Source organism: Sphingorhabdus sp. EL138 (assembly GCF_945882965.1).
Classification (GTDB): Bacteria; Pseudomonadota; Alphaproteobacteria; order Sphingomonadales; family Sphingomonadaceae; genus Sphingorhabdus_B.
The window spans coordinates 1-57,469 of sequence record NZ_CAMCWY010000019.1; the positions used below are offsets into that span (position 1 = coordinate 1).

Genomic DNA, 57,469 nt, shown 5'->3' on the forward strand with positions numbered 1-57,469 from the left:
GGACGGATAGTCCGCCAACAGATTTTCAGCCTGCTGAACCAGTTCATCGAAGAACCCCTCATCGTAGGCCGTGACCAAAAGGTCGAGCTTATCTTTAGGTGGCACTTTAAGCGCCTCTCTGACGGAAGTTTGTGAAGCGATTTTGGCCAGGCCCTGCCTCGCACGGGGATTATTTGGAAATCTGGACAGCACCAACTCATAAAGTGGGCGCGCACTGGTGAACTCCCCCTTGCGCACGAGCGCATCTGCTCGGAATAAAGCCTGTTCAATGGATAGTTTGACCACTGGGGTGTCTCCAAGATGTCATCATACACGTAAGGTTTGACCGGCCCCTACTGAGTGGTTTGCTTTGAATGTTAGCGTAAAATTGTCTAGAGTGGCCATGGCTGGCCGTAGGTAGAGCGAAGCGGAACCGGAGGGCACTCGTCACGTCCGTATATTACTTCGGCGAACGGATCATCGCGATACTGAACACGGTTGCCAGTCCCAGCGCCTGGCGCAGGCCAACTAATATGCTGCCAAACAGGAACTCGATATGATCGCGTGACACAAACCACACAGCCTCCGAAAACCCCGAGACGCGTCAAGTCGAAAATTTGTCCAATTTCACGTATCATCTACCGACCTGACGATAGACAATCCATGTTCAACATTGACATCCAGAACCTGGTACCGACCGGACGCCTTGAGCTCATCAACATACTCAAACACGGAAAAATTATACTGTTTATCTTCGCCATAGAGTGTTGAAAGATTGTTACTCAGGCTGTCATGGAAAAAAACAAGATGCCTAGGCGATAACTTTGGAATAAATGCCTCATGGTCAAATCGCACCTGCTCTGCACTGTGAAAACCATCGATGAATAAAAAATCAATAGATCCAAGGTTTGCAAAGTGCTGAGAGGCAACAAATTTTTGAGTTGTCAGGCAATGATGTTCAATTTCCCCGGCATCGAATTTGTCAAAATGCGACCAAACTTCCGCCTGATCCTTCCAGAAATCATCAACAAAGGACGGATCAATAAACAAAACATGTCCATCATCCGAGTTGTCCTTGAGCGCACGAGCAAACAGGATTGGCACGAACCCCCTATATGATCCAATACAAACAATTCGTTGTGGTCGCAGAGCTCGGCAGAGCCCGTAGTAGACCCATCCCAGACCAAGGTTCAGATCTGAAAGAGACTGTCCATGCCCCATGCCTTGAAAGTCTGGACAACCAAGAAAAGATTCCAGCCAACCCCTATCCATCGATCACGCGTCCAAGTACTTTATTTCGGCCGCATAGGGGCGCGCAAGCGCTTCCAATTGGTTGATGAACGCCTCAGCATAATCAGGTTTAAGGGCGATTGCCTTGTCATAGCTCGCCAGCGCATCGTCGAGACGCTTGAGATCCTGCAGCGCATTGCCACGGTTGTAGAACGCATCGGCATAATCAGGTTTAAGGACGATTGCCTTGTCGTAGCTCGCCAGCGCATCGTCGAGACGCTTGAGTGTTGATTGTCGTTGAGAAGTGACCCGTTATTTTCACTGAGAAGTGACCCGGGTGGTTGGTATATCCCGCGTTGCGGGTTTTGGGTCAAGAGGTTGGTTTTTCCTTTCTGTTTTTGGGCGCTGCGGCACTGGCGCGGAAGCGGAAGCTGTCATTCCCGGTCTCAAGGATGTGGCAGTGGTGCGTAAGTCGATCGAGCAAAGCGGTCGTCATCTTGGCATCACCGAACACACCGCCCCATTCGCTGAACGATAGATTGGTGGTGATGATGACGCTGGTCTGCTCATAAAGCTTGGAGAGCAGATGGAACAGCAGCGCGCCGCCTGATGGACTGAACGGCAGATAGCCTAACTCGTCGAGAATGACGAGATCAAGGCGCAGCAGGCGCTCGGCAACCTGGCCAGCTTTATTCATAGCCTTTTCCTGTTCCAGCGCATTGACCAGATCAACCGTGGAGAAGAAGCGGACCTTTTTGCGGTGATGCTCAACAGCCTGCACGCCAAGCGCTGTAGCCATGTGGCTTTTACCTGTCCCGGGACCGCCGATCAGTACGATATTGTCGGCACCGTCTATAAAATCTCCACGATGGAGTTGACGGATGAGGGCTTCATTCACCTCGCTGGCTGCAAAGTCGAACCCGGCCAGATCCTTGTAGGCCGGGAACCGGGCTGCCTTAATGTGGTAAGCGATGGATCTGACCTCACGTTCGGTCATCTCCGCCTTGAGCAGCTGCGAGAGGATCGGCACAGCCGCTTCGAACGCAGGGGCACCCTGTTCGATCAGGTCGCTGACGGCGCCAGCCATGCCGTACATCTTGAGGCCGCGTAGCATGACCACGATCGCGGCGCTGGCGGGATCATGACGCATGACGCGCCTCCTTGTTCCGGAGGGCATCGTAGCGCCCGACATTGGCTAGAGGCTCGCGCGCAAGGCGCAAAGCCTGTGGTGCATCTATAGGGGTTGGCGGGATAGCTTTGCCATCGGTCAAACGATGCAGGATATTGAGAACATGGGTCTTGGTCGCCACCCCAGCATCAAGGGCAAGCTCGACCGCGCATAGCACTGCCTGCTCATCATGATGCAGCACAAGCGCCAGTATCTCGGCCATCTCCCTGTCGCCGCCAGGCCGCTTGAGGATCAGCCCTTGCAACTGCCGGAACGCTTGCGGCAGTTCGGTGAAGGGTGCCCCGTTACGCAAGGCACCGGGCTTGCGTTGGATTACTGCCAGATAGTGGCGCCAGTCATACACCGTTTGGCCGGGCATATGGTGCGAGCGCTCAATAATCCGAACATGCTCGCACACGATCTGCCCTTCGGCAACAACAACGACCCGGTTCGGGTATATCCGCAGGCTCACCCGCTGGTTCGCAAACGATGCCGGCACGCTATAACGGTTACGGTCAAAGTTCACGAGGCAGGTCGGGGATACCCGCTTGCTGTGTTCGACAAAGCCGTCGAAGATACGGCCCTGCGGCATCAAGCTGGCGACTTCCTCGGCATGCACATCAGCCACGGTACCAGGCAGGCTACCGTGCTTGATATGCCCCCATTGCGCAATGCAATGTTCCTCCAGCCAAGCGTTCAGGGCATCGATATCGGGGAAGCTGGGCCCAGAGGCACTAAGGGGCTGCCACAGCCGCCGCCGCGCATCCTGCACGTTCTTCTCGACCTGTCCTTTCTCCCACCCCGAGGCCGGGTTACAGAAGTCTGCTTCGAACAGGTAATGGCTCGCCATAGCGGCAAAGCGCGCATTGACCTGTCTGACTTTGCCCCGGCCAATGCGATCGACCGCCGTCCTCATATTATCAAAAATACCCCGCTGGGGAACACCGCCCAGCACCCTGAACGCCTCAGCAAGCGCGTCGAACAGCATCTCGTGGGTCTGAAGTGGATATGCCCGAACAATGAACGCTCGGCTGTATGATAGCTTGGTATGCGCTACCTGCAACTTGGTCTGCCTGCCACCTATAATGGCCCAGTCTTCGCTCCAGTCGAACTGGAAGGCTTCACCCGCCGCAAACACCAAGGGCACAAAAGTGCCGCGTCCGCTGGTCTGCTGCTCGCGTTGGCGTTCAGCCTTCCAAGCGCGCACAAAGGCTGCAACCCGCTCGTAGGAACCGTCATAGCCCAATACCACAAGATCAGCGTGCATCTGCTTGGCTGTGCGCTTCTGCTTTCGCGACTTGCCAACCTCAATCCGCAGCCACCCCGACAGCTTCTCTGCAAACGGATCAAGCTTGCTCGGCCGAACAGAGGCCCTGAATACCGGTTCTAACGTGTCTGCACGTAAATACTTGCGGATCGTGTTCCGCGACAATCCTGTCCGCCGTACAATCTCACGGATCGGCATCCCTTGCCGAAAACGCCAGCGACGTATCACACTCAATAAATCCATGTTGATCACTCCTCATCCCCCCAACCGGTCGGTCAGGGTGTGGTTCAAACATGGGTCAAATCTCAGTGAAAACTTATGCCCCTAACGGGTCACTTCTCAACGACAATCAACAGTTGTAGGCATCCGCTCCATTGGCTCACCGAGATTAATTCTGGTCCACTCACCGTTAGCCGAAACATAATCACCGGCATCATATATGGAGACGGTACCACTGGTATTCGGAGTTGGCGTCGAACCGGCTTCAATAACTAGAATTTCTCGGGTGAATTCAAAGGCGATTGCCATAATAAAAAAGGCAATCATCCACTTATTTAAGCCTTTAGCGTAGTCCCACAACCTAGCCATAACTGTCTGCCCTTATTCTAGCCCGCTTATGCTCTAAGCGTTCCCCATAGATCCGCACTCAGCACCCTCACCGCCCCAAAATCAAGCTGGTAGTTCCAAATGTTCTGTCTGCGAGATTAATCTAGAAAGATCTCACGACCCTATCTTCTCACTGCGTGGCTCTAACCACAACTAGACTATAGCTGAGGTTTTCTCTCGCATCATATGGCATTGTAGCATTTATCGATCACTACCGAGCCTACCTTTTCACCATTTTTATCAACATACAAATATGAATAGCTAGCGCCTGATTTCACCATCAGGTGGGTCACAGCATTGCGACATATCGCTGCATTGGCATCATATTTCGCCATCACGACCATACCATCCCAATCAACTTCGTCAGCTCGAGCGGCAATGACGTATGTGTATGTAAGAGCGGTATTGTCGATCTTTGCGCTAATGACCTTTGTCCGATCGTCTATTTTCAAAGGACCCTCAGTCCGAAAATATTCCACTTGCTGCTCGTGTTCATATTTAATGCGAGCTTGCGTGAATAAATGTACGGCTCCTTGCCTGATCAGGATATCATCGCTGGGATACCACATTGAGGCGGAGGGAGTTGCCAACGCCTGACTGATGAAAGCATCTGATAATCCAGCAGCCTCATACGCCTCTGTCACTTCAGGAGATTCGGACTGCGACTCAAGGTCACTAAGCCCTAGAATCTTTGGGCTGTGAAAACCCAATGCCGCATTGATATCAAACATCCTAATTTTGCCCGAGAGGAAGATAAACGTACACGCTGAGGAACATTCTCCGGCAGCCACAGTGTTAAGTTTTCGTTTGGAAATAATTGAAGCTATCGCAACCCCAGCGTTAGTTCGACCACCAAACGATGATATCGATACTTGATCAATATCAGGATGTTGATCAATCAGGGCTTGAAACCGTTCGGTGACCTTATGCGTTATAGTCCCGTCGATATGTAATGTACGACCAGTGACCTTTAGCGTAGCTGGCGGCCCAAGAGTTTCAATTCCTGCTCGTACTATCAAGGTTTGAAAGACGGGAAGTGTTGCTCGGCTAACTTCGGAAGCAAAGCCCAATGCACTAAGCAGCACCAAGAGTCTTGCCGTAAGCGACCACTTCAACGCACCACCTTTCTTCTGGTAGCTTGTTGCAGACCGCCAGATGCCTAAGATGCTCCAAACGAAGATGATTATCGACACACAGTATAGTGTCAGTGTGGCAAACATCCACGAATTCTCAGACAGGTCGCTGTAATCAAGCTCGTCCGTTACATAGACGGTCATTACGGCAACGACGAGCGCAGTTAGCAAGCCGTTTACCCAGAATGATATGGGAAGTGACAGGCTTCCTCGCCAGTGTCCTCGGACATATCCGGCGATGCACATTGGCGCTTGGCGGTAACTGTTGATCATCGACAAGCTTATTTCAGTCACCCTTGTAATTTAACTGTTCCCAATCACGAGCCAGCTCTTGTGCTTTAAAAATCTCTGCTGTTGTCATTTTTCTAGCAGCAATGTCTAGGATCTTCACTGCATCATCCTTCTCACTACAAATTCAAGACTTTGCACGTCACTACTGCAATCGAAAATAGCGTTTGCTAGGTCGCTGACTTCAACAGATGAAATGGCTCGTTCTCCGGTTTTCTTACTGTTGAGGATAGCAACATCGGCGGCTCCTCCGTAAATGGCTGAGTGAATTATCTCGTTTCGATCTTTTGCCAAATCTTGACAGCGGAGAAGAAGTTTACGGACACGGTGCTTCTCATAAGTCGAGGGGCAATCGGGGGTAAATGCCTGTACAAGCTGCTTCCTAAGGTGCTTTGCTTTGTCAGAAAAGCGAAGGTGTTTCTTGTCGTTGAGCTCCGGGTGATGCTCCGCCACGATTTCAAAAAGGTTATCCAGACTTTCCTCCAGATACCCATAGTAGATAGTCATAAATCCGATAGCTTTGACGATATCACCTTTGTCGTGCAGCGGCATAAATGACTCCCGGTTCACGCCGAAATTCAGGCGAATAACGCACTTGTATCCGCTTTAACATCGTTAACGCTAAAAAGCAGAAGAGACAGTCGGCGCAACCAATGATCACCTTGATGGATGTCGGTCATCGTGTATCATTCTTTTTTTCGCCAGAGAAGGGTAAGACAAGGCGGAAAATGCAGGACAGCGAAGACGCTTGCTGTGGAATGGCGGAATGATTTGCTGAAAAAAATTGCCTGCCTGTTTTATAATTGAAAACGAGTTGAGTAACGCATTTAATGGTATTTCTGCCCAATAGGTGAAAAATGACCGAATTTCCTAAATCTAAGCAATACGAGCGGACCAGTCCTTGGTCGATTAATGCAAACGGACGTGCCTACTCGATTGATCCGTGGTCTTTTCAATCTACGAACATCACGATCCTAGACCTACGTTTAAATACTAAGGGTCCAAATAAGTGGGGCTGGGATAATGATCAAGTTTCGCAAATTGTTGGAATGGCGAAGTTTCCCGACTTCGGATTTATTGGCGGAGAGGACTATCCGAATAGATTGCTAGAAATGGGCGAATACGTCATTTTTCCTATTGATGACGAGGCAATAGAAACTGAGTTTCAGAAAGGATTACAACACTTTAAGTCTGCCCTTGGTGATTATAGAGATGAATTTGACCAATTGAGTCCGATTGAAATCAGTGAAAAATTTGGAGATCCGCATAAATGTGGCGTTTGTAGAATAACGGGAGGTCTATGGAGCGATGGTTTTTTTAGAATATATGTCGGAAGAGATATCTTTGATCAAATATCATCAGAAATATTAAGGACTGGTGTTTCAGAAATAAGCATAAGATTTAGATTATGGAACGCTTATGTTGATGGAGAATTTTACCCGCATTATGCATATGGAAATAAGGCGCACTTATATACGAGATTATTTCTGCAGAAAGAACAAAAAATTGGACTATCTGATTATGTAAGCCACGGAATTATTGATGAGATAAACATAAATTACTCGTATGATAAAATTTTAACTAATTCTGGATTAAATTATGAGAAAGATAAAATTATAGAGTTAAGCAAAAATATTATAAAATTAAAACAAAACTTAGATTCATTAAATGAATCTATTTCTAAGATTTATTTAGTATTAAAATCTATCTTCATATTTGCATTAATTATTTCAGTTATATTTGCAATCTGGCGCTGAGAAAGACCCAGTGGTTGTGATTGACATTTTCTGCTGCTCGTAGACACTGAGGACCACTCAGGGGAGTAAGTTATGAAGAAGATTGGCTACCTGAATTTTATTCTGATCGCCTCATTGGCATTGTCCGGATGTCAAAGTCCCGAAGACGTAGCCGTAGAAGCTTGTTCAAATAGCATAAAAAGGGATCTCAAAGCTCCGTCAACGTTTAGCATAGCTGACCAAAGCGTTTACTATTCCCCCGCTGCTCCGCTTGGAGGTGATGCCAAAACGTCAAAGTATCAATATTTGCACCTCACAATATCGTATGATGCAGAAAATTCGTATGGGGCACCGCTGCGTTCGGAACAGAAGTGTGACTTCTTGGTAAAGGACGGGGAGATACCAGACGTTTCGAAGCTGAATTTTCAGAGGGCTCTCAACAGCGGCGTAAACGCTTTGACTTGTTCAGAAAAAACTAAGGCATCGCAATCGTCTGACCAACCAGTGGTTTGCATTGCTCCACCAGAATTGAAAAAAGAATGCTGCCTACCTTCGGAGCATTACAAAACACAAACTGGGGCTATACTCTGGAAGTAGGTTAGGAGCACCTGACTTCACCATCAGGTGGGTCATAGGTTTCCGGCATATCGGAGTATTGCCATTACGACGAGCTTATCCCTCTTGCCTCTCAGTTTCTAAATTTTATTTTGGTAATTTGGCTTAGCGATAATATGCCCGTAAGGCAGCTTAAAAGCTCATTTTCGAGGAACAAACTATGGAGCGGGGACCTAAAATATTCTTTGGCGCTACTGCTGTTGCCGCCATCTTTGTAGGCATTATCAGCGCCGTCAGCGTCACTAAGGATGACCAGTCAAAGTGTGACGATGCCATTCATAGCTGGAAGATGGCGCTTATCGATAAAGACCTCGGCATCGCAGAATTGAGAGTGGCCACGGCGCTTGGAAAGGAGCCAACCAAAGCTATCATCACACGGGCAGCCAGCAACGATATTAGCGAGCGCAGTGAGATGATGAGGAGCTGCGATCCTGAGAGATATCTGAATGCGCTTGAGACCCAAGCTGCAGAAGAGCAAATTGACCGAATGACTGCTTTTTAAGCTACTTAAGCTACCCATCAATCCACCTTCCAAAGTGAAACATCGGTCCCATCTCTATCCAGAAACTAGCCCAAAAATCATCTTAACTATCTGTAAAACCAGTAGAATATGACGAATTTTACACAGCTAAAAAATGCACAAATCGTGCACACGACCCAGAAACATACCATAAGTTATTGATTTACAACGATTATTTTAATCGTTGTATGCCCTCCGAAGGGCGGCGGCAGAAACCCCGAATTCGCTCACTGCCTCGTTTCTGTCCGTCGGGGTTAAGGTCATACCAATCTTGGTAACCGCATCTTCAATCGCTGATCACGGCAGCTGTGCGATTCTGCTCGGACACGCAAACATCACAACGACTGCGCTTTACTGCGATGTGACGGATGAGCAATTACTCACAGCAGCGAATGCTAAATTCTAATTATCCAAACAAACAAATTTATAGGCAGCGTACCCATTAGACAAAGTGTCATTCTTTACAGGTTCCCAAGCTCCATACTCAGTATCATAGTCAACCTTACCATTACTGTGATAAATATCAGCCCTCTTAACCCTGCTGGTATTTTGCTTACAGTCCGTTTCGATAGAGCTAATGATCTCCTTCACCCCATCCGCATCGTTACTCATAATAACCTTATCTTTATAGGAATATACATCGCCATTTTTTTCGAGGGAGTGTTTGTCGATGAACATTTTCACCTCTCCCATCCCCTCTACATTTGAAGAACCCCCAACCAGAACCCAATCCGATTGAATGTCTTCAACAACAGAGCCAGAGCATCCCTGTAAAACCACGAAAAAAGCACAAATGCCGAAACAACGATTTCCCATATACCCCCCCCACGCATAGAGCGCATCAATCCCACAAAGATTCCCAGACTGCCCGAAATCCCACAAAGCCACATTTTCTACATTTTGACTGATAAAGACCATCAGAATTCAAATGCGAACTACGATCCTCTATATCTATTTGAAGGCTTACTTTGCTTCGACAACTTACGCACCTGTGCTGCCGAACATACGATGATCCATCTTCAAATACTACACTGACCGCCGATTTCTGCTGCCACACACCGCACTTTTCACACTCGTAGATCTTGTAGCCAAGATCGCTCAACTCACCACTTTTACCTAATAGCAAAGCTCTGAATTTTCTTGCCTCCGCACTACCACAATATGCTCTGACAGCATCTTCATCACTATCAAACCCGCACATCCCAACGCCTTCAGATAGCGCCATTTCAAAGCCGCATTTATCACAAGCCAGTCCAACGCCTGTACCCATCGAGCTTTACTCACTGAATTTACACCAAAATATAGTCGCTAAAATCGCATTGAACAATAGCACTGGGACGACAGTGTACAAGCTGCGAATTAGTCACACCAAAGATACGCTCAGACTTCTGCCGTTATCCGATCCGGCATATTCGAATGACACAAGACAACTAAAGCGACCACCAAAAATCACCTTAACTATCTGTAAAACAAGTAGAATATTGAGAATTTTGCACAGCTAAAAAATGCACAAAACGTGCACACGACCCATAAATGCATCATAAGTTACTGATTTATAACGATTATTTTAATCATTAAGCGCCCTCCGAAGGCAGAGGCCAGAGGTTCGAATCCTCTTGGGTGCGCCATTTTTTCAATGATTTGGCAACTTAACGACATTAATCGCAACAGAAAAATAAGCCTGTAGCAAGCAATAAGGCTGCTTTAGTATGGCTAGACAAGATTACGGAAAGATGCCGTGAAGGTAAGGCACGCTATCGGCAACCTTCACCCAAAGCGGACGTGCCGGTAACGACCCGATAGCGGCTTATTAGCCCGTTTGTATCGCCTCGCTGATCAGCGCCGCATTGATGGCAATTTAGAGGCCGGTGCCTACGAAGAAGAACCGCCTATCCGACTTGAGCACCCGTGCCGCGTCCCAACCGTTCCGAATCAGGAAGGTCCAGGCCGTGGCGGCTGCGGTAGCCGGGACCGCCAGGGCCAGGCTCAAGAGGTGGGTTTTATCCATCAGGCTGAGCCCATTGGTTTCGCCCAACATCTCCTGAACCGAGCGCATGTTAAGCACAATGGCGAACAGGACGCCGCCCAAAACGCCCAGCCGCGGGGTGAGGTACTCGTTATCTTTGTCGTCCATCAGAAAGCTCAGGAGTGTAAGTATCGAAGCGATGTAGACGGGTCCGACCAGCTTTAAGAAAGTCCAGACGTCCGATCGTTCGATGTCGATAACGATCTCTAGGTGTGGATAAAGCGTTTGCTGGGCATCGGGCCGAGCCGGGTCTCCGAACGCGGTGCCAAAGGCCTCCTCGCGCGTCTGGACGACAAAGCGCTTAATGTCCCAGCCTTCGACCTGCAAATTGGGCGACACTCTCGAACCCCGGTCATCGGCGACATATTTGAGCGTGCTGGCTTCGTCGATGGAATCTTCTACGACTATGCGCAAGGTGTGGCGGTCGAACGGATAGTTTCGGATGTCGAAGGGCTGGCGATAGTGGCCTGTGATCTTCTGGTTTGACCAGAGGCCGAAGTCTGTCGCAGAATTAAATTCCAAGGACTGGACCTGATCTTGGGCATTGATCCAGTCGGCGGCCTTGAGCGCGTTCTTTCCGTTGTTGCAGACGCTCCAAGCCCAGATGTCGGCCCCAAACCGGCGGGCACGGGTGTCGATATCGTAGAGATCCGCCAGGTAGACACCGACCTTGCAGACGGTCTGGGTCTGACTATTGGAGGGGGTGGTCTCCTGCGCTTGGACTGGTACGGCAACTGACCATAGCAGTATCGCCAGAAAAAACACGCCGATACGCATACAAAATCCCCCCAACCGAACGGGTGGCTCAGCAACCGCCACGGGCGGGATAGGCAAGCCTCAGGCCGAATGGGTTCGCCCAAGGGCCTTGCCGCCGCCCTTTATTCGTCTTGTGCGTCTTTTGGCGGCTCAAGGAACAAAGTTGGAAGCGCTCTAAAGACGGACAAAGGGGTCGATCTTCGAAGGTGTCTGGACGCCGCCTTCAAGAATTAGTTCATCGGCCACATCACCCTGTCCGCTTTGCGTCCACAAGCAGACAGGCAAGTTTCCAACCACTTTCGGTGGTTGGGTCTTTTTGTAAAATTGTGTCTGCTATTGTGCGATCCGCAAGCGCGGGAATGCCCGACGTTGAGCGCAAAGCGGATATTGACATCGCTTCTTAATCCTATCGCCTATGTGATCGGCGTCGCATCTCCGGCGCACCCCCGCCCCCTCCACAAAAAAGCCATATGCGGCGACCTAGCTGCGCTGCGTCGGCTTTCCAAAGGCATTATATGCTACACCAAGCAGCGCGATCATGACTGCTTCAGCTATAATCGGCGGGACTGTCGTCGGTGCAGTCCCATCGAGCGCGATGCTGACGAAACGCCCGAGAAGCGCAAATGTGAGAAGCGTCAGTGGCACCATTAGGGGGGCCCGCTCTGCGCGCCACGCACCGATCAGCGAAAAGATAGCCCCTGTCAGAAAGAAGGCGGGGAAGTCGGCGCGCATCGTCGCCATTCCCTGCGTCCCTAGCGGAGAAAGCGCAAATTCAGCTGCCATTTTCGTCGGATTGAACAGGAAACTCAAACCAATAACGATATTCAAAAGACCAACGAGGCCAATGACAAACTGCATTATTCTTTTCATGTTTTCCGTCCTCAAAAATGGGCAAAGGTGCACAGATGTCGTCCTTCGCCTGGCAATATGGCATTGATAATGTCATTAGATTGCGTCAAACAGGATGACAAGACAAATAGGGGAGGATATTTATGCGCACGCGCACCAAGATAGTGTTGGGGGTTGCCGCGCTGGCATTGATAGCGGGCATCACTGTCAAAACGCAGCAAGCGGCTATAGCCACTGCTCTGTTCGAGCGCGCCGTGGGCGAACGCGTTGGCCGCGATACGACCGCAGCCTTACCCGATGGCCTCCACATCGCGCTGTGCGGAACTGGCTCGCCCCTCCCCAGCCCCAGCCGTGCCGGTCCATGTAATGTTGTGATCGCGGGCAAGCAAATCTTCGTCGTTGATATTGGCGAGGGCGGCGGGCGCAACATCAACATGATAGGCATCCCTACAGGAAAGATCGCGGGCGTTTTGCTCACCCATTTCCATTCGGACCATATTGACGGCATGGGTCCATTGATGATGACCCGATGGGTAAGTGGCACGAACATAAGCCCGCTGCCCGTGCATGGGCCAAAGGGCGTAGAAGCTGTGGTCGCTGGCTTCAACGCCGCTTACACCATGGATAATGGCTATCGCACTGGCCACCATGGTGTCGCTATCGCCCCGCCAGGCGGCGCAGGTGGCATAGCCATGCCCTTCACCGTTCCCCAAGCGGGCAACAGCAACAATGTGGTCGTGCTGGACAAAGACGGACTTAGAATCACCGCGTTCCGCGTCGATCATGGCCCGGTTGAACCGTCGGTTGGCTACCGCTTCGACTATAAGGGCCGTTCTATCGTGATCAGCGGCGATACCAAAAAATCCGCATCGCTCATCGCCGCGTCAAAGGACGCAGACCTGTTGGTGCATGAAGCGTTGCAGCCAAAGCTGGTCAAGATGATAACCGCAGGACTGGAGAAAAAGGGCCTCAAGAATCTGGCGCAGATCACCCACGATATCCTCAATTATCATGCCAGCCCCGAAGAAGCCGCCAAGTCCGCAAAGGAAGCGGGCGTCAAGCAACTGGTGCTCAGCCATATTGTCCCTGCAATCCCGTCCAAATTCTTCTACCCCGCTTTTCTGGGCGACGCAGCCAAGCTTTATGGTGGGCCGATTGTGGTGGGCGAAGACGGCATGATCTTCACATTACCAGCAGGCAAAAGCGGGATTACCCAAGACAATTTAATGTAAGGCGCCCCCCGAATGTACGCAATTAACGGAGCGCTGGGCTCACCCTATTCAATGAAGATGCGCGCGCTCATGCGGTATCGGCGCATTCCGCATATGTGGGTGCACGGCGCAGAATCGCGGGATGCACTCAGCAAGGTCAAGGCACCTGTCATTCCCGTGCTGGAATATCCCGACGGGACATTTCACAATGATTCAACCCCGCTCATCTATGATCTGGAGGCGCGGCACACCGAACGCTCAGTTATCCCGTCCGATCCGGCACACGCATTCATCGCGCATCTGATTGAGGATTTCGCGGACGAGTGGGTGACAAAGGCAATGTTTGGCTATCGCTGGCTGGAGGAAGTGGACCAGATCCAAATGAGCCGCTGGCTCGCTTTTGACGCGATGAAGGGCGGCGGGCTGGCGATCAGCCAAGGCTTTGCCGAACATTTCCGCGCGCGTCAGGTCGGCCGCATGGCGATTGTCGGCTGCACGGCTGAAAACTTCCCGCTGATTGAGGCCTCGACCCGCGCGATCCTAAGTGCGCTGGAGGCGCATGTAGTGGATAAACACTGCCTATTCGGCACACGGCCCAGCATAGCGGAATTCGGGATGTATGGGCAATTGTCCCAGCTTGGCGTTGATCCAACTGCACAGGCGATGATGCGCAAAGATTTTCCCTATAGTTTCCGATGGCTGCTCCATATTGACGACATGTCGGGAATCACCGGGGAATGGGATACCGAGATCGCAGGTGCCGATGCGCCCTTTGCGCCGATTATCACCGCGTGGCTGAAACAGGTGGGCAAAATCTATATGCCCTTCCTCCTTGCCAACGCCGCCGGGATAGAAGCGGGAGATGAAACATTCAGCATCACGGCCATGGGCCTGCCCTACACGCAAGGCGTGTTCAAATATCAGGTAAAGTGCCTCGCCGATTTGCGCGCGCGCTATGCCACTTTGGATAATGCCGCGCGGGCGAAGGTCGATCCGCTGCTGGCAGAGGCGGGCTGCCTTGATGCTTTGCTGAGCCAATGACCCTGAAGGGACTGGCAACTTTATGGATAGCGTTGGCGTTGCTCGGCCCGGCAACGCCGGGCGCGCAAGCGGCACCAAAGAAGCGCCCCAATATTGTCATCCTCCTTGCCGATGATTGGGGCTTTAGCGATGTCGGGGCATTCGGCGGCGAAATTGCGACACCCAATATCGACGCGCTTGCCGCCAAGGGTGTGCGTTTTTCAAACTTCCATGTGGCTGGATCCTGCTCACCAACGCGCGCGATGCTGCAAACGGGCGTGATCAACCACCGCGCTGGTCTGGGCAATATGCCCGAGACAATTCCACCGGAACATCTGGGCAAACCTGGCTATGAAGCGCAACTCAACAACCGCGTGGTAACCATTGCTGACCAGCTACGCGCGGGTGGCTATCGCACCTATCTGACGGGGAAATGGCATCTGGGGCACACGCCCGATACCGTGCCGACGGCGCGCGGCTATGATCGGGCGCTGGCGCTAGCGCAATCGGGCGCGGACAATTTTGAAGATAAACCCAATCTGCTGATTTACGACAAGACCGAATGGAGTGAGGATGGAAAGCCCGCAAAACTGCCGAAGCGCTTTTACTCCTCAACCCTGATTATCGACAGGATGATCCGCTATATCGACAGCGACAGGGCAAGCGGAAAGCCTTTTTTGGCATCCGTCAATTTCATCGCTAACCATATTCCGGTGCAGGCACGCGATGCTGATATTGCGGCTTATGCCGGGCGCTACACAGATGGCTGGAGTGCACTGCGCACCCAACGCCGCGCCGCTGCGGTCGCCAAAGGCGTAATGCCCGCAGGTGTTGCAATGGTAACCATGGACAGCAGCGGTGACTGGTCGAAATTGTCGGCACAGCAGCGCCAGCAACGTGCAGGTGCAATGGCCGCTTATGCGGGCATGGGCACAGCGATGGACCGCGAAATCGGCCGATTAATTGCGCACCTAAAGGCCATCGGCGCATATGAAAACACCATCTTTGTATTTCTGTCTGACAATGGCGCGGAAGCCACTGATCCCATGAACATGGGCGCATTCGCGCGCTGGAACGCCAATCAACTCTATGATCAAAGTATCGGCCAACAGGGACGCCCGGGTTCGCTGACCGCGCAAGGTGCAGGGTTTGCGAGCGCATCGGTCTCCCCGCTGCGTGGATATAAGTTTACAGCGAACGAAGGTGGCTTGCGTGTTCCGATGATTATAGCCTGGCCGGGCAACCCCGCGATCAAGGGTGGCAGCGTTGCAACAGGTTTTGCCCATGTCACCGATATGCCGCTGACGTTGCTGAACCTCGTCGGGGTCACGCCGCAGCAAGGCAGCTTCTCCGGACGCCGCGTCGAGCCAATGACTGGGATGGACCTAACGCCTTTGCTCACCGGGTCTGCAGTGTCCGTCCATGCGGCAGACAAGCCTTTGGGGTATGAATTGTCCGGCAATGCGGTGTTGTTCAAAGGCGATTACAAGCTCGTCAAGAACCTGCCGCCTTATGGAGATGGCCGCTGGCGGCTGTACAACATCACCACCGACCCCGGCGAAACCAACGATCTGTCAGGTTCCGACCCGAAACGTTTTGTTGCCATGCAAGAGGATTATGCCGCGTTTGCCAAGGCAAATAACGTGCTGCCGATGCCAGACGGGTACACCGCGCCCAAACAGATTTTCGCCAACGCCCTGCGCACATTGCTGATCCCACGACTTATCGCGTTGTGGCCAGTGGGCGCGCTATTGGTTATGGCAACAGCCGCCGCAATCTGGTGGCGCAGACGGCGCGCTACACGGTGAAGGGCTATTGGCCCAGTCCCTGGCCCTGCGAGGACGGCGGTCCTCGCCGGTTACAGTCAACGCCGGATCCCCTGGCCCTGGCAGAACCTTCCAGTCTGCGGCTCGCGGCGACCTCGCGGCGCCGATTGATGACGACGATGACCGTGCTAGGCGATCCGGGGGAGATTTTTCTGCTTACCCATCAGGCGCTGCGAGCACAGATCGGACTGCCTACCACCGCGCAGGTCGAGCGTATCGATCCGTTGACGCTGCGCCCTCTCGCACGCAGCCCGCGCCTCAACGGCGGCCCGATGTGGCCGGGCGGGATGGCCATTCACCGTAATGGCGATCTTTACACCGTCTATGGGCGCTACATCCATCGCCTAACCCGCGCAGATCTAACTGTCCGCGCAGCAGCCAGATTACCGGTCGATCAGCCCTACAACAGTTTCGTGATCCTCAATTCCGGGTTGATTGTAACGAAGAATCTCTCCCTTCACTCCACAGCGCAACTTTGCGTGATTGATCCGGACGATTTGACCATGGTCTGCCCGCCACTTGATTGCGCCGAGCCATCGGTGGCGCGGCTCACCTCCGTTGGCAATACCGTCTATGTCGTGGGTGTGCGTACAGTGACCCGCTATCATTGGGATGGCACTGCCCTGCGGCGTGACGATAGCTGGGTCTGCCCCTATATCGGCAACAGCCAGCGTAGCCACGGCTGGGATGCGGTGATCGGGGACCGTCACCTATGGCTGATGGACAATGGCCAGCATCGTTATCGCACAAGCATGGTCGGGCGCGGCGTTGCGCAGGCACCCAATCGGCTCATCCGCGTAGCACTTGCAGACGCTGACGACTGGCAGTGCATCGACGTCAGCGGTTTGCCGGGTGGCAGCATCACCAACCCGCCGATCTGGGACGAAGCAAGGCAGATCGTCATCGCATATGACAGCGCCAATCGCGTCATCTGCGGCTTCCGCTTCGAGGAAGAGAAGCGCGCGCTCGTACCTCTGTGGAGGCAAGATGGTTTGGGCTGCGCCAGCCATATGCTGCATTTCCCTGAAAGTGGCCTAATTTGTACCAATGATTATCAGAGCCGCGAAGCAGTCGTCCTGCTCGATATCTCCAGCGGAGCGACGGTTGCGCGAGTCGAAACAAGTGGGCTCATGCAAGGCGTGGTGTTTCCGTCACCCGGCTGGAACCAAGATTTCTATTGGTGCTCGATGGACCAAGTGACGCGGATCGCATTTACGTGATCCGCGCCGCTGAAGAATAGCCTGGCATGTTCGAGACTTAGGGTCAGGACCTATTAAATCCACCTTCGCGGTTTGAGGCCATTTTGTCCAGTGCAAGGCGGCAAGCGCAGGACTTAGTGGTTCTAAGTCCAAGCTTGCCAACGTGGCCATGGACAAAATGGGTCAAATCCGAAGGACGCCAAAATTGCTTTGATCTCGAAACAAAATACCCTTGCAGGCAGAATGACTGCCCGCAGCGGACATTTTGCTCCGATATCTTTGCCATTTTGACGCCGCGAAGGTGGATTTAATAGGTCCTGACCCTAGGCATATGACGGTAAAGCGCATCACTGTGCGAGGTTTACCCGCCGGTCATCACCTGCGCTGCGATGAAATTTTGGATCAGCTCGACAAGCTGTTCGGGCTGATCTTCCTGACAGAAATGGCTGGCGTCAATCCGGCAATGTGGCTGCCCCTTCGCGCCGGGAATGCGGCGTTGAATTTCCGCATCGAGATGACCCAGCACCTTATCCTGACTGCCAAAGCAGGTGAGCACTGGTTTTTCAAAACGTTCAAGCTGTGCCCAAGCGGCGACGTTTTCCGCAACCGAGAGATGGTCAGGGGTCACAGGCACGAGCAAAGGAAATTGGCGCGCGCCGGCCTTAAAACTCTCATCTGGGAATGGCGCATCATAGGCGGCGATCTCGGCGCTGGTCAGTGCGCGATTACAGCCACCATTAACAATCCGACCGCTCTTAAACTCGGGCGTGGCCTGGCTGAATGCGCACCAAGCATCGAAGCCTGGACCAATGTTGTCGCCAACGGGCAGATAGGTGTTTGAAATCACCAGCCGCGCAAAACGTTCTGGAAAGGCCGCCACCAGTCGCAGCCCAATCAACCCACCCCAATCCTGACAAAACAGCGTGATGTTGTGCAGATCAAGCTGCGTCAGCCAGTCGCTCATCCACGCAACATGGCGTTCATAGCTATAATCGTCACCACTGGCAGGCTTGTCAGACTTGCCAAAGCCGATCAAATCAGGGGCCAGCACCCGATGGCCAGAGGCAGCGAGCGAGGGCACAAATTTGCGGTAGAGATAGGACCAAGTCGGCTCTCCATGAAGCAGCAGGATCGGCGCAGCGTCGCGGGGGCCTTCATCGACATAATGAAGCCGCAAGGGTTGCGTATTTTGTGCATCAACCTCAAGATAGTGTGCAGCGAAGGGATAGTCCGAAAGGTCGGCGAAAGCGGCTTCCGGGGTTCGCAAGACCTTCATGGCTATCTCACTTTTAGGATGCAGTCGACGAAGCCTTGCGGGTCATTTTCCTGAATGAAGTGACCGCCTTTTAACGTGCAATGCGGCTGGCCCGCAGTGCCGGGAACACGGCCGATGAAACGGCTCTCGCCGCCGCGCGTGACGGGGTCACCATCGCTGAAGCAGCACAGGAATGGCTTTTCCCATTGCTCAAACACTTGCCATGCGCGCTTCTGATCGGGGATCGCGATATTATTTTCAAACGGAACGAAGCTGGGGAATATCCGCGCTCCGGCCTTATAGCTGCTGTCGGGGAACGGCGCGTCATAAGCGGCGATCTCGGCAGCGCTGAGTGCGCGCTTTGCCCCGGCGTTGACGATTCTGCCGATCGGAAAAAACGGGCTCCATTGGGAAAAGGCGCGCCAAATGGCAAAAGCGCGCGGTGCCGGGCCGCCTTCGGGCAAGCCGCCATTGGACAGGACGACGCTGGCAAAGCGATCTGGCATTTCTGCGACAAGGCGCAGGCCGATTAGCGACCCCCAATCCTGACAGACGAGCGTCATGTTGCTCAGGTCAAGCGCCTCGATCCACTGACGCATCCAGCCAACATGGCGAGCATAGCTATAGTCGGTTTTTTTGGTTGGCTTGTCAGATTTACCAAAGCCAATCAGGTCAGGCGCGATAACGCGATAGCCTGCCGCAACGACCGGGCCAATCATATGGCGATACAGATAGCTCCAGCTTGGCTCACCATGCATCATCAGCACCACCGGCGCATCGCGCGGCCCTTCATCCACATAATGCACGCGCAATGCTGTGCCGTCCGAGGGATCGGCAATCTCCACATAATTTGGCGCAAAAGGAAAATCGTGGATATCGGCAAAGGCGCTATCGGGTGTGCGAAGGACTTTCAAAAATTAACCCCTAAAACAAATTATATTGACACTTTAAATGCCATATTATGAAAGGCGGGTCAAGGAGTCGGTCCAACCTTCTTCATATCCACCAGCCGGAACCCGATATGGTCGGTCCCCAGCCCGCGTTCCTGAAACTGACGCGCGGCGGGACGATAACGCGCGCAATAATTGGCGGCGCAAAGGTAAGATCCGCCTTTGATGACATTAACCTCCTCGCTGGCATCGGCGCGCGCGCCGCTGGCGCTCGTCCATTCCCACACATTACCGATCATATCGTACAGACCAAATCCGTTGGGTTTAAAACAGCCCACAGGGGCGCGTCCGACATAGCCGTCGGTGTTCAGGTTTTTCACCGGAAAGACGCCTTGATAATAATTAGCTTGCGGTCGGCCCTGCGCATCAACTGGCTCCGGCAAAGCCGCCGCGCCGCCACGCGCGGCATATTCCCACTGCGCTTCACTCGGCAATTCTTTGCCCGCCCATGTCGCATAAGCCTCTGCATCCTGATAGGCGATCTGGACAACAGGTTCGCGGTCTCGCCCGACGATGCTCTCTTTCTGCCCGGAAGGATGTCGCCATTGCGCGCCCGGCACCCAGCGCCACCACCGCGGGTCAGCGTCCGACGGGACATTGAACACAGCAGAACCCGGAACCAGCATGTCTGGCGGTGCATTGGGCAGCTTGGGCGGATCGCGCTCCGCTATGGTCTTGTAACCAGTCGCCTGTACAAAGGCCGCAAATTCGGCGTTGGTGACCTCATTTGCATCGATCCAGAATCCCTTGACCTTCACGGTCTGCGGCGGGCCTTCCTCCGGGTAATGGGGATCATCACCCATCACGAAACTACCGCCGGGCACCCAGACCATATTGTTACCCGACAGGCCAGTGCATACTGTTTCGGGCGGCCCAGATGCATCGGTGCAGCCAGACAGCGCTAAAACCAGACCCAGAGCAAGACCGAAGCGTTGCATCAATCCTCCGGCATGGCGGCAATAGCATCGCCCAGCAAACGCCGCACGACAGCCTTGGCATCGTCAACAGGCAGTTCCTGATCATGCCGTAACAGTCGCCAAGTCTGGAAACTCAATATGACATTAAGACCATGGGCCCCCGCCACATCGGCCTTCACCATCGCGGGTAAATACGCCTCAATGGTATCAGTTTCGAGCCGCAGCATCCGGCGATAGTCTTGCATCAGATAGGGCGACTGGAAACGTTTAAGATTGGCTGAAATCCGATAAGGCAAAATGGTTTCGAAAACCACCGCCCGACGATCCGCGATGTCGAACAGCTTTGCCTGCCAAGTAGCGCCCGTTGGCGGCTGCAGGATGATGGGCATCACCTGCGCCTCAATCACCTCGCCCATTTCACGGTACAACCCATCCATATCGTCAAAGTGTCGGAAAACCGAGCGGAGCCCGACGCCTGCCACCTCCGCAACACGCGCAGCGCTGGGGGCGACTTCGCCCTTGCCCACCAGGTCGAGCAAAGCAGCGACGATCTTTGAGCGGCTAGACCGGCTGCGCTCGCGGCGACCATCGGCGTGCTGCGCTGTCAGGCGAGCTGTCATTTTGTGCGATACATTGGCCATGCGTTCTAGCCTTGCGGCAAAAAGACCCGCGCGCAAGCCACAAAAGCGATTGCAAATATATTTTGGCACAATTAATGCCAATAAAGCTCCACTGCGGTGTTGGACGGGGATAAAGCTAAAAATGTCGAAAAATATGCTCATTTTGACGGCGTCGGCACTGCTGCTGTCTGCTACACAGCTGTCAGCGCAAGACAATGTGCGCGAAGCGTGCATGCCGGATATCCGCAAATACTGCTCTGCAGAATTGGGCACTTTTAGCCGCGAAAAAGTCCGCGCCTGCCTCATCAAAAATATCAAAAAAACGTCACCCGCCTGTCAAGCGGCAGCAAAGGCGCGGCGCGATGCCGAGCGCGCCACAAAGAAAGGCAGTTAGAGCCATGACTATTTGGATAATCTGGGGCACGGCGCTGCTCGCTTATGGCGTATTTCGTCTCTGGTATGACAACTGGTCCGACCCACTCAAGCCTGCCGAAATTGATGCGTTTCTTGCGCAAATGGCAGGGCGTTTTAAGGGCACAGGAAATAGCGCCGATGTTATGCGTGCCTTCCTCGAAGCCGATGATGGCCGCGAGTTTGTCATGCTCAATCTGGTCAAAGCGCAGATGGAGCAGGTTGAGGACCCCAAAACGGGGCAAATGGTTCAAGGTTTTGATCTGCTCAAGCGCTATTCGAAACGCTTCATGCCGGTTCTGTTCCGCACTGGCGGTCATCCCGGCATGGTCGGACGCAAGGTTGGCGGATATATCGATGCGTGGAACACCGAGGCGGACCCCGACTGGACGATCTTTGGCCTGATGCGGTACCGCAGCCGCCGCGACATGATGAAGCTGGTGATGAATCCTGCGTTTATGGAAGGCCATCCGGATAAGCTGCTTGGCACTTTGGCGACCTTCTCCTTCCCGACACAGCGGGTGGTGTCCTTTTATGTAAGCCCACGCGTGACGGTTGCGCTGGTGCTGGCGTTGATCGCAGCCCTCAGCCATATCGCCCTGCTGACATTTGGCTGATGACATTACGGACGCAGGAACGTCACTGGGCTCTCTGGACCCGGCAGCGTTGGATGCGGCTTGCCACGGTCAACGCGCTCCTCTCCACCATCGCGCTTATGCTCTCGGCCTATGCGCCTGAACCTGTGGCGCCAATCGTCCGGATCGGTGCCCAAGTCCAGTTCATGCACAGCATGGCTAGCATCGCTTGTGCCACATTCATGAATGTCGGCGCAGACGCCGCGCGCCACGCGCCGGCCTTTCTCCTTGGCGGATCGCTTTTGTTTGCGGTGCATCATTATGGCGCAGCAGCCGGCCTTTGGGGGTTGGCCAATGGGTTGATCGGTTTTGCCGCGGTCATGATGGCAAGTGGCTGGATGATCATGCTCGCAGCCGGGCGGAATATCGATACGTAAAGTAGAGATGGGGGAGACATTGGAGATGCGCACCATTCTGCCGCCGAGCACAAATAACCAATATCGTGGTTCCCGCTACGCCGCGTGGTTTTTGGCCGCTTATGGCATTGGCTGGATCATACCGGGGATGATCCACAGTTTCCTGCCCGATGGTGGTGCGGGTGTTATCGCAGGGCTTGATCTCAGCCATAATCCAACGTTGATCTTTAGCATGTTTGCCTGGGCTGGCGCGACACAGATTGCACATGGCATAGTCACGCTGGCGGTCGCGTTGCGTTACCGCGCGCTGGTGCCGCTGTTTCTTATTGTGTCTTTCATCGAGCGCCTATTGCTTAGCTGGTCGGGCTGGATAAATCATGCGCCAGTCAGCGGCCATCACCCGCCCGAACACTATGTTAGCCTGATTTCGCTACCGATAATTCTGCTATTTCTGTGGCTGTCCGTGCGGCAATCACGTCAAACCCAACCGGAGAGCCCAGCATGAAAAAATGGATATGGATCGGGGCATTAATGCTGTTGATCGGCGCGGGCTATTTGGGTTTTCAGCAGTATAAAATCTATCTGCCCGGCATCATTGGTGAATGGCGTGAACCCATTGCCGAAAACCGTCCCGTTGCATGGGCGCAGGGTCCTGCGGTGGCACCATCGGGCGAACGTCCGCCTAATGTCATCCTGATTGTCGCCGATGATCTGGGGATGAACGACATTTCGCTGTACGGTGGCGGCGTTGCCGGAGGCGCGGTGCCGACCCCCAATATCGATTCCATTGCCAAACAGGGCGTCAGCTTTGCCAATGGCTATGCCGCCAATGCCACCTGCTCGCCGTCGCGCGCGGCCTTAATGACCGGGCGTTATCCAACACGGTTCGGTTTTGAATTTACCGCTGTTCCAGCGGCTTTTGTTTCAAGCCTGGCGCACACGAATGGGAATTCACCTTATCCAACCATCTATCATAAAGAGCTTAACCACGACCTGCCGGCCTATGCCGATATGGGGGTGCCCAATGCGGAGATCATGTTGCCTGAGGTGCTGAAAGCCAAGGGGTATCATAACATCCACATCGGCAAATGGCATTTGGGTGAGGCCAAGCCATTGCGGCCAACGTCACAGGGTTTTGACGAAAGCATTGGTATGCGTTCCGGCGGCGATTTGTTCATGGCCGAAGATGACCCGCAAGTCGTCAATGCAAAGCTGCCATGGGACCCGATTGACCGCTTTTTATGGGCAAATCTGCCCTATGCCGTCTATTGGGGGAACAGTCAGCGTTTTCGCCCCAAAGGCCATCTGACCGACTATTTCACTGACAATGCATTGGCCGCGATTGACGCGAACAAGAACCGGCCCTTCTTCATGTATCTCGCCTATAATGCCCCGCACACCCCGTTGCAGGCGCTGAAATCGGATTATGACGCCCTGCCGCAGATCACGGATCATACGCAGCGCGTCTATGGCGCGATGATGCGCCAACTCGACCGGCGGATTGGCGATGTGTTGCAAAAACTGAAGGACACCGGCCTCGACAACAATACTTTGGTTATCTTTACCAGCGACAATGGCGGCGCGTGGTACACAGGTATAAAGGACCACAACACACCCTATCGCGGGTATAAAGGCACCTTTTTTGAAGGCGGCATTCACGTGCCGATGCTGATGCGCTGGCCGGGCAGAATCGCGCCGGGTACCGTGCGCAATGACGTGGCCCAGCATCTGGATATGTTTGCAACAATTGCAGCGGCAACGGGCGCAAGCCTGCCCACTGATCGCAAGATGGACAGCTTCAACCTGCTTGGCACTGGGCCAAAACGCGACATCACCTTCTGGCGTTCGGGCCATTACCGCGTTGTCCGCGCAGGGGACTGGAAATTGCAGATTTCTAAACGTCCCGAAAAGGCATGGCTGTTCAACCTTGCCACCGATCCAACCGAGCAAGTCAATTTGGCCGCTAAAGACCCCGCGCGCGTGGCGGAACTTCGCAAGTTAATCGAAGCCCAAAATGCCGGACTTCCCCAACCGCTATGGCCCGGCTTACTCGAAGGCGCGATCCGCATCGATGTGCCGCTCAATGCCCAATGGAAGAAGAATCAGGTATATGTCTATTGGGCCAACTGATCGCGTAGGGATGCGCGGGCGCAAAGAACGGGTTGGGCGCGCCGGTTACCTTCATTCTTAATATGGTTCACGCAGGAGTCGAAGGCGGCCGGAGGCCAGCCCCGGAGGACGTAGAATATTGCCCTACCCGTCGTCCTAAAACACCGTCGCACCAGCGGAGGCTGGTCCCCATCACGTATGTCTGGGGAGACCGACGGGCGAGATAGGCCCCAGCCTGCGCTGGGGCGACGATGGCAACTATGGTGACAGGTGGGTTATGCCCTCAATAGCTTCACCTATCGCCTTTTTTCCCAAAACTCTGCGTCATTCCCGCCTGTGCGGGAATGACGACGGGTGAAAAGTCAAGCTAAGCGAATTACAGCGGCACGTGCGTCAACCCCCAATAGGTATGCCGCATTAGTTGGACGCAATTGCAACCACGAAAACCCCACCAACACGCCCACCAACACAGTCTCGACTTTGCCCCTACCCAACGGCTATGGTGTTGGCATGCTTACACACACCCAATCTGCAATCGTCCTTTTGTCCGGCGGTATTTTTACCAACAGTCTGACGCGCGCGCAGCGTGGGGTTGCGGCGGCACTGGAGCCCATATATGCCCCTGATTGAGGCCGCAGATTATATCATCGTCGGCGCAGGGTCGGCTGGGTGCGTGTTGGCGGATCGGTTAAGTGCCGATGGCACGCATAACGTCCTGGTGCTGGAATATGGGGGCAGTGACCGCTCCGTGTTGATTCAGATGCCCGCCGCGCTTGCCTACCCCATGAACACCAAAAGGTGGAATTGGGGCTATGAAAGCGAGCCGGAGCCGCATTTGAACAACCGACGCCTGAACTGCCCACGCGGTAAGGGGTTGGGGGGTTCTTCCTCGATTAACGGCCTTGTCTATGTGCGCGGCAATGCGCTCGATTTTGAACATTGGAAAGAAGAGGAAGGCGCAACCGGATGGGGCTATGCCGATGTGCTGCCTTATTTCAAACGCGCCGAGGGCCGGGCCGAAGGTGGGGACGAATATCGCGGCGGCTATGGCCCGTTGTCGACCAGCTATGGCCCGCTCGACAATCCGCTGCATCACGCTTGGCTCGATGCGGCGCAGCAAGCGGGCTATAGCCTGACCGAGGATTATAACGGCTATGCCCAAGAAGGCTTTGGCCGGATGGACATGACGGTGCGGGACGGCACGCGCTGTTCGGCGGCGAAGGCCTATTTGTATGACGCCCGCAAACGCCCCAACCTCAAAGTCATACAAAAGGCATTGGCCACGCGCATCCTGTTTGACGGCACGCGCGCCATTGGGGTGGAGTATGAACGCGCAGGCCAAATGCATAAGGTGCACGCGGCCCGCGAAGTCATCCTGTCGGGCGGTCCCATCAATTCGGTTCAGCTGCTGAAGCTTTCCGGCATTGGCCCCGCCGAGGAGTTGAAAGCGCATGGCATAGACGTGCGCGCGGACAGGCCAGGTGTGGGCGCAAACCTGCAAGATCATCTGGAATTCTATTTCCAAATGGCCTGTACGCAGCCAATAACTTTATACGGCAAGGCAAATCTTCTCGGTAAATTTATGGTCGGTGCCCAATGGCTATTGGGTCGGTCGGGCTTAGGGGCGTCAAACCAGTTTGAAAGCTGCGGCTTTATCCGCAGCCGCGCCGGTATAAAATATCCCGATATCCAATATCATTTCTTTCCCATGGCTATCAATTATGATGGATCGTCGTTGGCGTCCGAACATGGTTTTCAGGCCCATGTTGGCCCCATGCGGTCCAAAAGCCGGGGCACCGTGACGCTCAAAAGCGCGGACCCGCATGACAAGCCCAAAATCCTGTTCAATTATATGAGCCATCCCGACGATTGGGCAGACATGCGGGCCTGCGTGCGGCTGACGCGGGAGATTTTTCAACAGCCCGCCTTTGCGCCCTTTCGCGGACGTGAAATTCAACCCGGCGCGGACATTGTCACCGATGCGCAGATTGACGCCTTCATTGCCGAACATGTCGAAAGCGCGCTGCACCCCAGTTGCACATGCAAGATGGGCAGTCCACGTGACCCGATGGCCGTGGTCGACCCCGAATTGCGTGTCATCAGTGTCCAAGGGCTGCGCGTCGTGGATAGCGGCGTGATGCCAACCATCACCACGGGCAACCTAAATGCGCCGACGATCATGATCGGTGAAAAGGCGGCCGATCATATCCTTGGTAAGCCTATGCTCGCCCCGTCTAATGCGCCATTTTACGTCGCGCCAAATTGGGATATTGCGCAAAGATGATACAAACAATAGTTGAGCCCGCCCGCAATATTGATGTGATCCGCCAAACCGATGTGCTTGTCATTGGTTCTGGCCCCGGTGGCCTTGCCGCAGCTTTGGCATCGGCGCGGGCGGGCGTCGAAACAACCTTGCTCGAACGTTATGGCTGTTTCGGCGGAAACATCACGCAGGTCGGCGTGGAGGGTTTCGCATGGTATCGGCACCCGGCCACAATCGACAGCGAGGGTATCGGGCGAGAGTTTGAAGACCGCGCCAAATTAATGGGCGCGGCCATGCCAGAGCCGCAATCGATCAGCCACAGCCTGGATGCCGAAGCGTTTAAATTTGTCGCAGATACGCTGGTTGAGGAAGCAGGCGTGATCCCGATGCTGCACCGATTATGTGTTGCGCCCATCATGGATGGCAACACGATCCGTGGCGTGATTGTGGAAAGCAAGGCGGGCCGCGAAGCGATCCTTGCAAAGCGGGTGATTGACGCAACAGGAGACGCCGACATTGCCCACCGGGCCGGTGCGCCAACGCATAAGCATCCCGTGGACGAAATGATGTCGGTATCGGTCATGTTTTCGATGTGCGGCGTGAACAAGACGCGGTTCATTGATGCGGTGAAGGCGGACCCGCAAACCTATGGCGACTGGGCCATGGGCGGAGAGTGGGAAGTGATCACCAGTGGTAAAGAGGATGAAATGTTCTCGCCTTTTTTACGCAAGCCGTTTCAAAAGGCGTTGGAGGCTGGCCTGATACCCGACAGCGTTAAGACAATGGCCGGCACTTGGGGCACCGTTTCCGATCAGGGGGATCTCACCTATCTCAACATGTGTCATCTGTATCTGGACGGCACGGATCCCGATGCCCTGACGCATGGGGAAATGGCAGGGCGTAAGCAGGCGATGTACGCCATATCAGCGTTGCAGGCGTTCATGCCTGGCTGCGAGGACGCCAAAATTCGTAACTTCGGCATGACATTAGGCATTCGCGATACCCGCAAGATTGATGCGCTGTATAATATGACCGCAGACGATGTGATGGAGCAAGGCCGTTTTGACGACAGCATTGGGATCTTCCCCGAATTTATCGACGGCTATGGCTATCTTATTTTGCCGACGACGGGCCGCTATTTTCAACTGCCTTACCGGTCGATGTTACCCAAAATTGTGCGGCATTTAATTACCGCTGGCCGCGTGATTGGCGGCGACAAGGTTAGCCATGCTGCGGTCCGGAACATGATGTGTTGCGCGGTTGCCGGACAAGGCGCGGGCGTTGCTGCGGCGTTGGCCGTCAAGTCGGATCGCGATTTTTGCGAGGTCGATATCAGCACCGTGCAACAAGAACTCCGCCGCCAAGGTGCGCGCATTTTCTAAGGCTTAGGGTAAGGACCTTTACGCCTCAACATCTGGGTCCAGCGCGGCTTGAAGGCGTTTGCGGAACAGCAAAATGACCGTACAGCCGACAATAGCGATGCCAGCATCCATAGCCCAGAAAACCGACGGGCTCATTTGATCAAAATAGCTGCCAATCCATCCCGCCAGCACATGCGCGACAAAGGGAGACAGAAACGCAACACCCATCAGGAAAGAGCCCATCCCTTCAGGTGCCGCGCGGCTGACAATGGCCAAAGTCGTTGGCCAATAATACATCCAGGCAAGCCCCATGATCAGCCAGCCAGCGATTGCCCACCCCGCGTTCACACTGTCCGGCGCGCTTTGTCCTAAATTGCCATAAGCGAAAAGAAGTGCGGCAATGGCAATGATGGATGTTCCAATACCTACTTTGGTAACGCTGCTGGGTTCGCTGCCGCGCTTTGCCTGCCATGCCCAAAACATAACCAGCGCAGGGGCCGCCAATATCGCGCCGATCGAATCCATCGATGCAAACCAGCTTGATGGTACCTCGCCAAGCGATGTCGCCAAGTTAACATATTGATCGACCCACAAGATGCCGATGCTCCACACCATGGGGTAAGCGATTTCCGCCGGTATCGTCAGCGCAATCATCAACAAGAGGGCCGCTAAGCGTTTCTTCTCTTTGTGTGTCAAAGGCGGCTTTCTCTTCTGTTTGCGTGCCACAGGGCGGTCATCAGGCAAGTGCCGCTGGCCCAAAATATAAGCGACGAGCGCAATCAACATCAAAGCTGCGGCAACTGCAAACCCTGCATGCCACCCATAAAGCGTCGCAATCAGCCCAGTCACGAGCGGTCCGCTCGCTGCCCCAATGCAAATTCCGGTCGAAAAAATGGTAAAGCCGCGTGACCGCATGGACTCATCCGACCGAGGGTATAGTGCGCCGACCTGCGCAGAGATATTACCCTTAAGAAACCCCGAACCAAGGATCAGCAGCAAAAGCGCGAACAGAAAGCTGGCGTAAAAGGACATCGCCAAATGCCCCGCACTCATCAGGACGACGCCGATCATCACGGTGCGCTTTGCCCCCAATATCCGGTCGGCAACCCAACCGCCGACAATTGGCGTGAAATACACAAGGCCCGCATACCAACCATAAATGATCGCCGAAAAAGCCACGTCGCTCATCGGTCCGCGAAATTCGAACATATTGCGCAGCGCAGCTAGCCCAATGACCTGCGCCGCATTTTCAGGCAGCAGCAGCTCTTTGACCATGTAAAGCGTGAGCAACGCAGACATCCCATAAAAGGAAAAGCGTTCCCACATTTCGGTAAAGGATAAATAGAACAGGCCTTTGGGGTGACTAAACGCCTGGCTATCTGCGGTTTGTTCGATCCTGCCCATGCTTATTTCCCCCCGACAATCTGTGCGTCTCCCGCCGCGCCTGTATCTATGCTCGCTTAGATGACAGGTGCAAGGAAATGATGAGAGTTTGAGCGGATGAACGACGACGCAGCAAGCACATGTAAAGAATAATGGTGGTCGTCAAGCGGTTGACGCTAAACATAAAATAAGGGATAAAGCGTTACGGCGGTCCAGGTCGATACGATCTTGAAATCACATTCAGGCGTGAGGAAATGCCATGCACGTCATTGGCTCGGACAGTGAAATGGCCCAAAAAAAAGACATCCAAGGGTTGTACGGTTCTTGTGGTCGACGATGATCCGGCGTGTCTCGATGAATATTGCGATGCGATAGCCAATTTGGGTTACACCATGAGATCGGCCACCAGCGCACCCGACGCATTGAAACAAATCGCGGAATCACATGAAATCGGCGTTGTTATTACTGACCTTGAAATGCCCAGCATGAACGGCATTTCATTATTGTCTGAAATTTCCAACCGCTTCGCACTGAACCGACCCATTGTGACCTTGGTGCTGACGGGGCATTCGAGCTTGCAAGTCGCCACCAAGGCAATGCAATCGCAAGCTATAGATTTGCTTAGTAAGCCAGTGTCGATGGAGCAATTGGCCGAAGCGCTTTGCCGGGCGTCCGCCCATCATTTTGCGACGGCCAACCGGTTCCAGATCACGGCCCTGACCCAAAGGCTTGATCCACCCGTCGTGCGCGACCAGAACGCAAAACAGAACAATACACCAACGGAAGAAGAGCTTCAGGCATTCACCCGCATGCTGTTAAAACTCCAGCATAATAAATCGAAATTTTTTGACCCGGCGTGCTAACGGGTCCGTCGTGGGAAATATGATCGGCTCCCAGTGGCACAAATTGCAGGCAACATGGGTACCTATGGTTACAATAGGTCCCTTGTTGCCGGATTATGCAAATTGAATGTGCGAAGTGTCGGTATGACCCGACACTTATAGCTCCCATTCAAGCTGTTGCGTTGGGCGCGCATAAATGCACGGCATATCTCCGCCGGAACGGCAGCAAATACCGCCAATATGAAACCAAATCGCAAAACTTACCTAAAACTGAGGCTTAGGCGCACATTGTAAGAGATGTAAACTTTTACAGTCCTGCATATAATGTCGGGAGTTGATGGTGTGCTCCCTAGGGTCAGGACCACTTAAATTCACCTTCGCGGCGTCCTTGCATGGAGCAAATGGTCTCAACCCAGCAGCAAAGGGGCAAGCTTTGCGCGTTGCCACGCCGCATCGCCAAATTGCGACGCATGAAATATCGCGGCACGGCGGTGAAGGCCTGCGTCACAATCATGGGTAAAGCCAAAACCACCGTGAAACTGGATCGCCCGGTCGGCGGCAAAGCTATATGTTGCATCCGCCGCCGCCTTTGCCATGCGCACGGCGATTTCGCCAACGCCTTGATCGCTAAAACTATTGGCAGCGCTGTATAAATGCGACCGCGCCTTTTCATAGTCGACATAGGCGTCGACCGTCGGGTGCTTCAGCGCCTGATATTCGCCGATGATTTTGCCGAATTGCTTGCGCGTTTGCAGATAGCTGACGGTGTAATCGATCACGCTTTGCGACCCACCGCACATTTCGGCACTTTGCAGCAGGTTTGCGGCCTGCTCAATATGCGACAGCGTCGATGCGGTGCGCCCAGTGTCAAGCAAGGCGGCGCGCGATACCACCAAGCCATCCAGCGACAACGCAAAGCTACGTTTGGTCTCGTCTATAATCACTTCGCGGCGAAGGCGACCCGCAACGTCCTGCGCGGTGAGCAAAACCAGAGCTGGCTTGCCATCCAACATCACCGACGCAATGACGATATCGGCGGTCTGTGCCCATGCGACAAAAAGCTTTTGTCCAGACAAATGCACCGAGCCACCCTCCAGCTTTGCCGTCGCTGTGATATTCTGAAGGTCCCAGTCGCCATGCGCTTCGGACAGCGCCAGCGTGCCAATTGCCCCTTCTGCAAGCCGAGGCAGCCATTCAGACGTTTGTGCGTCCGTGCCGCAGACATTAAGCGCCTGCGCGGCTAAGGTCGATGACACCAAAGGCGATGCCATCAGGTGGCGGCCCATTTGTTCAACCACCGGCACGACTTCAGCGAGGCTTAAGCCAACGCCGCCATGCGCCTCGTTTATGGCGATTGCCGTCCAGCCCAGAGCGGCCATTTCGGCCCAGACATCCGCGTCATAGCCCAAATCGCTGTCCATAAGCTTGCGGACCCGGTCGATAGGCGATTTGTCGCGGCAAAAGCTTGTGGCCACATCCAAAAGCTCGATCTGTTCTTCGCTATATCCCAGCCCAGCCAATTGCATGTCATTCTCTCCTCACGCCAAGGTTCCCCTATGGCGCGAGGCGTGACACAAAATCAAGGCGATTTAACTGACTAGTTAACAACGCAGTCTTGGATCAGGACTTATGCCTGCTCCAATATTTTTCGACCTGGCCGCACTTTCATTTTATGGCCCGTCTTGGTGGCAAGCGAGATGTCTTTCACCGTCTGCATGAACACCCATTCATTGGTTGCAGCCTGCGGCGTGAGCGACAAATGCATATAGCCACGGTTGGATGTATCCACCCAGCGCAATTCCTGTTTGCTGGCGCCAACCAAGGTGCGCGCAACAACGGCTGGGTCAGTCAACGGAATCGCGCTTTCAAAGCCTGGCGACGAGACGCTGTGGCCGCCAAATTCAACGCCGGCTGGCTTGCCGCCTTCTGGCAAGTCATACGCCCAGCCATTATGGCTATCGCCCGTGACCACGACCAAGTTCGCGTCTGCGCGCTGCGCTGCCGCCAACAAGCGCGAACGCGCAGCGGGGTAACCGCCCCAATTGTCGAGATTATAAGGTAAGCCCGCCTTGGTCGCAGCAATGCCCTGACGTACATAGTTTTTAGCGCGTTCAGGGGCAAATTGGGGGACCCAATCCATCGCGCTCTCCGGCGTGTAGTTATAGCCCATATTGGTACCCGAACCGAGCACCGCCCATGTGGAACGGCTGCGGCCAATTGCGCGTGACAACCACGCCTCTTGTTCGCTGCCCAGCATCGTCATCGATGGATCGCGCCACGCGCCATCACGGTATTTAGATAGTGCCTTTGCCGGATCACCTGAGCGCAGAAGGTCACTATATTCATAGGGCTTGGTCCGCGCGATTGCGCGCGTGTCTGTGCGATAATATGTCGCAAGGTCGCCAATCGCATATTCCTTCCATGGCTGCTCACCGACGGGCAACCATTCGCGCCATACCTGCATCGCTGCGTTGCGCCGGGCGCTCCAGTCGCCTTCGTCAACGCTGTGGTTTTGCGCGCCACCTTCCCAACTGTCATTGGCAGTTTCATGATCGTCGGTATTAACGATCATCGGGAAGTTCGCATGCAACGCCTGCAACTGCGCGTCCGAACGATAGCTGGCATAGCGCAGGCGGTAGTCCGCAAGCGTTAGGATTTCATCCGCCGGGAACATCCGTGCGGCAAACTTTGCGCCGCCATCATAACCACCAGGGCCATATTCATAAATATAATCGCCCATGTGCAGCACGAGATCAATGTCGTTGCGCGCAGCCGCATGGCCATATGCGTTGAATTCACCAAAGCCCAGATTGGAGCAGGAGAATATCGCGATGTTGAACTTCGCCGCCTTGCCAACGGGCAACGTCTTGGTGCGACCAACCGACGAAATGCTGCCATCGGGCGCGATGAAGCGGAACCAATGCCATTTGCCGGGCGCTAGATTATCGACGGTGATTTTGACCGTATGGTCGCGCCATGGCCCAGTGACCATTTCGCCACCGCCTGCAATCTTGATAAAATCCTGACTTTCGGAAATTTCAACGCGCACTTTGGATGCGCCGCCCGTTGGGTTCACATAGCGCGTCCATAACAGCACCGAGTCGGGTCCAGGCTCACCGCTTGCAACATTGTGCGTAAATCCAGTGAGACCAAGAAGCGTCTGCGCCATGGCAGCGCCGCCCGGCAGCATCAGCCCGCCAAGACCAAAGCCAGCGGTCGCCAACAAATGACGGCGATTGATTATAAATGACATTATCGGCTTCCCCTTTTGCGTTCCCAACTATCCATTGGGCGCACCGTAACGATGCTTCGGGGCCTGCGTTAATAAATAGCTATTGCATCCTTATGACAGGCGCAGGTGCCGTCTCAGATGAAACTATCCAGCCATTTTTCGGCCAAAGCCTCCGCCTCAGCCACGCTGAACGGCGCATTGCCAAGGCTTAATTCAAGCCATAGGCCATCGACCAAAGCCGTCAGCGCCACTGCCGCCAATCGGGCGTCTGCTGGAGCGTTGGGGCAGGCAAGGATGAGGCGCTCCATATCCTGCCGGTTTTCAGCGTAAATCTCATCATGGATTTCGCCAATGGTGGGCACCGTGCGCGACAGGCTCCAAAACGCCAGCCATGTGGCGAGCAGCTCCGGATCTGCAATCGGCGCACGAAAACTTGCGTTCACAAAGGCCAACAACCGGCCGCGCGGGTTATCGCACGCAACAGCGTTAACCGCCGCGTGCATCGCATCGGAGACGCGCGCGCCAGTGGCACGATAGGTTGCGGCCACCAACGCATCAATTCCGCCGAAATAATGCCGCAGCAAACCCGCCGACACCCCGGCCTCCAGGCAAATGGCGCGCACCGACGTCCCATGCGCACCGCGCATGGATAGGCAGCGCGCCGTAGCCGCAATCAATGCGTCGCGGCGCGTGTCAGCGCTTTTTCGGGTGAAGACTTGTCGCGGTTGCATGCCGCTGTTATACACTCGTATAACAAGGGGAGCAAGATGTCCGAATCGGGCTTAGACATATCGCATGATCATTTGGAAGGTTGGAGCCTGCCGGCTTGGACCTATGATGATCCCGAATTTGCCGCACTTGAGGTGGACCGCATCTTCCGCCCGTCGTGGCAGGTGGTGTGCCATGTTAGCGACGTCGTGGGTGCGGGTGACTGGCACAGCCTCGATTATATCAATGAAAGCGTCATTGTCGTGCGCGGCGCGGACCACGTGCTTCGCGCGTTCACGAATGTCTGCCGTCACCGGGGCAGCCGCTTGGTCGATGGCTCCGGCGGCTGCGCCAAGAAATTGGTCTGCCCCTATCACGCATGGACCTATGACCTTGATGGCCGCTTGACTGGCGTACCCGACAGCGCATCTTACCCGACGCTGGACAAGGATAAGGCCGGCCTTGTGCCCGTCGACATGGAAATCTGGCGCGGGTTCATCTTCGTCCGTCTGGAAAGCGGCGGGCCTTCGGTGGCCGAAATGATGGCCCCTTATGAAGCGCAAGTTGCGCCTTATCGTTTTGAGGAATTGACGGCGCTTGGCCGCGTCACCATGCGCCCGCGCGATGTAAACTGGAAAAATATCGGCGACAATTATTCCGACGGCTTGCATATCACCGTCGCGCATCCCGGCCTCACACGCCTGTTCGGCAAAAGCTATGGTGTTGAGGCGCAACCGCATGTCGACCGCATGTGGGGCGACCTTGTGGACCGGCCATCGGCCAATTGGTCGGAACGCGCCTATCAAAACATGCTGCCGCCAGTCCCGCATTTGCCTGCCGCTAATCAGACGCGCTGGTTGTATTTCAAGCTATGGCCCTCAGTTGCTTTTGACATATATCCCGATCAAGTTGACTTCATGCAATGGCTGCCCACTGGGCCGAATAGCTGCGTCATCCGTGAGATCAGCTATATCCTTCCTGACGCCCCCGATTACCAATGGCGCCGCGAAATGCGCGCCGCGCGTTACCTCAACTGGCGGATCAACCGTCAAGTCAATGCCGAGGACACCGTCCTTGTCACCCGCGTGCAGCAAGGCATGGCGAGCCGCAGTTTTTCCATGGGTCCGCTGTCCGACAAGGAAGTGTGCCTGAAAAGCTTCTGCCGCCAAATCCGCAATATCATTCCTGAGGCCCGCCTCGAACAACGCCCCGCATCGGGCTGGAGCAGAAAATGACCAAAAAATATGACGCCCTCATCATTGGTGCTGGCCATAATGGCTTGGTTTGCGCCTTTTATCTCGCCCGTGCCGGCTTAAAAGTCCGCATTGTCGAGCGCCGCGATGTCGTCGGCGGCGCGGCTGTCACTGAAGAATTCCACCCCGGTTTCCGCAACTCGGTCGCAAGCTACACCGTCAGCCTGCTTCAGCCGAAGGTGGTCGCCGATATGAAGCTGGTCGATCATGGCTACCGCGTCATTGAACGCCCCATTTCCAATTTCCTGCCTCAAGAAGATGGCGGCTATTTGAAACTCGGTGGCGGGCTGAAACGCACACAGGCTGAATTCGCTCGCTTTTCAAAGCATGATGCGGCGGTCTTGCCGCAATATTATGACATGTTGGAGGGTGTCGCGGACGTGTTACGCGACCTTGCATTGCGCTCCCCGCCCAATGTCGGCGATGGCATAAAGACCCTTATCGATGCCGCCGTGCAGGGACGCGGGCTGATGAAGCTCAACCTATCGCAACAGCGTGATGTGTTGGAACTGTTCACCAAATCGGCGCGCAGCTTCTTGGATAGCTGGTTCGAAAGCGAAGCGGTAAAGGCCGCGTTTGGCTTTGACGCTGTTGTTGGCAATTACGCCAGCCCCGATACGCCGGGCAGCGCTTATGTCTTGCTGCACCATGTCTTTGGTGAAGTGAATGGCAATAAGGGCGCGTGGGGCCACAGCATTGGCGGCATGGGCACGATTACCCAGATCATGGCCAAGATATGCCGCGATCTGGGCGTCGAGATCACCCTAGAGGCACCTGTATCCCGCGTATTGGTTGATGGCGAAAAAGTTGCGGGCGTGCGCCTTGAAAGCGGCGAAGAAATCGTTGCCGACCGCGTGATTTCCAACGTCGGGCCAAAGCTGCTTTACGAACGCCTATTCGACGATGCCGACCTGAAACCCGAATTCAAACGCCGCGTAAAGGGTTTCAAGGCAGGTAGCGGCACGTTCCGTATGAACGTCGCTTTGTCCGAGCTGCCCAAATTCACGTGCTTACCCGAAGTTGGCGAGCACCATCAATCGGGCATCATCATCGCGCCAACATTGGATTATATGGACCGCGCGTTTTTGGATGCGAAGCGGGGTGGCTGGTCGCAAAAGCCCATCGTTGAAATCCTTATCCCGTCGACCGTCGACGACAGCCTCGCGCCCGCAGGACAGCATGTCGCCAGCCTGTTCTGCCAACAATTTGCGCCTGAACTGCCCAACAACGCAGATGGCGCGCCGCGCGATTGGGACGCCGAAGAAGGCAAGGCTGCCGATGATATCATCAGCACGGTTGAGGCCTATGCCCCCGGCTTCCGCGCGTCGGTTTTGGGCCACCAAATCCTGAGCCCAAAGGGGCTGGAGCGGAAATTCGGACTGGTCAGCGGCGATATCATGCATGGCAATATGAGCCTTGACCAATTATGGTCCGCACGCCCGATTTTGGGCCATGGCGCATATCGCGGGCCGTTAAAGGGCCTGTATATGTGCGGCGCGGGTAGCCATCCCGGCGGCGGCGTAACCGGCGCTCCGGGCCATAATTGCGCCGCAGAGGTGTTAGCCGACCGCAGTGTGTTCAAACGCATATTTGCCTGAGGACCTTAGCTCATGACAATAAAAAAGCCGGACCTTTTCAGATCCGGCTTCCTCCCCCTGTCGCTTTTAGCGACGAACTCTATGTCATGCGTTACATGACATAACAATAATTTGCGCGCAACAAGTTTTATGCGCGACGAAAACGGAACAATCGTTAGAAATCCCGCGAGAATTTCACACCGATTATGCGGGGCTTGATGAGCACGTCGTAAAACGCACCGCCCGTTGGCGTGGTTGGCGTGACACCCGTTCCGCACGTTGTTTCAATACACTGCACACCGGTATTCACCACGCCGCGTGTATCGAACAGGTTTGTGGCAAATGCCTCAATCGCCCATGTTTCATTCTTCACGCCAACGGAAAAGTCCGCCGTTGTATAGGCATCCAGATTGCCCTTGATCGCATTCTGCACTGGCCGCAAATCGCTGCGGCGGCTGCCTGTATGATTGACGGCAAACTGCACATGACCATCCCAATCAGCGATGGGGAATTCATACCGCGCAATTGCATTGCCCTTAAATTTGGCGGTCACAGGCAAACGCGAGCCCGATGGCGCAAGCAATTCATTGCCCGCTGTGGTGCAATCAAAAGTTGCGTTGGCTATCTTACAAAAATCGCGTTGGCTTTTCGCATCATTATAGCTGAAACCAGTGTTGATGCTGAAACCGCCGGCACGATAGCCAACGTCCATTTCGACACCACGAATACGGGCCACACCCGCATTGCGGATTTCGGTCAGGCCGTTTGCACCCAAGAATGAAAGCTGGATATTATTCCAATCTTCCTGAAACACCGCGCCATTCCAGCGGAACGTACCGAAGGTGGTTTTCCAGCCCAATTCATAATTGTCGAGCTTGTCCGACCCATAAGGTGGCAAGGTGCCGCGACGGTTGATCCCGCCCGGACGGAAACCGCGCGACCATGTCGCATAGACCAACACATCGTCGGTGACTTTGTACGTTGCGTTCAACTTATGGATGAAACCCTTGTCCGACGTTGATTTGTCAACATTGGTGCAAGGGCTGCCATCGACAATCGCTGGCCGTCCGTTGCATGCAGCTTCACCTGTTCCATCTTTAATGAACGCCCCAGTATCTTCATCAAATTTGTCGGAGCTATAACCAGCCGAATAGCCGAAGAAGCCCTGAAGCGAGTTATCGAACTTATAATAACGCAAGCCACCGGTCAGCGAGAGCTTCTCCGTCAAATCATAGGTTAATTCACCAAAGGCCGCATAATCGCGGTCAACCCGCTGTTGCTTGGTCAGCCAAATATTACTGTCGGTACCCGTCACAGTGATGGAATCGGCAATATTGTCGATGATGTAATTCTGTTCGATATTATGCGACTGACGTTGCGCAAATAGACCGCCGATGAACCGCAAGGGCGCATCCGCAGGGCTTGCAACCCGCAATTCGCCGAAGCTTTTGTTATACCGGTCAATGCCTTGAATATACTGGTTCGGGTTCACCAGATTTTCGGCATTGTCATAGAAATAATTGCCGTAACCAGACAGAGCGTCATAGAAATAGGCATAATCGGAATAGTCGGTCTGCGTTTCGGTCTTGCGGCGCAAATAGCCGCCCGTCGCGGTCACATCCCAGCTGCCGATCTTGCCTTCTACCGTCATCGCCGCCTGAATCCACTTATCGCGGCTGCCTTCGGGATTGTACTGAACGGTTTGCAGCTCGCCAGTGGTTTGCCCCGAACGTTCCTGCGCATAGCTCCCTTGCGTATTCTGAACCTGCCCCATCACGGTTGGCTTAATGGTCCAATTGTCATCAAGGTCGATGCCGAGCGCCAAACGCGCGCCATAGGTTTCGGCGTCGTTATAGTTTTTCTCAACCAACGCAGCGTTGCTCTGCCGGATACCAGACGAGGCATAGGTCCGCTCGCCCAACACATTGTCGATATAGCCGCCATCGTCTCGATACCAGCCAACCAAACGCGCTGCTGCACCTTCGGCAATCGGCACGTTGACAAAGCCTTCGTAAATCGATCCGAGGTCGCCATGCGCAATAGTGTTCAGTTCAACGCCAGCGCTGCCGTAGAAACCGGATGTATCAGGCGCGTTTGTCACCAGCTTCAAAGTGCCAGCCATCGAACTTGCACCATATAATGTGCCCTGCGGTCCGGCGAGCGCCTCAACACGCGCAAGGTCATAAGCATGCAAATCCAAAGCGCCCTGAATGGTCGTGATCGGCATTTCGTCGAGATAGGTGCCAACCGTCGGCAGCGAAGCCGAGTGGTTTGCGTTTTCGCCGGAGGCTACGCCGCGGAAATAGACTTGCGCAAAGCCGGGTCCGCCTTGCTGGATAGTCACCGATGGCAGGAACTTCACAACATCCTGCAATTCGCTGACTTGCAATTGGTCCAGCTTTTCATTGCCAATGGCATTGATCGCGATTGGCACGTCTTGCAAATTCTGTTCCCGCTTTTGCGCGGTCACGACGATGACGTTGCTGTCTGTGTCCGCCGCTTCCTGCGCCATTGCAGGAACGGCAAAGGCGGTTGATGTTAACAACATAACCAATGCTGTGCGGACGTTAGATTTCTGATTTGTTCGGCGCATGTAGCGACTCTCCCTGTTTACCTTGTCAGAAATAGGCCCCCAATATGGCGTCCACGCAATATATTTTCGCAATTTGCGTCATTTATTTTTAATTTTAGATCACTGTGTTGTAATGCAGCAACTATATTGTTGTGGCGGGATAGATTTCCCAAAGCGGCCCAAGCGCGCGCTTCAGCGGCTCCAGATGCGCCGCATAGGGCTTCCATTGATCCACGCCGTCACGGTTGATGGGGCGGCGAACTTGCTCGCTTGATGCCGTACGCACGGCCCGCGTATTCTGATGAAAATTCAGGCAATTGTCTTCAAACGGAAGGCCAAGGAAATCCAATAGCCCGCGAATTTCACGTTCTGGATTTTCCAACAATTCTTCATGAATGACGCGGTAGACATAACCCGACGTACCCGTGTCAAAATGCGCCATCAACCGCACATAATCCACATAATATTGCCCCATATGCGCAAGGTCGTAACTAAACGCCTGCCCCTTGGCGAAATGCTGCCGATAATTGGAAAAACAGCAATCGAGCGGGTGCCGCCGCGCGTCGATGATTTTGGCGTTGGGCAAAATCAGACGGATGAACGCGACGTAATTCCAGTTATTGGGCAGCTTGTCGATGAAGAACGGTTTGGCGGTCTTACGCTGAATCCGCGTGCGTTCGATAAACTCCGCGCCAAGCCTGTCGGCATCATCGGCGGATAGCGCAACGGTCGCATCAATCCAGTCCGACGCGCGCCCTTCACGTAGCGCCATCGCTGGAATGTCGGGCAACTCCATCGTGCCCTCCACCATCGAATGGCTGGCAAGGATTTGTTCAATCAGCGTTGAACCCGCGCGCGGCATACCGATGATGAAAATCGGGTCGGGCGCATCATGCCCCTGCCCCGCCCGCGCGCGCCAAAATTCCGGCGTGCATATAGCGATGATTTTGTCGACCTGCATGCGCACCGCTTGCGGATCATAATGCAGCTCGGCACTGCGCAGCGCATTTGCTTTTGCATAATGCGCGAATGCCGCATCATGGTCAGCGCGCTCCTCCATCGCCTTGCCCAGTGCAAAATGCAGATGATATGCGTCCTCTGCGCCAAGACCGTCCGACGCCAGAGCCGCGTCCATCGCCGCGACGTCATCGTCGGAGAAGCTTACCGTCTTCAAATTGGCGAGGCTCCAATATACTTCACCCAAAGTGGGTTCCACCGCCAGAGCGCGGCGATAGGCGGCAACGCTTTCATCCTGATTGCCGACGGTCTTGAGCATATGGCCATAGCTCATCCACAATTTGGCATGGTCCGGAAAACGCGCGGTCAGCTCCTGATACAGCGCGATAGCCTCTGCATAGCCGCCAATCCGTCCAAGCGCTGCGGCTTTCAGGTTTTGCTGGACGGGGTTGTCACCCCCTTGAGCCAAAACGGCGTTGAGATTTTCTAGCGCCTCTGGAAAGCGATTTTGCTTATACAACACAGTTGCCAAATTGGCCCGCGCCGCGCCGAAATCAGGCGTCAGTTCCAATGCGCGGCGCAACAAAGCCTCGCTATCTTTCAACCGGCCAACGCGTGCGGCCAGCTCGGCCATCATACGGATCGCCGCGACATCAGTGGGCGCCGCACGCAAATGCCCGCGCAAAATCGGCTCTGCATCCTCCAACCTGTTTTCTGTCAAAGCCACCGCCGCCGCCATGAGGTTGGGGTTGCGCAAGGCGGCTTCAATCGCGGGGCGAGCGGAGGGCTGGTTCATATGCTAAGGTCTATGCCAAGCGGCAGCGATTTTGAAGCGGCCAAATCATCGGGCGTGTCGATGTCGCGCAAACTGCCAATTGGTGCAGCTATTGTGCGGGCGGGCGCAAGGATTTGCCGCGCGCCCGCATCGCCTTTGGTCTCCAGCAAAAATGGCCAGCTTGATCGCGGAAATATGGCAGGTGGCATTGGTTGGTTGCCGTCCGATGACGCAAGGATGTCGCCGTCGCATGCCTGTATCAGCGCGTCGATGTGTGCGGCCATGATGAATGGCATATCGGCCAGCGCAATCAGCAAGGCGTGCGCCTGCGTCTTTGCAACGGCCGCAACCGCAAGATGCAGCGACCCCGAAAGCCCAAGATTAACGTTCGAGTTTTCGACCACCGCATAACCCGCCCCTGCATAAAGCGACGAGATAACCGCCTTGGGCTGGCACACCGCAAAATGCGCCGCAGCGTCCATGCTGGCCAAAGTGCGCGCGGCCCGCAGACCGAGCGGCGCGCCATCCAAATCCGCCATCAACTTATCCGAACCAAAACGCCGCGCATTTCCAGCGGCAAGGACGGCAATTGCGACCTGCTTGGCCTCCATCATCGCAGGCCCATATTGAACGCACAGATCATGCCGCCCGCAATTGAAAGCGCGATTTCCGGTGCGCTGATCGCGTTAATCGCAACGCCCGCTGGCCCCTCTATCCGCGCGCAATGTTCCGCACTGACGCCCGCCACAGACAGCCGCGACAGCCGCGCCTGATGTGACCGCGATGAGCCCAAAGCCGCCACATAAGCCGCGGGGCTTGCCAATGCGGCAATCAAAGCGGGATCGTCGATCTTGGGATCATGGCTTAAGGTGACAATCGCGCTGCGGCTATCGGGCGCGAAGGCCTTTACCGCGTCGTCGGGCCAGCGGTCATCCAAGCGCACGCCGGGGAAACGATCCGCCGTCAAAAACCGACCGCGCGGGTCGCACAACGTAACATCAATGCCTTGCGAAACCGCAATCGCCGATAACGCCGCCGCAATCTCCACCGCGCCGACAATCAACAGGCGGCGGGGGGGATGATAGAGATTGATAAAGCCGTCCGCCTGCGCGCCTTGCATTACCCCAGTGCGGCCAGTGGCGAGGTCGGTCACAACGGACAATGTCGCGCCGCTGGCGCGGGCGCGTACGATATCGGCAAACAGGCTTTCTGGAAAGCCTTCCGCCGACACCGGCTGCACCAGCACCTGAATATCGCCGCCACATGGAAGGCCAACGTCCCACGCCGCATCATCGGCAACGCCGTAACGCCGCAATATTGCTAGCGCACCGGCCAAGACCATCTGCGCGCGTGCCAGAACGTCCGCCTCAACACATCCGCCAGAAACTGAACCCACAAACCGCCCATCGGCATGGACCAGCATATGCGTGCCGGCTGGACAAGGCGCAGACTTCCACGTTTCAACCACCGTCGCAATCGCCATTGGCGCGCCAGCCCAATCACGCGCGGCGGCAAGGATACGATCATGGTTGGCACTGCCTGTTTTCATGGCTACCCGCTAGCAAAGTGATTGAAGCGTTGCTATATGAAACGCGCTATAGGGTGGGAGCTACTTCACATGGCAATTCAGACGTCAATTAACGGCAAAGCAGTGAGGCTGTCCGCCGAACCGGATACGCCATTATTGTGGGTCATTCGTGAAGAGCTTGGCCTGACGGGCACAAAATTTGGTTGCGGCATCGCGGCTTGCGGGGCGTGCACCGTCCATGTGGATGGCGAACCCGCCCGTTCGTGCAGCCTGCCCGTCAGCGAGGTCGCTGGCAAATCGATCACCACGATTGAAGGTCTGAAATCCGCCGATGGCACGCTGCATGCGGTGCAGAGGGCGTGGATTTCGGCGCAAGTGCCACAATGCGGATATTGCCAGTCAGGACAAATCATGGCCGCAGTTGCGCTCATCGAAAAAACCGGCCGCCCAAGCGATGCGCAAATTGACGCAGCGATGACCAACCTGTGCCGCTGCGGCACCTATCCGCGTATTCGCAAGGCCATTCGCGCCGCCACCGGACAGGCCGCCCAAGCTGTTGAGGGAGCCGTCTGATGACCGATACTCTTTCGCCCGATCATGCACCCGAAACACCCGCCAAGCGCAAAGGCGTAAAGCGCCGCGCATTTTTAATCGGCGGCGTCGCCATCGTCGGCGCTGGCTTGTTCGGCATCTCGATTGCCGACAGCAACGCGGTCAAAGACGCCAAGGCGCGCATAACAGGCAAAGGCGAACATAATTTTGCCACTTGGCTAAAAATCGGCGAAGATGACGCCATCACCATTTATTCGCCGCACACCGACATTGGTCAGGGGTCAAACACTGGCCTGGCGCAAATGCTCGCCGAAGAATTGGATGCGGCATGGGAACAGGTGCGCGTCGTTTCTGCGCCTGCGGAACCTTCCTTTGCCAATGTCGGCTTGGGTCGCGGATTTCTTGCCGACACCTCTGGGCAGCCAGCGATCATCAACGGCATTCCGCAATCCTTTCTGTCGTTCATCGCGCGGCAAATGAACCTTCAGATGACCGGCGGTTCAACCGCCTTGCGGTTCACGGGCCAAGTGACCTTTCAAAAGGTTGGTGCGGCCGCGCGGCTTGCACTGATGGAAATCGCATCCACGCGGTTAAATGTGCCGATCGGCCAACTAACCACGCAGGACAGCCGCGTCATTCATGCAAAATCCAGCCAGTCGTTGCGTTATGGTGAACTGGCGGCCGAAGCTGCGACCTTATCGCTCGACAACGAACCAACGCTGAAAGACCCCACACAATATCGCCTGATGCGGCAATCGATGCAACGCCTCGACATTCCCGCTAAGGTCGACGGCAGCGCGCAATATGGCATGGATTTTGCGATCCCCGGTATGCGCGTGGCAACGATTCAAGCCGCACCCGTGCGTGGCGGAAAGCTGAAATCGGTTGACACCGCGCCTGCCTTAGCGATCAAGGGCGTGGAGAAGGTCATCAAGCTCGATGATGCCGTTGCCGTGGTGGCCAAGGGCTATTGGCCCGCAATTTCCGGCCTGCGCACTTTGGCACCCAGCTTTAGCGACGGCGGCCAATCAGGCATTTCCACCGCATCGATTTTCAAGGCACAGGACGCCGCAATCGCAAAGGGCGAGGCCGACGGCGAAGCAGGCGAAGGCGACGTGCAAGCCGGCCTTGGCGTCAAGCCCATTCAAGCCAAATATCAAGTGCCGTTTCTCCACCATGCGATGATGGAACCCTTTGCGCTGACCGCGCAATATAAGGACGGAAAGCTCGATATTTGGGGCGGGATGCAAGACCCGTTGGCAACCAAAATGATGGCGGTTGAGGTTTCGGGCCTTGATGCCGATAATGTTGCTTTCCACCCCATGATCATCGGTGGCAGCTTTGGCCGCCGCTTGCCCATGTATATGGAAATTGTTAGCCAAGTGACCCAGCTTGCCATGCAATTGCCCTATCCAGTCAAGCTGATCTGGAGCCGGGAGGAAGAAGTCGCGCAAGGCGCATATCGTCCGCAAAGCTCAGCTTTGCTGTCGGCGTCGTTGACCGACAAGAAACGCATTGCCGCTTACCGCAATGATTATGCGCAACCCGAAAGCGCGGAGGACGAGACGGTATTCCCCTACACTCTGCCCGCTGTCTCGCGTCGGCATTTTGCGCATGTTTCGAACCAGAATACAGGCGCGTGGCGGTCAGTGAACTCGACACAGCAGGGCTTTTACAATGAAAGCTTCATGGACGAGCTTGCTTATGCCGCAGGCGAAGATCCCGTCATTTTCCGCCGCAACCATTTGCGGTCGGATTCACGGCATTTGCGGGTATTGGATGAAGTTGCGGCGCGCAGCGGATGGAACACGCCTGTGCCTGCCGGACGCGGACGCGGCGTTGCTTTGGTCGAAAGCTTCAGAACCATCGTCGCTCAGGTCGTTGAAGCCTCTGTTGGCGAAGACGGCATGCCAAAGGTGCACAAGGTCACCACGGTCGTGGACGCAGGCAGCATCGTCAACCCGGACGCCGCCATGGCGCAGATTGAGGGCGGCACGATCATGGGCCTGTCCTCGGCCATTGGTGAGGCGATCACGCTTGAAAAAGGCAAAGTGCAGCAAAGCAACCTTAGCGATTATCTGTTGCTGACCATGGCGCAATCACCCTTAGTGCAGGATATCCACTTCCTGAACAGCGGCGCACCGATGGGCGGCATTGGCGAACCCGGTGTTCCGCCAGCCGCGCCTGCATTGACCAATGCCTTGTTCGCAGCAACGGGCAAGCGCATCCGCAATCTGCCGATCATGACGCAGGCAAAGGGATAATTTTGGTGCACGCAAAATTGCTCAAGCCCACAGACAATCTTGAGATTGCCGAAACGCTGGCGCGCGCGTTCCAGAATGAATCGGGCTGGAGCTATGTCATCCCCGACCCCAAATTGCGTGCACGGCGGTTGGTGGGTGCATTTCATTTGTTCCTGCGCGACGAACATCGCAAAGGCGCAGTGTTCGGCACCGACGGCATAGAGGCCGTCACCTTATGGCGTGGCCCCGGCCAAGCGCACGATACCCTATTCGACACGGCGCGGTTGTTCATTCCCTTTGTGCAGCAATTGCGCTTCTCGATTTTGCGCGGGTTAGAAATATCCAATTTGATCGAAAAGCATTTGCCGCAGGAACCTGTCTGGTATTTGCATTTTGCCGGTTGCGACCCCGATTATCAGGGCAAGGGATTTGGCGGCGCAGCGATCCGCGCAGGGCTAGAGCGCGCAGATCAAGACGGCCTGCCCGTCTATCTGGAAACCGCCGACGAACATAATATCCCTTTGTACCAGAGCTTTGGCTTTGCCATCAAACATAGCTGGCAAGTGCCCGAAGGCCCCCAATTTTGGGGCATGCAACGCCCCGGCAAAACGCGGCATTAAGCGCATAATCGCGCGCACCCTTGCCCTCCATCCAAAATCCGCCTAACCCCTCCGCACGCATCTGGTCTGCGCGAGAGCGTGGATAATAGGGAAGCCGGCGGAAATCCGGCGCTGTTCCCGCAACTGTAACCGGCGAGCTTTTGCTCCATATGCCACTGGAAAAACGGGTGACCGTGAAACTGGGAAGGCGGAGCAAGCGCATTGACCCGGAAGCCAGGAGACCTGCCTGATTGCGGTTTGTCCTTTGTGCTTGCGGGACACTGGCGCAATCGGGGTTTTCCTCCGCGTGACGACATATTGTTGGACGTCATGCGAAGGAGATATAACCATGACAATGTTAAAAGTGACGGCAGCCGCGCTTGCGATGCTGCCAACGAGTGCCTTTGCACAAACGGCAGAGGATGAAATTGTCGTCACCGCCAGCGGCTTTGAACAGCCGCGATCCGAAACCGGTCAAGCCATTGAGATTGTCGATCGTGACCGGCTTGACCAATTACAAAGCGCCACAATCGCCGATGCCCTGCAGACCATTCCGGGGGTCCGCATTGCCACCCGTGGCGGCCTTGGCGGCCAAAGCAGTGCCTTCATCCGCGGCGGCAGCAGCGCGCAGACATTGGTTCTCATCGACGGCGTGCGGATCAACGATCTCACCAGCCCCAATGGCGCGTTTGACTTTGGCGCATTGATGACGGGCAATATTGGCCGCGTGGAAATCTTGCGTGGGCCGAACTCAGTCATTTGGGGCAGCCAAGCCATTGGCGGCGTCGTCAACATCCAATCGATTGCGCCAGTGGATGGGTTTGAAGGCCGCATGGGCTCAGAATATGGGGCCTATGACACCAAGAGGATGAACGCCAATCTTGCGGGCAGCAGCGGCCAGTTGGAAGGCAGCGTCGGCGGTTCTTTCGTCAACAGCGACGGCATCTCAGCACTGGCGGGCGGAACCGAACGCGATGGCTATGACAATCTGACGGGCAATGCGCGGTTGAAGGTGCATTTCGGCGACGGCTTCACCCTCGATTTTCGGTCTTATTATAACCGCGCAAGGGTTGAAGCGGACTCCGAGTTTGGCGTGGGTGCAAACGGCCTGCCAGTGTCGCGCAATCGCCAATTTGTTGGCTATGTCGGCGCGAATTTCGACCTGCTTGATGGACGCCTGCAAAACCGCATTGCTTATACCCGCACCGACATAAAACGCATTGGCACCGACCCGGTTGTGTTTAGCTTCAACAATTTCAATGTGCGCGGCGCAATCGACAGGGCCGAATATCATGCGGTCTTTGACCTGAACGATGCGCTGACTTTCGTGGCGGGCGCGGAATATGAACGCAGCTTCGCAAGCACCGCGTTTGAGGGCGCGGCCCCTGATGTCGCCCGCAACGAACTGGGTAGTGGCTTTGGTCAAATCATTATGCGCCCTGTCGCTGGCCTAACGCTGACAGGAGGCGTGCGGCATGATGTCTATGATGATTATGGCGGGCAGACGAGCTTTGGCGGCAATGCGGCCTTTTCCCCCAATGACGGGCGGACGATGTTCCGCGCGACCTATGCCGAAGGGTTTCGCGCACCCACCTTGACCGAAGGGCAGCCGCCTTATGGCAATCCGGACCTTAAACCGGAAACCGCCCGCAATTTTGATCTGGGCGTTGAACATCAATTTCTGGGCAACAAAGCCCAAATTTTTGCGACCTATTTCAATCGCCGTAGCAATGACCTGATTGCTTTTTCATCGATCAGTTCCCAATCGGAGAATATCGACAAAGTGACGTCAAAGGGGCTTGAGGCCGGGCTAAACCTGAACCCCACGAACGACATTGATATCCGCGCAAGCTATACGCTGGTCGACGCCATCAACCGCAGCGCAGGGGCCAATTTTGGTAATCGCCAAGCCCTGCGCCCGCAGCATAGTGCCAGTGTGACCGCCGATTGGCAGACGCCGTTCGGTCTGTCCGTTGGCAGCAGCGTGCTAATCATCGGCGACAGCTTCGACAATGCCGCAAATAGTTTGCGCCTCAATGGCTATGCGTTGGTCGGGCTTGGGGCGTCGATGCCACTGACCGACACGCTGCAGGTGTATAGCCGCATCGATAATCTGCTCAACGCTGATTACACATTGGTCGCTGGCTATAACAGCTTTGGGCGCAATGCGACGATTGGCGTGCGGGCCAAATTCTGATGCGCTTTGGCTGGTGCCTCCTTTGGGTTTTTGCCTTGGCCGGATGCGCCAGCCAGCCCGTCATTGCGCCGCATGGCGTCGTGTCGAACAATCCGTGCATTGATGCCGTGTTGGCGCACATCGCAATACCCGGACAAGTCACCGCCGTCAGCATATACTCGCATGACCCCGATAGCGCGTCTGCACCACTGGCATGGGCGCGGCAATTGCCCGCCATTGGCATCAGCGCAGAGGAATTGTTGTTGGCGCGGCCCAAGATCGTGCTCACCGGAAATCTGGCCAGCTCTGGCACCAACGCGGTGCTTGCGCGGGCGGGCATTCAAACATTGGCATTGGGGGTTGCGCCTACGATCGCAGACGACATGCAACAGATCCGGACGATCGCTGCCGTACTCGGCAGGGGCGTTGCTGGAGAAGCCCTGATTTCCGCCATTCAGGAATCGCTACCCAGCACCCAATTTTCCGGGCCGTCTGTATCGGCGATTATCTGGCAAAATGGTGGATTTGTGGCGGGTAAAGGCACGTTGCAGGACGAATTACTGGCGCGCCACGGCTTTCGCAACGCCAGCGCGCAATATGGCCTATCCTCATGGGGGATATTGTCGTTAGAGACCCTGATGCGCAACCCGCCACAGGTGATCTTTATGCCCACGCATCAGCGCGGTTCCGATGCCAGTGACATGCGCGCGCGGCAAAAGCTGCTGGCTTATTTGGGTGGTCGCACGCGCATCACAGAATTCCCCGACAGGCTGTTATTCTGCGGCGGTCCGACGATCATCAAAGTGTCCGCGATACTAAAGAAAACCCGCGCTGCATTCGGAAAGGATATGCCATGAATAAGCGCGCCGTAACATCGCTTCTGCTGCTCCTCACGGTCGCTGCGTTCCTGCTGTCGTTGATGGCAGGCAAGGTCTGGATTTGGCCGACCTCTTGGATGGCGGACAATGCCGATGGCTGGATTTTCTTGGAACTGCGCTTGCCCCGCGCGGTGCTTGGCCTGTGTATTGGCGCGGTGCTCGGGCTTTCGGGCGCAGTGATGCAGGGCTATCTGCGCAACTCACTGGCTGACCCTTCGGTGCTTGGGGTTTCGGCCAGCGCGGCGCTTGGCGGTGTTGTTGCGATTTATTTGGGGCTTAACCTGCTGCCCTTTGGCCTATTCGCCTGCGCGATGCTTGGCGCGGGGTCTAGCATATTGTTATTGCTGGTAATTTCTCGAGGCGGCGGACCAGTTGGCTTTATCTTGGGCGGCATGGTGCTGTCAACGCTGGCGGGCGCGCTCACCGCCTTTGTCATCAGCATTGCGCCAAACCCCTTTGCCGCCAATGAAATCATCAACTGGCTAATGGGCGCGCTGACTGACCGGTTGATGGCCGATGTCTTGACCGCTTTGCCCTTCATGGCGCTGGGCGTTGCTTTATTGCTCTCCACTGGCCGCGCGCTGGATGCGCTGACCTTGGGCGAAAATGGCGCAAAAAGCCTTGGTATCAATCTGCTGCGGCTGCAGTGGATTATCGTACTTGGCGTTGGCCTTGCCGTTGGCGGATCGGTCGCGGTGTCGGGTGTGGTCGGCTTTGTCGGGCTAGTCGTCCCGCATTTTATCCGCGCCATATATGGGGAACAGCCATCGGAGATATTGCTGCCGTCGGCCTTTGGCGGCGCGATCCTGACGCTGACCGCCGATAGCCTTGCCCGGCTGGTCCCCGGCCCCGGTGAAGTGCGGCTGGGCATTGCTATGGCAGTGCTTGGCGCGCCGTTTTTCTTGCTGCTGTTGCTGCGCTATCGCAAGGGTGCCGTATGACTTTGACCGTCCGCAATCTTGGGTTTTCGCATGTGCAACAGCCGAGTTTAATCGGGGTCGACGCGACATTTGAAGCTGGCAAGCTCATCGTCATTCTCGGCCCCAATGGCGCAGGCAAATCCACGCTGCTCGCCTGTCTCGCTGGTCTTTTGAAGCCCGATAGCGGGACCGCCTGCCTGCATGACGCAGACATCACCCACATGGCCCCGACCGCACGCGCCCGCCAAATCGGCCTTTTGCCGCAAGGCGCAGAAACGCATTGGGCGATCACATCACTGGCCTTGGTTGCGCTTGGCCGCATTCCCCATATGCGCGGCGCAGGGACATCCTCAGATGACCGCAAGGCGATAGCAATGGCGATGTCGGCGACCGCCACCGAAGGCTTCGCGCATCGGCCAGTCACGCAGCTTTCGGGCGGCGAACGCGCCCGCGTCCTGCTGGCGCGGGTGCTGGCGGGTGAACCTTCATGGATCTTGGCGGATGAACCACTGGCCAATCTCGACCCCGGCTTTCAACTCGACATATTGAATTTGCTGCGGCGGCAGGCCGAGGCCGGAAAAGGCGTCGTCGCGGTGCTGCATGATTTGCACCACGCCGTGCGCTTTGCCGACCATCTTGTGTTGCTGCATGAGGGCAGATTGTTCGCGCAAGGCAGCGTCGATGACGTCATCACGCCTGCCAATCTGGCGCATGTTTACGGGATTGACGCGAATCTCTTCAAGGACAAGGAAGGGGCAGTCCAGTTGTTCATCAAAGGCAAGGTCAGACCATGAAATATGCCCTCCCGATTATCGCCCTCTTGCTCTCCGGCTGCGCCATGAGTGTCACGTCAACGTCCAATATGGCTCCAGTTGCCCCGCAAAGCGCGCAGGAGGCGCTTCGGCCTTTTTATGCGACCATGATCGTCAATTTGCCCAAGGCGCCCTCAAACCCCGCTTTATCGGCGGACACCGTGATCACGCGTTTCGCCTTTGGCAGTTGCGTGAATGAAAACCGCGACATGAAATTCTGGGACGTCATCGCCGCGCAGAACCCGCAGGCTTTCCTGCTGATTGGGGACAATGTCTATGGCGACACAAGGCCTACCAATGGCGCGGATATGCCGACATTGACCGCAAGCTATAAAAAGCTCAACAGCCGCGTTGAATTCGACCGCTTCCGCCGAAATATTCCCATGATGACAACATGGGACGACCATGATTATGGCGCGAATGACGCGGGCGGCGCTTTTGCATTCAAGGAATGGGCGGAGAAAGCCTATGAAACTTATTGGGGCGCCTCCGACGAGGTAAAGTCCCGCCCGGGCGTGTATGAAAGCCGCATCGTCGGGCCAGAGGGCAAGCGCGTGCAGTTCATTATGCTGGATGGCCGCTTTTTCCGGTCAGACCTTGCATCCATGCCTTATCGCGACCCAAGCCCAACGCTGGGTTGGTATATTCCCAATATGGACCCCAACGCGACGATATTGGGCCAAGCGCAATGGGACTGGCTCGCACAGGAACTCGAAAAGCCAGCCGAACTGCGCTTCATCATTTCATCGACTCAAGTGATCACCGACGCGCATAATTTCGAAGGCTGGACCAATTTTCCCAAGGAACGCGAACGCCTATATGCGTTGCTCGGGCAAAAGGGCGTGAACAACGCCATTTTCCTGAGCGGCGACCGGCATAGCGGCGGTTTCTACAAGACCAACGCACCCGGCCTTTCCAAGCCCTTATGGGATTTCACATCCAGCTCGCTCAATTTCGCCTTTGGCAAGGGCGATGGCAGCGAGCGTGAACCCGATCCACGCCGGACCGGCGGATTTTGGGGCATACCCAACTTTGGTCAGATCGACATTGATTGGGCGACAAAAAAGGTTACGATGACACTGCGTAAGAATGATGGCAGCGTGATTGAAACGCAAACTAACGCGATTGATTGATCGCTGAATAATCGACGGCGGCAACCTTTGCCATCACCGCAGCGCGGATAGCGACAGCTGTGGCGAGCGGCAGGGCGATCATCTCCAGCGTCCCGCCGGCGATACCGAACTTGAGCGAAGCCAGACCTTGCCGCCGCGCGAGCGGACCCTGCGCAATTTCGATACTTTGCACCTTCACCTGAGGCGCGATGGTCAATTGCTGCTGCCACCAGCCGCGCTTGAGATATAACTGATGGTCATCAAGCCCGAAACGGTACTGCCGCCAGTCCAGCCAGAATAGCGCGCCGGGAAGCACCAGTAACAGCAGCAGGACCAACGTGCGGCCAACCGGGGCATCCGCGAAGACCACAAGCGCAGCCATGCCAGCCAACACCAAAGGCACGATGACCAAAAGCTGCGTGAGCCAATATTTGGCAGCGCCTCTCTGCAAGCGTTCGTCACCATCGGGCGCGGCAATTGTTGCGGCCTGTGCGATGCGCCAGACTTCGCTTAGTGTCGCAAAGGGCGCTGCGACATAGTTGCTTTCCTCCTTGCTATCCTGCGCAAGGCTCACAAATTTCAGGCTGTGCCAGCCGCGCCGTTTGCGGATGGGGCCAGTTTGCACCACGGCGGCTTGCACCCGGTGCGTGGGCATCACGACATCGGTGAGCGTCAGCAACCCGCGCTGCCGCCGGAAACCCTTTGACGTCTGGGTTAAGCGGAAACCATGCTCGCGTAACAGCGTGCGCACAACACCGGTTGCAAAGCCGATGAATATTAGGCTGCCAACAGCTCCAAAGGCCAAAATTAGTTGTGCGAACAAGCCAACGCCGTTGATCTGTTTAACACTAACGCCCCGCTCTTCCGCCAAACCAATCCAATGTTTGAAGTCCCAAAAATCGAACGGCAGCAGAAAATCAAATTGCTGTGCAAGACCGCCCAGCACCGCAAAAATCACAAGCGAAAAGGAATAGAGGCCAAAGACGAACACCCGCCTGCCATCCATCGCGAATATCGGATGCGCGTCTTCTTCAACATGCGCTGGCGCGTCTGCCGTAACAAAAACGGCCACTCCTGCCTTACGCGACCGGATTAACGCCCGCAGGCGGTTTGCTTCCTCCAGCGTCACAAAGCTGAGCATCGCATCATCACCATCGCCGCCACCGGTTTCAAACTTCACCTCACCCAAACCCATCATGCGGGCGAGCGGCTTTTGTTCAATGCTGACATCCTGAATCCGCTCATAGGGTATCGAGCGCGCGGTCCGGTTCAATATGCCCTTCTCGACGCGAATATCATGTTCGCCGACGAAATATTGAAACCGTAGCCATGCCAACCAGCGAAAAAACAGACTTAAAATCAGAACAGCCGCGATGACGATTGGAATGAGAACTGGGTTCTCCGCCTTTCGCACACCGAAGATTGCGGCAACCATTGGAAACACCAACTGCGGAAGTCCCGAGACAAAACTGACTATTAAGCCAGTAATATGCAGCCGGTAGCCCTCGACTGAAGGGGGCAGATCATCGATCACGTCAGCGGTTTCGCGCATTATGTGTCTTGCCGAATGGCGGCGCGAATGGCCTCCCGCATTGCCAGCGCGTCGGCATGCGCCAAGCCCGGCAGCGCCACAGTGCTGTTGTGGTTGCCTGCCGTGTGGACCGTCAGCGTCGCGAGGCCATAACGTCGGTCAATTGGCCCTTGGTCCACATCAATATGCTGGATGCGCCCAAAGGGCACAATCGTGTCGCTGTAGAACATATATCCACGCACGACGCGCAGCCGGTCCGTTCCCATATCATAGCCCCAATGCCGATATTTGCGCGCTGGCACCGTGTATGCGACGAACGCATAGGCCAAAAGCACGGGCACAAGAAATGTGCCGGGCGGAAGCAACTGTGCAAACTCCAACACCCCTGCCCCAACGACAAATGGCAGCAAACCAAGCGCGGTGGCTATCCGGCTTGTCGTTATGAATGCTGGATCAAGTGGCGTCAGTTCCGGCGGGGCGTCATCGGTCATGCGGTTGATATGCGCACACTGTGTTGTGTTGGCAAGACGGTTTATCTCCCCATCGACTTGCGATGGGGAGGATTATCCGTTACCTAGCCAAAGCGGCGTTGGCCTCATTCACTAGCTTCGCGATGATATCGACGACAGGCCGCTCCACATGGACCATGCCAACCGACTGCCCGGCCATGACGGAGCCATATTCGACATCGCCGTCAATCACCGCGCGGCGCAGCGCCCCTGCCCAATATTTCTCGATCTCAAGCTGCGCGGTGTCCATGTCGATTTCGCCGCGATCCAGCATGGCTGCGACTTCGACCTGTTTCTTGGTGAACTCTTCGGTGCCCTTGTTCTTCAACGCCCGCACGGGAATGACGGGCAAGCGCGGGTCAATCTGCACACTTGCGACCGCATCGCGGGCATTGGCACGCAGGAATGCAGCCTTAAAACTGGGGTGCGCGATGCTTTCATGCGCGCAAACGAACCGCGTTCCCAATTGCACCCCTGCTGCGCCCATTTCCAGATAGCTTGCCACTGCGCCGCCACGAGCAATACCGCCCGCCACGAAAATCGGCAGTTGCTCGCCAAGCTCTGGCAAGATTTCCTGGGCAAGTACGGATGTTGACACAGGCCCAATATGCCCACCCGCCTCACTGCCCTCAATCACCAGCGCATCGACGCCAGAGCGCGCAAATTTCTTCGCCAGCGTGAGCGCGGGCGCAAAGCAAATAACCTTCGCGCCAGAATCCTTAATCGCCTCAATACTGCCTTTTGGCGGCAGTCCCCCCGCCAGAACCACATGGCTGACATGATGCCGCGCGCATATCGCAATCAGGTCCATGATCTGCGGATGCATAGTGATCAGGTTTACGCCAAAGGGCTTGGACGTAAGCGCCTTCGTCGCGGCAATCTCCGTATCAAGCAACGCAGGTGTCATCGCCCCGCACGCAATCACGCCAAAGCCCCCAGCATTGGAGATTGCCGACACAAGATTGCGCTCCGACACCCAAGACATGGCCCCACACATAATCGCGACGTCGCAGCCCAAAAAGTCCGTACCGCGTTGCATGAGATGTTGGAGTTTAGTCATATGTTAGTACCAATTTTTGTTCACGCAGAGGCGCGGAGGTCGCAGAGGAATAGAGTGAAAAAGCTTTTAAGTCCTCATGGTTATTGACGACGCGTTTAACGCCTTCTTTCAAAGTATCGCATCCGAAGTGAACGAGCAAACCGACAGGCAATTTCATCAATTGGCTTCACTCAAAGAACTCCGTGTTCTCTGCGCCTCTGCGTGAAAAATTTCTTCACGCCGCATCCAACCCATAAGCGGTATGCAACACGCGCACGGCGAGCTCGGTTTCATCCTCATCAATCAACACGCTAACCTTGATTTCGGACGTTGAAATCGCCTGAATGTTGATTTTGCGGTCGGCAAGGCTGCTGAACATCGTTGCGGCAACGCCTGCATGGCTTTTCATACCAACGCCCACGACCGATATTTTGGCAACCTTGGTATCCGGAATAAGCCGGTTATAGCCAATGGCATCGCGGCGGTTTTCCAAAATGTCGGTGCAGCGCGCAAGGTCGGCTTGCGGGCATGTGAAGGTCACGTCGGTTTCGCCCTTATCACGGCCAATATTTTGAATAATCATATCAACATTGATGTTGGCATCGGCCAATGGCGCGAAGATATTGGCCACTGCGCCGGGACGGTCGGGGACGCGGGTGAGCGTGATTTTCGCTTCATTCTTGTCATGCGCGATACCGGTGATCAGTTGGCGTTCCACTTGGCTATTCTCCAATTCTGCGTCGGTCACGATCATCGTGCCGGGGATACTATCGGCGTCGGGGGCACTGTCGTCGACGAATGAGGACAGCACTTGAATGCGCACGCCCTCCTTCATCGCAAGGCCGACGGAGCGGGTTTGCAATACTTTCGAACCGACCGAGGCCAGCTCAAGCATTTCTTCGTAGGTGACCGCCTTCAACTTTCGCGCGCGGGCCACAATGCGCGGGTCCGTCGTGTATACACCATCTACATCGGTGAAGATATCGCAGCGGTCCGCTTTCACAGCGGCAGCCACAGCGACGGCAGAGGTATCCGACCCGCCACGTCCAAGGGTAGTAATGCGATTGTCATCGGTTAGGCCCTGAAATCCGGGGATGACCGCGATATTCCCTGCCTTCATAGATGCGAGCAATTCTTGCGAGTCAATTGACCCGACCCGCGCCTTGGCATGTGCATTATCGGTGTGGATTGGCATCTGCCAACCCAACCAACTGCGCGCCTCGCAGCCGAGCGCCTGAAGCGTTATCGCCAAAAGGCCAGCGGTAATTTGCTCACCGGCGGCGACAACCACATCATATTCGGCAGGGTCATAAAGCGCATTTGCCTCACGACAGAAATTGACGAGGCGATCCGTGTCGCCTGCCATGGCCGAAACGACAACGGCAACCTCGTCCCCACGCTCGGCCTGACGCTTGACCAGCTGGGCAACACGGCGGATGCGCTCGGTGCCGGCCATCGACGTGCCGCCAAATTTCATTACAATGCGCGCCATGAAAACCTTCAATATTCGCTATATTACAATCGCGCGCCCTGATAGGGACAGGATATGACAAACGCAAGCTTACCCACGACAATTAACGCCGCGGAAGCCGCGCATTTTGGATCCCTCGCCGCCGAATGGTGGGATCCAAAAGGCAGCTCTGCCATGCTGCACAAGCTTAATCCCGTGCGGTTGAGTTTCATCCGGTCCGCGATCGATGCGCATTTTGGTGGCGATGGTAAGGCGCGCCATCCGCTGGCGGGCAAAACTGCGCTCGATGTAGGTTGTGGCGCTGGATTACTGTGTGAACCCCTTGCGCGGCTTGGCGGCGCAGTCACCGGTGTGGACGCCGCCCCGGAAAATATCGAGGCCGCAAAGGCACATGCGGCGTTATCCGGCCTAGCGATAGACTATCGTGCTGGCGAAATCGCTGCGCAGGGCCTTGGTAAGTTCGACGTCGTGACCTGCATGGAAGTTATCGAACA

52 protein-coding genes and 1 riboswitch (1 of these 53 cut by a window edge) are annotated in these 57,469 nt (G+C 55.3%); of the genes, 25 read left to right on the forward strand and 27 right to left on the reverse strand.

The window, feature by feature from the left end:
- The 8 genes from Q0N43_RS09005 to Q0N43_RS09040 form a co-directional block, all read right to left on the reverse strand.
- On the reverse strand, positions 1-285 hold a 285-nt coding region (locus Q0N43_RS09005; RefSeq protein WP_295445565.1), incomplete at its 3' end, for a tetratricopeptide repeat protein.
- A gap of 321 nt (positions 286-606) precedes the next feature.
- Entirely contained in the window at positions 607-1,251 is a 645-nt protein-coding gene (locus Q0N43_RS09010; RefSeq protein ID WP_366845960.1) for a class I SAM-dependent methyltransferase, read from the reverse strand.
- Between the two features lie 3 nt (positions 1,252-1,254).
- Positions 1,255-1,473: a tetratricopeptide repeat protein gene (locus Q0N43_RS11530; RefSeq protein ID WP_366845961.1), complete on the reverse strand. Its 219-nt coding sequence runs from the start codon at positions 1,471-1,473 to the stop codon at positions 1,255-1,257.
- A 106-nt stretch (positions 1,474-1,579) separates the two neighbouring features.
- The gene (gene istB / locus Q0N43_RS09020; protein ID WP_295445571.1) at positions 1,580-2,359 is read right to left on the reverse strand and encodes an IS21-like element helper ATPase IstB; all 780 of its coding nucleotides are present in this window, start codon (positions 2,357-2,359) and stop codon (positions 1,580-1,582) included.
- Positions 2,349-3,887 carry an IS21 family transposase gene (istA, locus tag Q0N43_RS09025; RefSeq protein ID WP_295445573.1) on the reverse strand — a complete coding sequence of 513 codons (1,539 nt, stop codon included), beginning with the start codon at positions 3,885-3,887 and terminating at the stop codon, positions 2,349-2,351. Before istA ends, istB begins: the two co-directional genes overlap by 11 nt.
- Before the next feature lie 96 nt (positions 3,888-3,983).
- Positions 3,984-4,232: a hypothetical protein gene (locus tag Q0N43_RS09030; protein ID WP_295445575.1), complete on the reverse strand. Its 249-nt coding sequence runs from the start codon at positions 4,230-4,232 to the stop codon at positions 3,984-3,986.
- Positions 4,233-4,432: 200 nt separating this feature from the next.
- Complete coding sequence (locus Q0N43_RS09035) at positions 4,433-5,527, reverse strand: ATP-dependent Clp protease proteolytic subunit (protein WP_295445577.1); 1,095 nt, start codon at positions 5,525-5,527, stop codon at positions 4,433-4,435.
- Between the two features lie 243 nt (positions 5,528-5,770).
- Positions 5,771-6,223 carry a hypothetical protein gene (locus Q0N43_RS09040; RefSeq protein ID WP_295445579.1) on the reverse strand — a complete coding sequence of 151 codons (453 nt, stop codon included), beginning with the start codon at positions 6,221-6,223 and terminating at the stop codon, positions 5,771-5,773.
- 305 nt (positions 6,224-6,528) lie between these two features.
- On the opposite strand from Q0N43_RS09040, the gene Q0N43_RS09045 reads away from it, so the two are divergent.
- Positions 6,529-7,428: a hypothetical protein gene (locus Q0N43_RS09045; protein WP_295445581.1), complete on the forward strand. Its 900-nt coding sequence runs from the start codon at positions 6,529-6,531 to the stop codon at positions 7,426-7,428.
- Between the two features lie 754 nt (positions 7,429-8,182).
- Positions 8,183-8,524, forward strand: a complete 342-nt coding sequence (locus Q0N43_RS09050; RefSeq protein ID WP_295445583.1) for a hypothetical protein — start codon at positions 8,183-8,185, stop codon at positions 8,522-8,524.
- A gap of 420 nt (positions 8,525-8,944) precedes the next feature.
- Here Q0N43_RS09050 and Q0N43_RS09055 read toward each other — a convergent pair whose 3' ends face one another.
- From Q0N43_RS09055 to Q0N43_RS09065, 3 genes are all read right to left on the reverse strand, one after another.
- Positions 8,945-9,460: a surface-adhesin E family protein gene (locus Q0N43_RS09055; protein ID WP_295445585.1), complete on the reverse strand. Its 516-nt coding sequence runs from the start codon at positions 9,458-9,460 to the stop codon at positions 8,945-8,947.
- A gap of 940 nt (positions 9,461-10,400) precedes the next feature.
- A complete protein-coding gene (locus tag Q0N43_RS09060) occupies positions 10,401-11,345 on the reverse strand; it encodes a hypothetical protein (protein ID WP_295445587.1) in 945 nt (314 codons plus the stop codon).
- Between the two features lie 459 nt (positions 11,346-11,804).
- Positions 11,805-12,194: a DUF4345 family protein gene (locus tag Q0N43_RS09065; protein WP_295445589.1), complete on the reverse strand. Its 390-nt coding sequence runs from the start codon at positions 12,192-12,194 to the stop codon at positions 11,805-11,807.
- Positions 12,195-12,316: 122 nt separating this feature from the next.
- Here Q0N43_RS09065 and Q0N43_RS09070 point away from each other — a divergent pair, with 122 nt between their 5' ends.
- The 4 genes from Q0N43_RS09070 (at position 12,317) to Q0N43_RS09085 (ending at position 17,450) form a co-directional block, all read left to right on the forward strand.
- Complete coding sequence (locus Q0N43_RS09070; RefSeq protein WP_295445591.1) at positions 12,317-13,405, forward strand: MBL fold metallo-hydrolase; 1,089 nt, start codon at positions 12,317-12,319, stop codon at positions 13,403-13,405.
- A gap of 12 nt (positions 13,406-13,417) precedes the next feature.
- Positions 13,418-14,425: a glutathione S-transferase family protein gene (locus Q0N43_RS09075; protein WP_295445593.1), complete on the forward strand. Its 1,008-nt coding sequence runs from the start codon at positions 13,418-13,420 to the stop codon at positions 14,423-14,425.
- Entirely contained in the window at positions 14,422-16,212 is a 1,791-nt protein-coding gene (locus Q0N43_RS09080; protein WP_295445596.1) for an arylsulfatase, read from the forward strand. The genes Q0N43_RS09075 and Q0N43_RS09080 overlap by 4 nt, the downstream gene beginning before the upstream one ends.
- Positions 16,213-16,340: 128 nt before the next feature.
- Positions 16,341-17,450, forward strand: coding sequence for a hypothetical protein (locus tag Q0N43_RS09085; protein ID WP_295445598.1), 1,110 nt, complete (start codon positions 16,341-16,343; stop codon positions 17,448-17,450).
- A 340-nt stretch (positions 17,451-17,790) separates the two neighbouring features.
- On the opposite strand, the gene Q0N43_RS09090 is transcribed toward Q0N43_RS09085, so the two are convergent.
- The 4 genes from Q0N43_RS09090 to Q0N43_RS09105 are packed head-to-tail and all read right to left on the reverse strand — an operon-like array spanning position 17,791 to position 21,192.
- Positions 17,791-18,705 (reverse strand): haloalkane dehalogenase, encoded by a 915-nt coding sequence (locus Q0N43_RS09090; protein ID WP_295445600.1) that lies wholly within the window; start codon positions 18,703-18,705, stop codon positions 17,791-17,793.
- 2 nt (positions 18,706-18,707) lie between these two features.
- Positions 18,708-19,598, reverse strand: a complete 891-nt coding sequence (locus Q0N43_RS09095) for a haloalkane dehalogenase (RefSeq protein WP_295445602.1) — start codon at positions 19,596-19,598, stop codon at positions 18,708-18,710.
- Between the two features lie 59 nt (positions 19,599-19,657).
- Positions 19,658-20,572 (reverse strand): formylglycine-generating enzyme family protein, encoded by a 915-nt coding sequence (locus Q0N43_RS09100; RefSeq protein ID WP_295445604.1) that lies wholly within the window; start codon positions 20,570-20,572, stop codon positions 19,658-19,660.
- The gene (locus Q0N43_RS09105) at positions 20,572-21,192 is read right to left on the reverse strand and encodes a TetR/AcrR family transcriptional regulator (protein ID WP_295445606.1); all 621 of its coding nucleotides are present in this window, start codon (positions 21,190-21,192) and stop codon (positions 20,572-20,574) included. Before Q0N43_RS09105 ends, Q0N43_RS09100 begins: the two co-directional genes overlap by 1 nt.
- Before the next feature lie 121 nt (positions 21,193-21,313).
- Between Q0N43_RS09105 and Q0N43_RS09110 the strand changes: the two genes are divergently transcribed.
- The 7 genes from Q0N43_RS09110 (at position 21,314) to Q0N43_RS09140 (ending at position 28,327) form a co-directional block, all read left to right on the forward strand.
- Complete coding sequence (locus tag Q0N43_RS09110) at positions 21,314-21,565, forward strand: hypothetical protein (RefSeq protein ID WP_295445608.1); 252 nt, start codon at positions 21,314-21,316, stop codon at positions 21,563-21,565.
- A gap of 4 nt (positions 21,566-21,569) precedes the next feature.
- Complete coding sequence (locus Q0N43_RS09115; RefSeq protein ID WP_295445610.1) at positions 21,570-22,199, forward strand: hypothetical protein; 630 nt, start codon at positions 21,570-21,572, stop codon at positions 22,197-22,199.
- Positions 22,199-22,594: a hypothetical protein gene (locus Q0N43_RS09120; RefSeq protein ID WP_295445612.1), complete on the forward strand. Its 396-nt coding sequence runs from the start codon at positions 22,199-22,201 to the stop codon at positions 22,592-22,594. Before Q0N43_RS09115 ends, Q0N43_RS09120 begins: the two co-directional genes overlap by 1 nt.
- Positions 22,595-22,619: 25 nt before the next feature.
- Positions 22,620-23,078 carry a hypothetical protein gene (locus Q0N43_RS09125; RefSeq protein ID WP_295445615.1) on the forward strand — a complete coding sequence of 153 codons (459 nt, stop codon included), beginning with the start codon at positions 22,620-22,622 and terminating at the stop codon, positions 23,076-23,078.
- A complete protein-coding gene (locus tag Q0N43_RS09130) occupies positions 23,075-24,703 on the forward strand; it encodes a sulfatase-like hydrolase/transferase (RefSeq protein ID WP_295445616.1) in 1,629 nt (542 codons plus the stop codon). The genes Q0N43_RS09125 and Q0N43_RS09130 overlap by 4 nt, the downstream gene beginning before the upstream one ends.
- A 595-nt stretch (positions 24,704-25,298) precedes the next feature.
- Entirely contained in the window at positions 25,299-26,966 is a 1,668-nt protein-coding gene (betA, locus tag Q0N43_RS09135) for a choline dehydrogenase (protein ID WP_295445618.1), read from the forward strand.
- Entirely contained in the window at positions 26,963-28,327 is a 1,365-nt protein-coding gene (locus Q0N43_RS09140; protein ID WP_295445621.1) for an FAD-dependent oxidoreductase, read from the forward strand. Before betA ends, Q0N43_RS09140 begins: the two co-directional genes overlap by 4 nt.
- Positions 28,328-28,345: 18 nt before the next feature.
- Here Q0N43_RS09140 and Q0N43_RS09145 read toward each other — a convergent pair whose 3' ends face one another.
- Positions 28,346-29,710 carry a peptide MFS transporter gene (locus tag Q0N43_RS09145; protein WP_295445623.1) on the reverse strand — a complete coding sequence of 455 codons (1,365 nt, stop codon included), beginning with the start codon at positions 29,708-29,710 and terminating at the stop codon, positions 28,346-28,348.
- 260 nt (positions 29,711-29,970) lie between these two features.
- On the opposite strand from Q0N43_RS09145, the gene Q0N43_RS09150 reads away from it, so the two are divergent.
- Positions 29,971-30,552: a response regulator gene (locus Q0N43_RS09150; protein ID WP_295445625.1), complete on the forward strand. Its 582-nt coding sequence runs from the start codon at positions 29,971-29,973 to the stop codon at positions 30,550-30,552.
- 386 nt (positions 30,553-30,938) lie between these two features.
- Here the strand turns inward: Q0N43_RS09150 and Q0N43_RS09155 are convergent, their stop codons facing one another.
- From Q0N43_RS09155 to Q0N43_RS09165, 3 genes are all read right to left on the reverse strand, one after another.
- On the reverse strand, positions 30,939-32,057 hold the full coding sequence (locus Q0N43_RS09155; RefSeq protein WP_295445627.1) for an acyl-CoA dehydrogenase family protein: 1,119 nt from the start codon (positions 32,055-32,057) through the stop codon (positions 30,939-30,941).
- A gap of 101 nt (positions 32,058-32,158) precedes the next feature.
- Positions 32,159-33,784 (reverse strand): alkaline phosphatase D family protein, encoded by a 1,626-nt coding sequence (locus Q0N43_RS09160; protein ID WP_295445628.1) that lies wholly within the window; start codon positions 33,782-33,784, stop codon positions 32,159-32,161.
- 113 nt (positions 33,785-33,897) lie between these two features.
- The gene (locus Q0N43_RS09165) at positions 33,898-34,494 is read right to left on the reverse strand and encodes a TetR family transcriptional regulator C-terminal domain-containing protein (protein WP_295445630.1); all 597 of its coding nucleotides are present in this window, start codon (positions 34,492-34,494) and stop codon (positions 33,898-33,900) included.
- 36 nt (positions 34,495-34,530) lie between these two features.
- On the opposite strand from Q0N43_RS09165, the gene Q0N43_RS09170 reads away from it, so the two are divergent.
- Positions 34,531-35,706, forward strand: a complete 1,176-nt coding sequence (locus tag Q0N43_RS09170; RefSeq protein ID WP_295445632.1) for an aromatic ring-hydroxylating dioxygenase subunit alpha — start codon at positions 34,531-34,533, stop codon at positions 35,704-35,706.
- A complete protein-coding gene (locus tag Q0N43_RS09175; protein ID WP_295445634.1) occupies positions 35,703-37,322 on the forward strand; it encodes an NAD(P)/FAD-dependent oxidoreductase in 1,620 nt (539 codons plus the stop codon). Before Q0N43_RS09170 ends, Q0N43_RS09175 begins: the two co-directional genes overlap by 4 nt.
- A gap of 154 nt (positions 37,323-37,476) precedes the next feature.
- Here Q0N43_RS09175 and Q0N43_RS09180 read toward each other — a convergent pair whose 3' ends face one another.
- The 4 genes from Q0N43_RS09180 to Q0N43_RS09195 form a co-directional block, all read right to left on the reverse strand.
- Complete coding sequence (locus Q0N43_RS09180; RefSeq protein WP_295445636.1) at positions 37,477-39,894, reverse strand: TonB-dependent receptor; 2,418 nt, start codon at positions 39,892-39,894, stop codon at positions 37,477-37,479.
- A gap of 121 nt (positions 39,895-40,015) precedes the next feature.
- Positions 40,016-41,626, reverse strand: a complete 1,611-nt coding sequence (locus tag Q0N43_RS09185) for a tetratricopeptide repeat-containing sulfotransferase family protein (RefSeq protein ID WP_295445638.1) — start codon at positions 41,624-41,626, stop codon at positions 40,016-40,018.
- Positions 41,623-42,219: a nucleotidyltransferase family protein gene (locus tag Q0N43_RS09190; RefSeq protein WP_295445640.1), complete on the reverse strand. Its 597-nt coding sequence runs from the start codon at positions 42,217-42,219 to the stop codon at positions 41,623-41,625. The genes Q0N43_RS09185 and Q0N43_RS09190 overlap by 4 nt, the downstream gene beginning before the upstream one ends.
- Positions 42,216-43,154, reverse strand: coding sequence for an XdhC family protein (locus tag Q0N43_RS09195; protein WP_295445642.1), 939 nt, complete (start codon positions 43,152-43,154; stop codon positions 42,216-42,218). The genes Q0N43_RS09190 and Q0N43_RS09195 overlap by 4 nt, the downstream gene beginning before the upstream one ends.
- A 69-nt stretch (positions 43,155-43,223) precedes the next feature.
- On the opposite strand from Q0N43_RS09195, the gene Q0N43_RS09200 reads away from it, so the two are divergent.
- The 8 genes from Q0N43_RS09200 (at position 43,224) to Q0N43_RS09235 (ending at position 52,446) form a co-directional block, all read left to right on the forward strand.
- Entirely contained in the window at positions 43,224-43,706 is a 483-nt protein-coding gene (locus Q0N43_RS09200; protein ID WP_295445644.1) for a (2Fe-2S)-binding protein, read from the forward strand.
- Positions 43,706-45,949 (forward strand): molybdopterin cofactor-binding domain-containing protein, encoded by a 2,244-nt coding sequence (locus Q0N43_RS09205; protein WP_295445646.1) that lies wholly within the window; start codon positions 43,706-43,708, stop codon positions 45,947-45,949. Before Q0N43_RS09200 ends, Q0N43_RS09205 begins: the two co-directional genes overlap by 1 nt.
- 5 nt (positions 45,950-45,954) lie before the next feature.
- Positions 45,955-46,548, forward strand: a complete 594-nt coding sequence (locus Q0N43_RS09210) for a GNAT family N-acetyltransferase (RefSeq protein ID WP_295445648.1) — start codon at positions 45,955-45,957, stop codon at positions 46,546-46,548.
- 45 nt (positions 46,549-46,593) lie between these two features.
- Positions 46,594-46,793, forward strand: a riboswitch (cobalamin riboswitch).
- Between the two features lie 83 nt (positions 46,794-46,876).
- A complete protein-coding gene (locus Q0N43_RS09215) occupies positions 46,877-48,724 on the forward strand; it encodes a TonB-dependent receptor (protein ID WP_295445650.1) in 1,848 nt (615 codons plus the stop codon).
- Positions 48,724-49,560, forward strand: coding sequence for an ABC transporter substrate-binding protein (locus Q0N43_RS09220; RefSeq protein ID WP_295445652.1), 837 nt, complete (start codon positions 48,724-48,726; stop codon positions 49,558-49,560). The genes Q0N43_RS09215 and Q0N43_RS09220 overlap by 1 nt, the downstream gene beginning before the upstream one ends.
- Positions 49,557-50,522: an iron ABC transporter permease gene (locus tag Q0N43_RS09225; protein ID WP_295445654.1), complete on the forward strand. Its 966-nt coding sequence runs from the start codon at positions 49,557-49,559 to the stop codon at positions 50,520-50,522. The genes Q0N43_RS09220 and Q0N43_RS09225 overlap by 4 nt, the downstream gene beginning before the upstream one ends.
- On the forward strand, positions 50,519-51,295 hold the full coding sequence (locus Q0N43_RS09230; protein ID WP_295445656.1) for an ABC transporter ATP-binding protein: 777 nt from the start codon (positions 50,519-50,521) through the stop codon (positions 51,293-51,295). Before Q0N43_RS09225 ends, Q0N43_RS09230 begins: the two co-directional genes overlap by 4 nt.
- Entirely contained in the window at positions 51,292-52,446 is a 1,155-nt protein-coding gene (locus Q0N43_RS09235; protein WP_295445658.1) for an alkaline phosphatase D family protein, read from the forward strand. The genes Q0N43_RS09230 and Q0N43_RS09235 overlap by 4 nt, the downstream gene beginning before the upstream one ends.
- On the opposite strand, the gene Q0N43_RS09240 is transcribed toward Q0N43_RS09235, so the two are convergent.
- From Q0N43_RS09240 to Q0N43_RS09255, 4 genes are all read right to left on the reverse strand, one after another.
- Positions 52,430-53,977 carry a PH domain-containing protein gene (locus Q0N43_RS09240; protein ID WP_295445660.1) on the reverse strand — a complete coding sequence of 516 codons (1,548 nt, stop codon included), beginning with the start codon at positions 53,975-53,977 and terminating at the stop codon, positions 52,430-52,432. The genes Q0N43_RS09235 and Q0N43_RS09240 overlap by 17 nt on opposite strands.
- Positions 53,977-54,447, reverse strand: coding sequence for a PH domain-containing protein (locus Q0N43_RS09245; RefSeq protein WP_295445662.1), 471 nt, complete (start codon positions 54,445-54,447; stop codon positions 53,977-53,979). Before Q0N43_RS09245 ends, Q0N43_RS09240 begins: the two co-directional genes overlap by 1 nt.
- A 79-nt stretch (positions 54,448-54,526) precedes the next feature.
- Positions 54,527-55,525: a nitronate monooxygenase gene (locus Q0N43_RS09250; protein ID WP_295445664.1), complete on the reverse strand. Its 999-nt coding sequence runs from the start codon at positions 55,523-55,525 to the stop codon at positions 54,527-54,529.
- Positions 55,526-55,739: 214 nt separating this feature from the next.
- Positions 55,740-56,996 carry an aspartate kinase gene (locus Q0N43_RS09255; RefSeq protein ID WP_295445666.1) on the reverse strand — a complete coding sequence of 419 codons (1,257 nt, stop codon included), beginning with the start codon at positions 56,994-56,996 and terminating at the stop codon, positions 55,740-55,742.
- A 54-nt stretch (positions 56,997-57,050) separates the two neighbouring features.
- Between Q0N43_RS09255 and ubiG the strand changes: the two genes are divergently transcribed.
- Positions 57,051-57,469: the 5' portion of a bifunctional 2-polyprenyl-6-hydroxyphenol methylase/3-demethylubiquinol 3-O-methyltransferase UbiG gene (ubiG, locus tag Q0N43_RS09260; RefSeq protein ID WP_295445668.1), read on the forward strand. The gene runs 319 nt beyond the window's last position; 419 of the gene's 738 nt are visible here — the first part of the coding sequence; its start codon is at positions 57,051-57,053; its stop codon lies off the right edge, out of view.

Excerpts from the sequence above, each read along its gene's own strand:
- betA (WP_295445618.1), top strand. The coding sequence starts at position 25,299 with ATGCCCCTGATTGAGGCCGCAGATTATATCATCGTCGGCGCAGGGTCG.
- Q0N43_RS09215 (WP_295445650.1), top strand. The coding sequence starts at position 46,877 with ATGACAATGTTAAAAGTGACGGCAGCCGCGCTTGCGATGCTGCCAACG.
- Q0N43_RS09035 (WP_295445577.1), bottom strand. The coding sequence starts at position 5,527 with ATGACCGTCTATGTAACGGACGAGCTTGATTACAGCGACCTGTCTGAG.
- Q0N43_RS09155 (WP_295445627.1), bottom strand. The coding sequence starts at position 32,057 with ATGCAATTGGCTGGGCTGGGATATAGCGAAGAACAGATCGAGCTTTTG.
- Q0N43_RS09090 (WP_295445600.1), bottom strand. The coding sequence starts at position 18,705 with ATGAAGGTCTTGCGAACCCCGGAAGCCGCTTTCGCCGACCTTTCGGAC.
- Q0N43_RS09030 (WP_295445575.1), bottom strand. The coding sequence starts at position 4,232 with ATGGCTAGGTTGTGGGACTACGCTAAAGGCTTAAATAAGTGGATGATT.
- Q0N43_RS09195 (WP_295445642.1), bottom strand. The coding sequence starts at position 43,154 with ATGAAAACAGGCAGTGCCAACCATGATCGTATCCTTGCCGCCGCGCGT.
- Q0N43_RS09115 (WP_295445610.1), top strand. The coding sequence starts at position 21,570 with ATGACTATTTGGATAATCTGGGGCACGGCGCTGCTCGCTTATGGCGTA.
- Q0N43_RS09190 (WP_295445640.1), bottom strand. The coding sequence starts at position 42,219 with ATGATGGAGGCCAAGCAGGTCGCAATTGCCGTCCTTGCCGCTGGAAAT.
- Q0N43_RS09160 (WP_295445628.1), bottom strand. The coding sequence starts at position 33,784 with ATGTCATTTATAATCAATCGCCGTCATTTGTTGGCGACCGCTGGCTTT.
- Q0N43_RS09100 (WP_295445604.1), bottom strand. The coding sequence starts at position 20,572 with ATGCAACGCTTCGGTCTTGCTCTGGGTCTGGTTTTAGCGCTGTCTGGC.
- Q0N43_RS09165 (WP_295445630.1), bottom strand. The coding sequence starts at position 34,494 with ATGCAACCGCGACAAGTCTTCACCCGAAAAAGCGCTGACACGCGCCGC.
- istB (WP_295445571.1), bottom strand. The coding sequence starts at position 2,359 with ATGCGTCATGATCCCGCCAGCGCCGCGATCGTGGTCATGCTACGCGGC.
- Q0N43_RS09205 (WP_295445646.1), top strand. The coding sequence starts at position 43,706 with ATGACCGATACTCTTTCGCCCGATCATGCACCCGAAACACCCGCCAAG.
- Q0N43_RS09125 (WP_295445615.1), top strand. The coding sequence starts at position 22,620 with ATGCGCACCATTCTGCCGCCGAGCACAAATAACCAATATCGTGGTTCC.
- Q0N43_RS09220 (WP_295445652.1), top strand. The coding sequence starts at position 48,724 with ATGCGCTTTGGCTGGTGCCTCCTTTGGGTTTTTGCCTTGGCCGGATGC.
- Q0N43_RS09085 (WP_295445598.1), top strand. The coding sequence starts at position 16,341 with ATGACGACGATGACCGTGCTAGGCGATCCGGGGGAGATTTTTCTGCTT.
- istA (WP_295445573.1), bottom strand. The coding sequence starts at position 3,887 with ATGGATTTATTGAGTGTGATACGTCGCTGGCGTTTTCGGCAAGGGATG.
- Q0N43_RS09250 (WP_295445664.1), bottom strand. The coding sequence starts at position 55,525 with ATGACTAAACTCCAACATCTCATGCAACGCGGTACGGACTTTTTGGGC.
- Q0N43_RS09185 (WP_295445638.1), bottom strand. The coding sequence starts at position 41,626 with ATGAACCAGCCCTCCGCTCGCCCCGCGATTGAAGCCGCCTTGCGCAAC.
- Q0N43_RS09230 (WP_295445656.1), top strand. The coding sequence starts at position 50,519 with ATGACTTTGACCGTCCGCAATCTTGGGTTTTCGCATGTGCAACAGCCG.
- Q0N43_RS09225 (WP_295445654.1), top strand. The coding sequence starts at position 49,557 with ATGAATAAGCGCGCCGTAACATCGCTTCTGCTGCTCCTCACGGTCGCT.
- Q0N43_RS09245 (WP_295445662.1), bottom strand. The coding sequence starts at position 54,447 with ATGACCGATGACGCCCCGCCGGAACTGACGCCACTTGATCCAGCATTC.
- Q0N43_RS09055 (WP_295445585.1), bottom strand. The coding sequence starts at position 9,460 with ATGGTCTTTATCAGTCAAAATGTAGAAAATGTGGCTTTGTGGGATTTC.
- Q0N43_RS09045 (WP_295445581.1), top strand. The coding sequence starts at position 6,529 with ATGACCGAATTTCCTAAATCTAAGCAATACGAGCGGACCAGTCCTTGG.
- Q0N43_RS09180 (WP_295445636.1), bottom strand. The coding sequence starts at position 39,894 with ATGCGCCGAACAAATCAGAAATCTAACGTCCGCACAGCATTGGTTATG.
- Q0N43_RS09065 (WP_295445589.1), bottom strand. The coding sequence starts at position 12,194 with ATGAAAAGAATAATGCAGTTTGTCATTGGCCTCGTTGGTCTTTTGAAT.
- Q0N43_RS09170 (WP_295445632.1), top strand. The coding sequence starts at position 34,531 with ATGTCCGAATCGGGCTTAGACATATCGCATGATCATTTGGAAGGTTGG.
- Q0N43_RS09240 (WP_295445660.1), bottom strand. The coding sequence starts at position 53,977 with ATGCGCGAAACCGCTGACGTGATCGATGATCTGCCCCCTTCAGTCGAG.
- Q0N43_RS09175 (WP_295445634.1), top strand. The coding sequence starts at position 35,703 with ATGACCAAAAAATATGACGCCCTCATCATTGGTGCTGGCCATAATGGC.
- Q0N43_RS09105 (WP_295445606.1), bottom strand. The coding sequence starts at position 21,192 with ATGGCCAATGTATCGCACAAAATGACAGCTCGCCTGACAGCGCAGCAC.
- Q0N43_RS09200 (WP_295445644.1), top strand. The coding sequence starts at position 43,224 with ATGGCAATTCAGACGTCAATTAACGGCAAAGCAGTGAGGCTGTCCGCC.
- Q0N43_RS09075 (WP_295445593.1), top strand. The coding sequence starts at position 13,418 with ATGTACGCAATTAACGGAGCGCTGGGCTCACCCTATTCAATGAAGATG.
- Q0N43_RS09120 (WP_295445612.1), top strand. The coding sequence starts at position 22,199 with ATGACATTACGGACGCAGGAACGTCACTGGGCTCTCTGGACCCGGCAG.
- Q0N43_RS09080 (WP_295445596.1), top strand. The coding sequence starts at position 14,422 with ATGACCCTGAAGGGACTGGCAACTTTATGGATAGCGTTGGCGTTGCTC.
- Q0N43_RS09050 (WP_295445583.1), top strand. The coding sequence starts at position 8,183 with ATGGAGCGGGGACCTAAAATATTCTTTGGCGCTACTGCTGTTGCCGCC.
- Q0N43_RS09235 (WP_295445658.1), top strand. The coding sequence starts at position 51,292 with ATGAAATATGCCCTCCCGATTATCGCCCTCTTGCTCTCCGGCTGCGCC.
- Q0N43_RS09070 (WP_295445591.1), top strand. The coding sequence starts at position 12,317 with ATGCGCACGCGCACCAAGATAGTGTTGGGGGTTGCCGCGCTGGCATTG.
- Q0N43_RS09140 (WP_295445621.1), top strand. The coding sequence starts at position 26,963 with ATGATACAAACAATAGTTGAGCCCGCCCGCAATATTGATGTGATCCGC.
- Q0N43_RS09110 (WP_295445608.1), top strand. The coding sequence starts at position 21,314 with ATGTCGAAAAATATGCTCATTTTGACGGCGTCGGCACTGCTGCTGTCT.
- Q0N43_RS09010 (WP_366845960.1), bottom strand. The coding sequence starts at position 1,251 with ATGGATAGGGGTTGGCTGGAATCTTTTCTTGGTTGTCCAGACTTTCAA.
- Q0N43_RS09130 (WP_295445616.1), top strand. The coding sequence starts at position 23,075 with ATGAAAAAATGGATATGGATCGGGGCATTAATGCTGTTGATCGGCGCG.
- Q0N43_RS09060 (WP_295445587.1), bottom strand. The coding sequence starts at position 11,345 with ATGCGTATCGGCGTGTTTTTTCTGGCGATACTGCTATGGTCAGTTGCC.
- Q0N43_RS09040 (WP_295445579.1), bottom strand. The coding sequence starts at position 6,223 with ATGCCGCTGCACGACAAAGGTGATATCGTCAAAGCTATCGGATTTATG.
- Q0N43_RS09145 (WP_295445623.1), bottom strand. The coding sequence starts at position 29,710 with ATGGGCAGGATCGAACAAACCGCAGATAGCCAGGCGTTTAGTCACCCC.
- Q0N43_RS09255 (WP_295445666.1), bottom strand. The coding sequence starts at position 56,996 with ATGGCGCGCATTGTAATGAAATTTGGCGGCACGTCGATGGCCGGCACC.